Annotated in this window: 52 protein-coding genes, 3 pseudogenes and 1 riboswitch (1 of these 56 cut by a window edge); of the genes and pseudogenes, 23 read left to right on the top strand and 32 right to left on the bottom strand. The window is 73.4% G+C overall.

Going from position 1 to position 56944, the window contains the following annotated elements:
* Positions 1–178: 178 nt before the first annotated feature.
* The 4 genes from ACZ31C_RS24285 to pdhA all read right to left on the bottom strand — a co-directional run bounded on the left by ACZ31C_RS24285 (position 179) and on the right by pdhA (position 5776).
* The gene (locus tag ACZ31C_RS24285; protein WP_465797219.1) at positions 179–1438 is read right to left on the bottom strand and encodes a L,D-transpeptidase; all 1260 of its coding nucleotides are present in this window, start codon (positions 1436–1438) and stop codon (positions 179–181) included.
* Between the two features lie 423 nt (positions 1439–1861).
* Positions 1862–3523, bottom strand: a complete 1662-nt coding sequence (locus tag ACZ31C_RS24290) for a dihydrolipoamide acetyltransferase family protein (RefSeq protein ID WP_465797220.1) — start codon at positions 3521–3523, stop codon at positions 1862–1864.
* A 76-nt stretch (positions 3524–3599) separates the two neighbouring features.
* Positions 3600–4613: an alpha-ketoacid dehydrogenase subunit beta gene (locus ACZ31C_RS24295; protein WP_350697262.1), complete on the bottom strand. Its 1014-nt coding sequence runs from the start codon at positions 4611–4613 to the stop codon at positions 3600–3602.
* Entirely contained in the window at positions 4613–5776 is a 1164-nt protein-coding gene (gene pdhA, locus ACZ31C_RS24300; RefSeq protein ID WP_465797221.1) for a pyruvate dehydrogenase (acetyl-transferring) E1 component subunit alpha, read from the bottom strand. Before pdhA ends, ACZ31C_RS24295 begins: the two co-directional genes overlap by 1 nt.
* A gap of 128 nt (positions 5777–5904) precedes the next feature.
* On the opposite strand from pdhA, the gene ACZ31C_RS24305 reads away from it, so the two are divergent.
* Positions 5905–6387, top strand: coding sequence for an Lrp/AsnC family transcriptional regulator (locus ACZ31C_RS24305; protein WP_396747800.1), 483 nt, complete (start codon positions 5905–5907; stop codon positions 6385–6387).
* 7 nt (positions 6388–6394) lie between these two features.
* Here ACZ31C_RS24305 and ACZ31C_RS24310 read toward each other — a convergent pair whose 3' ends face one another.
* Positions 6395–7366, bottom strand: coding sequence for a DNA polymerase domain-containing protein (locus ACZ31C_RS24310; protein ID WP_465797222.1), 972 nt, complete (start codon positions 7364–7366; stop codon positions 6395–6397).
* 107 nt (positions 7367–7473) lie between these two features.
* Positions 7474–7563: riboswitch (ZMP/ZTP riboswitch) on the top strand.
* An 18-nt stretch (positions 7564–7581) separates the two neighbouring features.
* Here ACZ31C_RS24310 and ACZ31C_RS24315 point away from each other — a divergent pair.
* Complete coding sequence (locus tag ACZ31C_RS24315) at positions 7582–9018, top strand: glycine hydroxymethyltransferase (protein WP_465797223.1); 1437 nt, start codon at positions 7582–7584, stop codon at positions 9016–9018.
* A gap of 138 nt (positions 9019–9156) precedes the next feature.
* Here ACZ31C_RS24315 and ACZ31C_RS24320 read toward each other — a convergent pair whose 3' ends face one another.
* Positions 9157–9417 carry a hypothetical protein gene (locus ACZ31C_RS24320; protein ID WP_117228080.1) on the bottom strand — a complete coding sequence of 87 codons (261 nt, stop codon included), beginning with the start codon at positions 9415–9417 and terminating at the stop codon, positions 9157–9159.
* Positions 9418–9578: 161 nt separating this feature from the next.
* Between ACZ31C_RS24320 and ACZ31C_RS24325 the strand changes: the two genes are divergently transcribed.
* Complete coding sequence (locus tag ACZ31C_RS24325) at positions 9579–9983, top strand: MmcQ/YjbR family DNA-binding protein (protein ID WP_465797224.1); 405 nt, start codon at positions 9579–9581, stop codon at positions 9981–9983.
* A 222-nt stretch (positions 9984–10205) separates the two neighbouring features.
* On the opposite strand, the gene ACZ31C_RS24330 is transcribed toward ACZ31C_RS24325, so the two are convergent.
* The 17 genes and pseudogenes from ACZ31C_RS24330 to ACZ31C_RS24410 all read right to left on the bottom strand — a co-directional run bounded on the left by ACZ31C_RS24330 (position 10206) and on the right by ACZ31C_RS24410 (position 25423).
* Positions 10206–10367, bottom strand: a complete 162-nt coding sequence (locus ACZ31C_RS24330) for an excalibur calcium-binding domain-containing protein (RefSeq protein ID WP_465797380.1) — start codon at positions 10365–10367, stop codon at positions 10206–10208.
* Between the two features lie 291 nt (positions 10368–10658).
* On the bottom strand, positions 10659–11222 hold the full coding sequence (locus ACZ31C_RS24335) for a GNAT family N-acetyltransferase (RefSeq protein ID WP_465797225.1): 564 nt from the start codon (positions 11220–11222) through the stop codon (positions 10659–10661).
* A gap of 124 nt (positions 11223–11346) precedes the next feature.
* The gene (locus ACZ31C_RS24340; protein ID WP_350697254.1) at positions 11347–12318 is read right to left on the bottom strand and encodes a glycine betaine ABC transporter substrate-binding protein; all 972 of its coding nucleotides are present in this window, start codon (positions 12316–12318) and stop codon (positions 11347–11349) included.
* Positions 12319–12413: 95 nt separating this feature from the next.
* Complete coding sequence (locus tag ACZ31C_RS24345; protein WP_396747444.1) at positions 12414–13004, bottom strand: GTP-binding protein; 591 nt, start codon at positions 13002–13004, stop codon at positions 12414–12416.
* Positions 12988–13422, bottom strand: a complete 435-nt coding sequence (locus ACZ31C_RS24350; RefSeq protein ID WP_396747441.1) for a DUF742 domain-containing protein — start codon at positions 13420–13422, stop codon at positions 12988–12990. The genes ACZ31C_RS24345 and ACZ31C_RS24350 overlap by 17 nt, the downstream gene beginning before the upstream one ends.
* Positions 13419–13844 (bottom strand): roadblock/LC7 domain-containing protein, encoded by a 426-nt coding sequence (locus ACZ31C_RS24355; protein WP_350697251.1) that lies wholly within the window; start codon positions 13842–13844, stop codon positions 13419–13421. Before ACZ31C_RS24355 ends, ACZ31C_RS24350 begins: the two co-directional genes overlap by 4 nt.
* Positions 13834–16299: a sensor histidine kinase gene (locus ACZ31C_RS24360; RefSeq protein WP_465797226.1), complete on the bottom strand. Its 2466-nt coding sequence runs from the start codon at positions 16297–16299 to the stop codon at positions 13834–13836. Before ACZ31C_RS24360 ends, ACZ31C_RS24355 begins: the two co-directional genes overlap by 11 nt.
* Positions 16300–16722: 423 nt before the next feature.
* Complete coding sequence (locus tag ACZ31C_RS24365) at positions 16723–16902, bottom strand: hypothetical protein (protein WP_465797227.1); 180 nt, start codon at positions 16900–16902, stop codon at positions 16723–16725.
* A 229-nt stretch (positions 16903–17131) separates the two neighbouring features.
* Complete coding sequence (locus ACZ31C_RS24370; RefSeq protein WP_465797228.1) at positions 17132–17476, bottom strand: antibiotic biosynthesis monooxygenase family protein; 345 nt, start codon at positions 17474–17476, stop codon at positions 17132–17134.
* Positions 17476–18774 carry a beta-ketoacyl synthase N-terminal-like domain-containing protein gene (locus tag ACZ31C_RS24375; protein WP_465797229.1) on the bottom strand — a complete coding sequence of 433 codons (1299 nt, stop codon included), beginning with the start codon at positions 18772–18774 and terminating at the stop codon, positions 17476–17478. Before ACZ31C_RS24375 ends, ACZ31C_RS24370 begins: the two co-directional genes overlap by 1 nt.
* Positions 18771–20045 (bottom strand): beta-ketoacyl-[acyl-carrier-protein] synthase family protein, encoded by a 1275-nt coding sequence (locus ACZ31C_RS24380; protein WP_465797230.1) that lies wholly within the window; start codon positions 20043–20045, stop codon positions 18771–18773. Before ACZ31C_RS24380 ends, ACZ31C_RS24375 begins: the two co-directional genes overlap by 4 nt.
* Entirely contained in the window at positions 20042–20440 is a 399-nt protein-coding gene (locus ACZ31C_RS24385) for a cupin domain-containing protein (protein WP_131054094.1), read from the bottom strand. Before ACZ31C_RS24385 ends, ACZ31C_RS24380 begins: the two co-directional genes overlap by 4 nt.
* On the bottom strand, positions 20433–21200 hold the full coding sequence (locus ACZ31C_RS24390; RefSeq protein ID WP_465797231.1) for an SRPBCC family protein: 768 nt from the start codon (positions 21198–21200) through the stop codon (positions 20433–20435). Before ACZ31C_RS24390 ends, ACZ31C_RS24385 begins: the two co-directional genes overlap by 8 nt.
* The gene (locus ACZ31C_RS24395) at positions 21197–22576 is read right to left on the bottom strand and encodes an acetyl-CoA carboxylase biotin carboxylase subunit (RefSeq protein WP_465797232.1); all 1380 of its coding nucleotides are present in this window, start codon (positions 22574–22576) and stop codon (positions 21197–21199) included. Before ACZ31C_RS24395 ends, ACZ31C_RS24390 begins: the two co-directional genes overlap by 4 nt.
* An 11-nt stretch (positions 22577–22587) precedes the next feature.
* Positions 22588–23149 (bottom strand): annotated as a pseudogene (accB, locus tag ACZ31C_RS24400) (acetyl-CoA carboxylase biotin carboxyl carrier protein).
* A 262-nt stretch (positions 23150–23411) separates the two neighbouring features.
* Positions 23412–25100, bottom strand: coding sequence for an acetyl-CoA carboxylase carboxyltransferase subunit alpha (locus ACZ31C_RS24405; RefSeq protein ID WP_465797233.1), 1689 nt, complete (start codon positions 25098–25100; stop codon positions 23412–23414).
* A complete protein-coding gene (locus ACZ31C_RS24410) occupies positions 25097–25423 on the bottom strand; it encodes a TcmI family type II polyketide cyclase (protein ID WP_131056042.1) in 327 nt (108 codons plus the stop codon). The genes ACZ31C_RS24405 and ACZ31C_RS24410 overlap by 4 nt, the downstream gene beginning before the upstream one ends.
* Before the next feature lie 309 nt (positions 25424–25732).
* Here ACZ31C_RS24410 and ACZ31C_RS24415 point away from each other — a divergent pair, with 309 nt between their 5' ends.
* From ACZ31C_RS24415 to ACZ31C_RS24435, 5 genes are all read left to right on the top strand, one after another.
* Positions 25733–26539 carry an AfsR/SARP family transcriptional regulator gene (locus tag ACZ31C_RS24415; RefSeq protein WP_465797234.1) on the top strand — a complete coding sequence of 269 codons (807 nt, stop codon included), beginning with the start codon at positions 25733–25735 and terminating at the stop codon, positions 26537–26539.
* A 167-nt stretch (positions 26540–26706) separates the two neighbouring features.
* On the top strand, positions 26707–27054 hold the full coding sequence (locus ACZ31C_RS24420) for a TcmI family type II polyketide cyclase (RefSeq protein WP_131056046.1): 348 nt from the start codon (positions 26707–26709) through the stop codon (positions 27052–27054).
* Between the two features lie 14 nt (positions 27055–27068).
* The gene (locus tag ACZ31C_RS24425; protein WP_465797235.1) at positions 27069–28418 is read left to right on the top strand and encodes an FAD-dependent oxidoreductase; all 1350 of its coding nucleotides are present in this window, start codon (positions 27069–27071) and stop codon (positions 28416–28418) included.
* A gap of 235 nt (positions 28419–28653) precedes the next feature.
* Positions 28654–29691, top strand: coding sequence for a helix-hairpin-helix domain-containing protein (locus ACZ31C_RS24430; protein WP_465797236.1), 1038 nt, complete (start codon positions 28654–28656; stop codon positions 29689–29691).
* Positions 29692–29900: 209 nt separating this feature from the next.
* On the top strand, positions 29901–30107 hold the full coding sequence (locus ACZ31C_RS24435; RefSeq protein ID WP_117228195.1) for a hypothetical protein: 207 nt from the start codon (positions 29901–29903) through the stop codon (positions 30105–30107).
* A gap of 297 nt (positions 30108–30404) precedes the next feature.
* Here ACZ31C_RS24435 and ACZ31C_RS24440 read toward each other — a convergent pair whose 3' ends face one another.
* The 5 genes from ACZ31C_RS24440 to ACZ31C_RS24460 all read right to left on the bottom strand — a co-directional run bounded on the left by ACZ31C_RS24440 (position 30405) and on the right by ACZ31C_RS24460 (position 38683).
* Positions 30405–32021 (bottom strand): hypothetical protein, encoded by a 1617-nt coding sequence (locus tag ACZ31C_RS24440; protein ID WP_465797237.1) that lies wholly within the window; start codon positions 32019–32021, stop codon positions 30405–30407.
* Positions 32022–32192: 171 nt separating this feature from the next.
* Positions 32193–34286 carry an APC family permease gene (locus tag ACZ31C_RS24445; protein WP_465797238.1) on the bottom strand — a complete coding sequence of 698 codons (2094 nt, stop codon included), beginning with the start codon at positions 34284–34286 and terminating at the stop codon, positions 32193–32195.
* A gap of 5 nt (positions 34287–34291) precedes the next feature.
* A complete protein-coding gene (locus tag ACZ31C_RS24450; RefSeq protein ID WP_465797239.1) occupies positions 34292–34687 on the bottom strand; it encodes a hypothetical protein in 396 nt (131 codons plus the stop codon).
* Between the two features lie 257 nt (positions 34688–34944).
* Positions 34945–35715, bottom strand: coding sequence for a DUF5995 family protein (locus tag ACZ31C_RS24455; RefSeq protein WP_396747397.1), 771 nt, complete (start codon positions 35713–35715; stop codon positions 34945–34947).
* Between the two features lie 82 nt (positions 35716–35797).
* Positions 35798–38683, bottom strand: coding sequence for a helix-turn-helix transcriptional regulator (locus ACZ31C_RS24460; RefSeq protein ID WP_465797240.1), 2886 nt, complete (start codon positions 38681–38683; stop codon positions 35798–35800).
* A 200-nt stretch (positions 38684–38883) separates the two neighbouring features.
* On the opposite strand from ACZ31C_RS24460, the pseudogene ACZ31C_RS24465 reads away from it, so the two are divergent.
* Positions 38884–40059, top strand: a pseudogene (locus tag ACZ31C_RS24465) (adenylate/guanylate cyclase domain-containing protein); the annotation flags it as partial.
* A gap of 759 nt (positions 40060–40818) precedes the next feature.
* On the opposite strand, the gene ACZ31C_RS24470 reads toward ACZ31C_RS24465, so the two are convergent.
* Complete coding sequence (locus ACZ31C_RS24470; protein WP_465797381.1) at positions 40819–41385, bottom strand: dienelactone hydrolase family protein; 567 nt, start codon at positions 41383–41385, stop codon at positions 40819–40821.
* 166 nt (positions 41386–41551) lie between these two features.
* Positions 41552–41914: pseudogene (gene paaI, locus ACZ31C_RS24475) on the bottom strand (hydroxyphenylacetyl-CoA thioesterase PaaI); the annotation flags it as partial.
* Between the two features lie 248 nt (positions 41915–42162).
* Here paaI and ACZ31C_RS24480 point away from each other — a divergent pair.
* Positions 42163–42921: a class I SAM-dependent methyltransferase gene (locus ACZ31C_RS24480; RefSeq protein ID WP_465797241.1), complete on the top strand. Its 759-nt coding sequence runs from the start codon at positions 42163–42165 to the stop codon at positions 42919–42921.
* Positions 42922–42952: 31 nt separating this feature from the next.
* Here the strand turns inward: ACZ31C_RS24480 and ACZ31C_RS24485 are convergent, their stop codons facing one another.
* Together ACZ31C_RS24485 and ACZ31C_RS24490 are read right to left on the bottom strand one after the other, a co-directional pair.
* Positions 42953–43288: a hypothetical protein gene (locus ACZ31C_RS24485; protein WP_465797242.1), complete on the bottom strand. Its 336-nt coding sequence runs from the start codon at positions 43286–43288 to the stop codon at positions 42953–42955.
* A gap of 85 nt (positions 43289–43373) precedes the next feature.
* Positions 43374–44651 (bottom strand): MFS transporter, encoded by a 1278-nt coding sequence (locus tag ACZ31C_RS24490; protein WP_465797382.1) that lies wholly within the window; start codon positions 44649–44651, stop codon positions 43374–43376.
* A 179-nt stretch (positions 44652–44830) separates the two neighbouring features.
* Between ACZ31C_RS24490 and ACZ31C_RS24495 the strand changes: the two genes are divergently transcribed.
* The 13 genes from ACZ31C_RS24495 to ACZ31C_RS24555 all read left to right on the top strand — a co-directional run.
* Entirely contained in the window at positions 44831–45817 is a 987-nt protein-coding gene (locus tag ACZ31C_RS24495) for a LacI family DNA-binding transcriptional regulator (protein WP_465797243.1), read from the top strand.
* A gap of 215 nt (positions 45818–46032) precedes the next feature.
* A complete protein-coding gene (locus ACZ31C_RS24500) occupies positions 46033–46782 on the top strand; it encodes an LppM family (lipo)protein (protein WP_465797244.1) in 750 nt (249 codons plus the stop codon).
* An 84-nt stretch (positions 46783–46866) separates the two neighbouring features.
* Positions 46867–47202, top strand: a complete 336-nt coding sequence (locus ACZ31C_RS24505) for a hypothetical protein (RefSeq protein WP_131054723.1) — start codon at positions 46867–46869, stop codon at positions 47200–47202.
* 12 nt (positions 47203–47214) lie between these two features.
* Positions 47215–47826: a glycine zipper family protein gene (locus tag ACZ31C_RS24510; RefSeq protein ID WP_465797245.1), complete on the top strand. Its 612-nt coding sequence runs from the start codon at positions 47215–47217 to the stop codon at positions 47824–47826.
* Positions 47823–48512, top strand: coding sequence for a carboxypeptidase-like regulatory domain-containing protein (locus ACZ31C_RS24515; protein ID WP_465797246.1), 690 nt, complete (start codon positions 47823–47825; stop codon positions 48510–48512). The genes ACZ31C_RS24510 and ACZ31C_RS24515 overlap by 4 nt, the downstream gene beginning before the upstream one ends.
* Positions 48513–48534: 22 nt before the next feature.
* Positions 48535–49815, top strand: coding sequence for a phage tail sheath family protein (locus ACZ31C_RS24520; protein WP_465797247.1), 1281 nt, complete (start codon positions 48535–48537; stop codon positions 49813–49815).
* A 1-nt stretch (position 49816) separates the two neighbouring features.
* Positions 49817–50296, top strand: coding sequence for a phage tail protein (locus ACZ31C_RS24525; RefSeq protein ID WP_449951836.1), 480 nt, complete (start codon positions 49817–49819; stop codon positions 50294–50296).
* 919 nt (positions 50297–51215) lie between these two features.
* On the top strand, positions 51216–52025 hold the full coding sequence (locus ACZ31C_RS24530) for a hypothetical protein (RefSeq protein WP_465797248.1): 810 nt from the start codon (positions 51216–51218) through the stop codon (positions 52023–52025).
* Positions 52025–52768: a CIS tube protein gene (locus ACZ31C_RS24535; protein WP_465797249.1), complete on the top strand. Its 744-nt coding sequence runs from the start codon at positions 52025–52027 to the stop codon at positions 52766–52768. Before ACZ31C_RS24530 ends, ACZ31C_RS24535 begins: the two co-directional genes overlap by 1 nt.
* Positions 52765–54360 (top strand): phage baseplate assembly protein V, encoded by a 1596-nt coding sequence (locus ACZ31C_RS24540; RefSeq protein ID WP_465797250.1) that lies wholly within the window; start codon positions 52765–52767, stop codon positions 54358–54360. The genes ACZ31C_RS24535 and ACZ31C_RS24540 overlap by 4 nt, the downstream gene beginning before the upstream one ends.
* Positions 54360–54698 (top strand): hypothetical protein, encoded by a 339-nt coding sequence (locus ACZ31C_RS24545; RefSeq protein WP_465797251.1) that lies wholly within the window; start codon positions 54360–54362, stop codon positions 54696–54698. The genes ACZ31C_RS24540 and ACZ31C_RS24545 overlap by 1 nt, the downstream gene beginning before the upstream one ends.
* The gene (locus ACZ31C_RS24550; protein WP_449951824.1) at positions 54695–55159 is read left to right on the top strand and encodes a GPW/gp25 family protein; all 465 of its coding nucleotides are present in this window, start codon (positions 54695–54697) and stop codon (positions 55157–55159) included. Before ACZ31C_RS24545 ends, ACZ31C_RS24550 begins: the two co-directional genes overlap by 4 nt.
* A protein-coding gene (locus ACZ31C_RS24555) for a putative baseplate assembly protein (RefSeq protein ID WP_465797252.1) crosses the window boundary here: on the top strand, positions 55156–56944 show its 5' portion. It continues 800 nt past the right edge of the window; 1789 of the gene's 2589 nt are visible here — the first part of the coding sequence; its start codon is at positions 55156–55158; the stop codon falls past the right edge of the window. Before ACZ31C_RS24550 ends, ACZ31C_RS24555 begins: the two co-directional genes overlap by 4 nt.

Raw genomic sequence — 56944 nt, forward strand, 5'->3', positions numbered from 1 at the left:
TCTTCGGTTGTCCTCACAAACCATCGATGATCAACGCGGTGGCCGTCCTCATGCCCACGCCACGCCCAACGCCGAAGCCAAGTGACGTTGGAGTACTAGGGACGATCCCGGGCACCACCCTCCGCCCGCCCACGACGGAAGCACCGGGCCGGTGACGACCCGGTGCCCGACGTCGGTGTCAGCCGCCGCTGGCCGAGGGCTGCGGCTCCGGCGAGCCGCCGCCGGCCACCGCGCCCGGGTCCGCAGACGTGGTCGGCGCCGGTGCCAGTCCGGCGGGTACGGGCAGCGCGCTGCCCTTGGCGAACTGGTCCCAGCCGACGTTCCAGGCCGTCCAGCCGTTGCCCTCGCCGAGTTCGACCTCGGTGCCCTTGACGGTGACCAGGTCACCGACCTGGGTGACGCCCATCAGCCAGTCGGCGTTGGCCGCGGAGAGGTTGGTGCACCCGTGCGACACGTTGGCGTACCCCTGGTCCCCCTCCGACCAGGGCGCGCCGTGGATGAACTCGCCGCCCCAGGTCAGCCGCTGCGCGTCCTCGACGTCGACGACGTACGGGTCGGCCGAGCCCGTGGTGTCGAACGTGGTGAAGTCGTGCTTCTCCATGATCACCATCTTGCCGCTGGAGGTCGGGGTGCTCGGCTTGCCGAGGCTGACCGGGAGCTTGCGCAGCACCTTCCCGTCCCGGATCACCGACATCTGCTTGGTCGCGTTGTCGATCTCCAACGCCACCTGCCGGCCGATCTTCGACGTGGCCCGCCGGTCGGCGTCGCCGACGTTCTCCTTGCCGATCGGCAGGCCCTCCAGCGCGGCACGCACGCTGATCGACGTGCCGGGCCGCCAGAAATCGGGTGCCCGATAATAGACCTGACTACCGTCGGACACCCAGGACCAGGTGCCCGGCTGCGGCGGATCCGTCTTCACGAACAAACGACGTTGCACATCCGCCCTGGCTTCTTTCGGAATGGGCGGGTCGAACGCGACGGTCACCGGCATGGCGGTGCCGTACGTCCGATTGCCGGCGAAATAGAGCGTACTGGTGATCGCCGGTTTGGACGTTTTCGGCTGCGTCGTGAAGGTCGTCTTCCGGGTGACGGTCTGCCCCTTCTCGCCGGTCACCGTGACCTCGGCGGTGTAGGTCCGCTTGGGCTGCAACACCTCGGTCGGCACCCAGCCGGTCCCGTCCTCGCGCGGCTCCGCCTCGACCTTCCCGCCCTTGTCGTCGGTGATCCGCACGTCGGTGACCCGCCCGTGCTTGACGGCGGTGCCGATCTCACCGCTGACCGGTACGTCCCGCGCGCCCTCGGCCGGTGTCACGGCGAGCTCCGGAGCCGCCTGCCGTCCCTCGCCGACGACCTTCCGGTCGCCCGTGCACGCGCCCAACGCCAGCGGCGCCGCTGCGACGGCCACCGTCAGCAGCGCCAATCGCCCCCTCAGGTTCATGATGCGTCCCCCCGTTTATTTCTCGCCCTCCGCCACATTCTGACCGGCTACCCGCCAGCGGCTTGGCAATTCTCCGAAACCGCGCTCTCATTGCGCCGGGGACATTTCCGCGTCATCGCGCCACAATAGGTCGGGAAATGCCCGACCGGGTTATCCCGACCGTTAGCCGGCGAGCTGCGACCGATGTCCGCGCACCCGTTGGTCCACGACGGTTCGCCCGATCTCGGGCATACGGACGCCCGTGGGCCCGGCGTCCCTTCAGCCGCCGAGCCCACCGCCGATCATGGACTTGTGGCTCCGCCTGCGCCGATCATGGAGTTGCGGCTGGCAATTCGACCTCTATACGCCGTTATGCCCTCTGCATAACTCCATGATCGACGCCTGCGGGGCGACGCAGGCCGGGGGGGCGGGGGTGGGCGGGGCTCAGACGGTGGCGATCAGCAGGGCCGGTTGCTCGACGCAGTCGGCGACGTGCCGCAGGAAACCACCGGCGACTCCTCCGTCGCACACCCGGTGGTCGAAGGTGAGGCTGAGCTGCGTCACCTTCCGCACCGCCAGTTCTCCGTCCACCACCCACGGCTTGTCCACGATGCGGCCCACGCCGAGCAGCGCCGCCTCCGGGTGGTTGATGATCGGGGTCGAGCCATCGACACCGAACACCCCGTAGTTGTTGAGCGTGAACGTACCGCCGGTGAGGCGGGCGGGTGGCAGCTCACCGGCGCGCGCCGCGGTCGTGGTCGCCGCCAGCGCGGCGGCCAACTCGGCGGTGGTGAGCCGGTCGGCGTCGCGCAGCACCGGCACGAGCAGGCCACGATCGGTCTGGGCGGCGATGCCCAGGTGCACGGCGGCGGACTGGACGATCCGCTGGCCCTCGGTGTCCACCCGGGCGTTGAGCTGCGGGTACCGGCGCAGCCCGGACAGGCAGATCCGGGCGAGCAGCGCCAGGATGCTCACCGGCTGGTCCGGTCGGGCGGCGTTGATCGCGGCCCGGGTGCTCAGCAGTCCGGTGGCGTCCACGTCGACCCAGATGGTCACCTCCGGGATCTCCCGCCGGCTGCGGGAGAGCTTGTCGGCGATCACCCGGCGGATGCCGGTCAACGGAATCACCTGGTCCCGCGCGTCGGCCGGAGCGAGTCCCACGTGCGCCGACGGGGACGGGGTCCCGGCGGACAGGTCCGGCGCGGCGAGTCCCGTCACGGGCGCGCCCGCCGCCGACCGGTCCCTCGTGATCGCATCCGTCGTGGCCAAGCCCGTCGTGGTCACGCCTGTCGTCGAGCGCTCCATCGTGATCGCGTCGGCCGCCGCCTCCACGTCGGCACGGCGGACCACATTGCCGGGTCCGGTGCCGCGCAGCGTGGTCAGGTCGATGCCGTGCTCGCGGGCCAGCCGCCGCACGATCGGCGAGATGACCAAAGACGGAGTCGTGGACGGATCCGCGCTGACCCCCACGGCCGGGGACGAACCGACCGCGACGGACCGGTCCGCGCCGACAGAGACGGCCGGGGACGAGCCGCGCGCCGCCGTACCGGTGATCGCCGTCGCATCCGTCGTGCCCGGGGCAAGGCTCGTCGGGACCGAGCCGACAGCCACTGCCGGAGCCGCCTTGCCCGGGACAGCCGGGGCCGAGGCGACGGGGGTTGCCGGGGCAGGGCCGTTCGTCACCGCCGTGCCGGTGACCGCCGCCCCAGCCCGCTCGGTCGGGGCGAGGCAGGGACGCCGACGACGGCGCGTGGCACCGTGCCCGGTGCCGTACCCGATCAGCACGTTGCCGGATCCGGCCCGCTCCTCCTCGCGATAGACCGCGTGCCCGGTGGGCTCGGTCGGGCCGGCGGCACCGTCGGCGGCCGGGTCGGCCACCGTGATCAGCGGCTGGCCCACCGGACGCACCTCACCCTCGGCGCCGTGCAGGGCCACCACCCGGCCGGCGTACGGGCAGGGCACGTCCACGACCGCCTTGGCCGTCTCCACCTCGACCACGGTCTGGTCCACGGTGACCACGTCACCCACCGCGACCCGCCACTGCACGATCTCCGCCTCGGCGAGCCCTTCACCGAGGTCGGGAAGAAGAAAGACCTGCTCGCTCATGCCGGCACTCCGCTCCGCTGCGTGCCGCCACGAGACTCCACCGCACTGCACCCGATGATTCGCTCACTCCGCTCGCTCATGCCGGCACCTCGGTGAGCCAGCGGGAGTCCGGCTGGTCGTCCCACTGGAGACGGGCCACCGCGTCCAGCACTCGGTCGACGGAGGGCAGGTGGGTGTGCTCCAGCATCGGCGCGGGGTACGGGATGTCCAGCCCGGAGACCCGCAGCACCGGCGCGTGCAGGGCGTGGAAGCACCGTTCCTGCACCCGGGCGGCGATCTCCGCGCCGACCCCGGCGAAGCCCTGTGCCTCCTGCACCACGACACAGCGGCCGGTGCGCCGGACCGAGGCGGCGATCGTGTCGTCGTCGAACGGCACGATGGTGCGTACGTCGACGACCTCCAGGTCCCAGCCCTCCTCGCGGGCGGCCTCGGCGGCTTCCAGCGCGACCGGCACCGCCGGCCCGTACGCGACCAGGGTGGCGTCCCGGCCGGGCCGACGGACCACCGCCCGGCCGAACGGTGCGGTACGCGTCGGCAGGTCCGCCTCGGCGCTGGTGAAGTAGAGCTTCTTCGGCTCCATGAACACCACCGGGTCGGGGTCATCGATCGCCTCCCGCAGCAGCGAGTACGCGTCGTCGACGGTCGCCGGGGTGACCACCTTCAGGCCCGGGGTGTGCGCGTAGTACGCCTCGGAGGAGTCGCAGTGGTGTTCCACGCCGCCGATGCCACCGGCGTACGGCACGCGGATCACCATGGGCACGCTCAACGCGCCCCGGGTGCGGTTGCGCAGCTTCGCCACGTGCGAGGCGATCTGCTCGAACGCCGGGTACGCGAACGCGTCGAACTGCATCTCGACCACCGGGCGCAGCCCGGACATGGCCAGTCCGACCGCGAAGCCGACGATGCCGGCCTCGGCCAGCGGGGTGTCGAAGCAGCGCTTGTCGCCGAAGCGCGCCTGGAGTCCGTCGGTGATCCGGAAGACCCCGCCGAGTTGCCCGACGTCCTCGCCGAAGACGACGACCCGCTCGTCGTCGAGCAGCGCGTCGGCGAGCGCCGCGTTGAGCGCCTTCGCCATGGTCATGGTGGCCATCAGACGTCCTCCTCCTGCGCGGCGAGCTCGGCGCGGACCTGGTCACGCTGTGCGACGAGCTGCGGGGTGGGCTGCGCGTAGACGTGGTCGAAGAGGGTGAGCGGATCCACGGTGGGCTGGACGTTCATCCGCTCGCGCAGCCGCGCGGCGTACTCCTCGGACTCCTGGGCGATCGCGGCGACGGCATCGTCGTCAAGGGCCGCGCGGGAGCGCAGGTACGCCTCCAGTCGGGCCACCGGGTCGCGGTCCCGCCACGCCTCCACCTCGTCGGCGTCGCGGTAGCGCGTCGCGTCGTCGGCATTGGTGTGCGGTTCCATCCGGTAGGTGTGCGCCTCGACCAGGAACGGTCCCTTGCCGGCGCGGGCGTGCGCGACCGCCTTCTCCAGCACGGCGAGCACGGCCACCGGGTCGTTGCCGTCGACCTGCTCGCTGGGCACGCCGTAGCCGACGCCCTTGTAGGCCAGCGACGGGGCGGCGGTCTGCCGGGACAGCGGCACGCTGATCGCGTACCTGTTGTTCTGCACGAAGTAGACCACCGGGGCCTTGAACACGGCGGCGAAGTTGACCCCCTCGTGGAAGTCGCCCTCGCTGGTCGCGCCGTCACCGATGTAGACCAGCGCGACCGTGTCCCGTCCCTGGTACGTCTCGCCGTAGGCCAGGCCGGCGGCGTGCACGCACTGGGTGGCCAGCGGCGTGCACTGCGGGGCGGTGCGGCGCACGGCCGGGTCGTACCCGCAGTGCCAGTCGCCGCGCAGCAGGGTGAGCACCTCGACCGGGTCGATGCCCCGCGCGGTCAGCGCCATCGACTCGCGGTAGGTCGGGAAGACCCAGTCGTCGTCGCGCAGCGCGAGCACGCCGCCGACCTGGCACGCCTCCTGGCCTCGGGAGGACGGGTAGACCGCGAGGCGGCCCTGCTTGGTCAGCGCGGTGGCCTGCGCGTCGAACCGGCGGCCGACGACCATCCGGCGGTACATCTCGCGCAGGGCCGCCACGGGTGGCTCGGGATAGTCGGCCCGGGACGGCAGCAGGGTGCCGTCCGGGTTCAGCAGTCGGACCGGATCGGCCTGGGGAAGCAGGGCAGCCGCCGGGTCGGGCGCGGTCGGGGTGGCCGATCGGCGCTTCCGCGGGGTTGCCCTGCGGGCCGCCTGAGGGGTGGTCGTCACGGCGGTACCTCCTGGACGTGTGGTGGACCTATGCTCCTTTGGTCGGATGATTGACTCAAGATGGCCGGTGAACGCGGGATGTATGGCACTGATGGGAGGCTCGGGTGAGCCAGGAGACCGCTGACACAGTGCCCCTGCGGGGTGGCACGGGACGAACGGCACCAGGATTGGACGAGGTGGACCGGCGGATCCTGGACGAACTGACCCGGGACGGGCGGATCTCCGTCCGGACGCTCGCCGAGCGGGTGCACGTGTCGCGCACCAACGCGTACGCGCGGATGGAACGGCTGCTGCGCGACGGGGTAGTCACCGGGTTCGCCGCGCGGGTCGCGCCGGAGCCGGCCGGGCTGGGCACCTCGGCGTACATCGCCCTGACCATCCAGCAGAACACCTGGCGGGAGGTGTCGGCGGAGTTGGCCCGGGTGCGCTACGTCGAGCACGTGGCGCTGCTCAGCGGCGAACACGACGTACTCGCCCTGGTCCGGGCGCCGGACAACGCCACCCTGCGGGACGTGGTGCTGGACCGGGTCCAGCGCATCGCCGGGGTGCTGTCCACCCGGAGCTGGCTGGTCTTCGAGGAGTACGACGGCGTCCGCAGCCCGTGGGCCTGACCGCCGCTCAGCGCTCCGGCGGCGCGGCCAGCCCCTCCCGGTCGGCCAGCTCCAGCAGCGGGTCCAGCGAGAACCGTGGCCCGTCCAGACCGGCGTGCGGGTCGCCCCGCTCGGCGAACCGGGCCGGCATGGTGGTCACGTCGAAGTCCTCCGGCCGCACGTCGTCCAGCTCGGCCCAGTCGAGCGGGGCGGAGACCAGCGCCGCAGGCGTCGGCCGGATCGAGTACGCCGAGGTCATCGTGTGGTCCCGGGCCATCTGGTTGTAGTCGACGAAGACCGGCCGGTCCCGCTGGTCCCGCCACCAGGTGGTGGTGACCAGGTCCGGCCGACGCCGCCGCATCTCGCCGCCGAGCGCCAGCACCGCCCGCCGGCAGTCGCCGAAGCTCCACCGCGGTTCGATCGGGACGTACACGTGCAGGCCGCGACCGCCGGTGGTCTTGGGATAGCCGGTCAGGCCCAGCTCGTCGAGGAAGCCGTGCACCTCGTGCGCCACCGGGACGACCTGGTCGAACCCCACCCCGGGCATCGGGTCCAGGTCGATCCGGAGCTGGTCCGGCCGCTCCACGTCGGCCCGAGTCACCGGCCACGGGTGGAACCGCAGGGTGCCCAGGTTGACCGCCCAGACCACCACCGCCAGCTCCCCCGGCGCGACCTCGTCGGCGCTGCGCCCACTGGGGAACGTGATGTGCGCGGTGCCCACCCAGTCGGGCGCGCCCGCCGGCACCCGCTTCTGATAGAAGGCGTCGCCCCGGTTGTCCTGCCGGGTGGCGACCGTCGCCCCCTCGAACACGCCACGCGGCCAGCGCTCCAGCATGGTCGGCCGGTCCCTGAGCGCGCGCAGGATCCCGTCGCCGACGGCGAGGAAGTAACGCACCACATCGAGCTTGGTCAGCCCGCGCTCCGGGAAGTACGGCTTGTCCGGGCTGGAGACGCGTACCACCCGCCGCCCCACCTGGATCTCCTCGGCCGCGGTCGCCATCTGCCGAGCGTACGACGCGTACGGCCGACGCGGGGGCGACCTCGCGGGCCGGTCGGGACCGGTCCGACCCGGTGTGCGTGGGGCCGGGTAGCCGACCCGCTAGGATCGGCGGGGGCCGTGACTGGCGCGTCGAGATGGAGCACCATCGGGAAGCGGCCCCGTCATGAGGACGCACGCCGAGCGCCTGGGCCTTCCGTACGTCACCAGGAGGTCGCATGCCGCCGAACGCCGAATCCGCCGCCTTCCGCAGCGCGCTGGAGGTCATCCGCGCCGTCGAGCCCCGGGTGGCCGACGCCATCGGTGCGGAGCTGGCCGACCAGCGCGAGTCGCTCAAGCTGATCGCCAGCGAGAACTACGCCTCGCCGGCCACCCTGCTGGCGATGGGCAACTGGTTCAGCGACAAGTACGCCGAGGGCACGGTCGGGCGTCGGTTCTACGCCGGCTGCCAGAACGTCGACACGGTCGAGGCGCTCGCCGCCGAGCACGCCCGGGAGCTGTTCGGCGCGACGCACGCGTACGTCCAGCCGCACTCGGGCATCGACGCGAACCTGGTGGCGTTCTGGGCCATCCTGGCCGACCGGGTGGAGTCCCCCGCGCTCAAGCGGGCGCAGGCCCGGCACGTCAACGACCTCACCGAGCAGGACTGGTTCGCGCTCCGCCGGGAGCTGGGCGACCAGCGGATGCTCGGCATGTCGCTGGACGCGGGCGGTCACCTCACCCACGGCTTCCGGCCGAACATCTCCGGCAAGATGTTCGACCAGCGCAGCTACGGCACCGACCCGGCCACCGGGCTGATCGACTACGACCGGGTCGCCGAGGCGGCCCGCGAGTTCCGGCCGCTGGTGCTGGTCGCCGGCTACTCGGCGTACCCGCGCAAGGTGAACTTCCGGATCATGCGGGAGATCGCCGACTCGGTCGGCGCCACCTTCATGGTGGACATGGCCCACTTCGCCGGTCTGGTCGCCGGCAAGGTCTTCACCGGCGATTTCGACCCGGTGCCGCACGCGCACATCGTCACCACCACCACGCACAAGTCGCTGCGCGGCCCGCGCGGCGGCATGGTGCTCTGCGGCCCGGAGCTGGCCGACCAGGTGGACCGGGGCTGCCCGATGGTGCTCGGCGGCCCGCTGCCGCACGTGATGGCGGCCAAGGCGGTCGCGCTGGCCGAGGCGCGTCGCCCCGACTTCGCCGACTACGCCCAGCGGATCGTCGACAACGCCCAGGCGCTGGCCGACGGGCTGCTGCGACGGGGTGCCACGCTGGTCACCGGCGGCACCGACAACCACCTGGTGCTCATCGACGTCACCGGCTACGGGCTGACCGGTCGGCAGGCCGAGCAGGCGCTGCTGGACTCGGGCATCGTGACCAACCGCAACGCGGTGCCGCAGGACGCCAACGGCGCCTGGTACACCTCCGGCATCCGGATCGGCACGCCCGCGCTGACCACCCGTGGGCTGGGCACGGCCGAGATGGACGGCACCGCCGAGCTGATCCACACGGTGCTCAGCCAGACCAGCGCCGGCGCCAACCCGGACGGCACCGCCTCCAAGGCCAAGTACGTGCTGGACCCCGCGCTCGCGGACAAGGTCAGCCGGCAGGCCGGTGAGCTGCTCGCCGGGTTCCCGCTGTACCCGAACGTCGACCTGGGCTGACGAGGGACGCGCGCCGGGCCGGTGTCCGGCTCGGCGCGCCCGACGCATACGCATCGACATCTCGCGATAGGCGCGACGACGCCCGGGACGCGCCGTCAACGCGTTCCCGGGCGATGGTCGACCGACGGTGGGGTGGACTCAGTTCAGCGGACGCTTGAGGTGGTATCGGTGCACCTCGGTGCTGCCCTGGACGTTGTTGACGTCCTCGGCGGCGGTGACCAGTTCCCAGCCTTCGCGGCCGTACCGGTTGAGGTGCGCCACGGCGGTGTCGCCGTACGCGGTGATGTCCTTACGGGATCCGTCCGGGCCGTACCAGACGAACGACACATGGAAATTGCGGCCCTGTCCCTGGTAACGGCGAACCAGCAGGGCGTACTCCCAGGCAACCATGCCGCCCATTATGACCGTCCACGCAGGAGCACGATACGGCGAAGGTCACCGTTCGCTTTCCGGCGAACGCGGTGTGTCGCCGTCGGGGTGCATGTGGCGCCGTTCCGACACGCTGTACGGGAACGGTGCGCGCCCCCCTGCCGGCCTCGGCCGGGGCGTATGGTCGGGCGGTGGCCAGTTGGGATGACGTCCGCCGGATCGCGTTGAGCCTGCCGGAGACCGGCGAGCGCCCCTCCTACGACGGGCTGCCCGCCTGGACCGTACGGGACAAGTCCTTCGTGTGGGAGCGCCCGCTGCGCCGCACCGACCTCGACACGCTCGGAGCGGCCGCGCCGAACGGCCCGATCCTCGGTGTACGCGTCGCCGACCTCGGGGTCAAGGAGGCGCTGCTCGCCGACGACCCCGCCGTCTACCTGACCACGCCGCACCTCGACGGTTACCCTGCGGTGCTGGTGCAGTTGGACCGGATCGACGAGGCCGAACTGACCGAGATCATCACGGAGGCGTGGTTCGCCCGCGCGCCGAAGCGGCTCGCCGCCGCCCACCGGGCCGCGACGGCACTGCCCGAAGCCTGACGCCGCACCCATCACACCGCGCCTGCCCCGACCGCCGGCGCTCTTCGGCCGCCTGCCCGATGACCGCTCGGCTGCACCCGTCTGTCCCGCCGATCATGGAGTCATGGTCAGCGAAATGCCAGGATCCACGGCTTTCGCGAAGGCCACAACTCCATGATCGGCAAGTCGGCGGGCCGACATCACGGATGGCGGGTTGGTAGCGTCCCGGGCCCCGTCCAGCCGCTATCGCTTCTCGCAGGCAACGCCGTCCTTGTCCCGGTCGAGTTTGGTGTTCGCCTTGTAGATCGCCGTCGAAACCGTGAAGTTCGTGACCGGCTTCGTCCTACCGCGAACCTTGTCCCGTGCGCCCTTCTTGCCGACGCCATGCCGGTACTTCTTGTTCAGCGCCGCCGGAGAAGCCCCCGCTTACCGAAGATCCCGCTCGATACCGGATCGAGTGGTATCCGAACGCGACGATGACCACTCGATCCCGCATCGAGCGTGATCTTGCGGTGGAGGCGGGGGCATGGGCCTGCTGCGGGCCGGGCGTGGAGCGGGCGGGCCGGGCGTGGAGCGGGCGGGCCGGGCGTGGAGCGGGCGGGCCGGGCGTGGAGCGGGCGGGCCGGGCGTGGAGCGGGCGGAGCGGGCGTCGAGCGGGTGGAGCGGGCGTGGAGCGGGTGGAGCGGGTGGGCCGGGTTACCGTCGCATCACCCAGACGGGGATCGGGTCGGTCAGCGTGTCGACCAGCTCCCATCCGGCACGCCGGTAGATCTGGACGTTGACCGGGTTGCCGGTCTCCAGCACGGCCGGCAGGCCGTCGTCGGCGGCCCGACGCAGCCCCGCGCTCATCGTGGCCCGCCCCAGGCGGCGACCGGCGTGGGCCGGGTGGGTGCCGAGTATGCCCAGGTACCAGTGCGGATCACGGGGCAGGACGGCACGCAGCGCCTGGTCGTAGGCGTGCACCCGGCGCAGCGCGTCGTCGGGCAGGGCCGGGCGACGTCCGTCGTCGAGGACGGCCGTACCGGCGACCGGCGGCTCCCAGATGGCGGTCGCGGCACCCCGCTCGACGGTCCAGACGGTGCCCTTGACCACCTGCTTGTCGAAGAGGTGACCGAAGAGGACGGCAGCCGACCGTGTGTAGCTCTCGTCGTCGGGGAAGAAGAAGCGCACGACGGGATCGTTGACGAACGTGGCCACCAGGGCGTCGACCACCGGCGTCCGGTCTTCCGGACTCGCGACGCCGACCTCGGGAGCATGCACGAGGTCGGACTCTAGTCGTCCGGGACGCGCCCCGCTGACCGATCGGCGGCGTGGCCCGAGACCGGGCCACGCCGCCGCGCTCCGTGTCCGGCGGCCGATCGGGACGCGTTCCGCCAGGGCCGACTCAGTCGGCGGGCAGCCAGTCCTGCCAGACGTCCGGGTTGGCGTCCAGCCACTTCTTGGCGGCCTCGTCGTGGGACAACTCGTCGACCGTGAGGTAGCGGGCCACCTCGTTCTGCTGGGCGTTGGTCCACTGGAAGTTCTTGATCAGTTCGGCGGCCGGGTTGCCGGACTCGGCGAACTCCCGGTTGGCGATCTTGTCGAGGTCGTAGGGCTGGTAGTCGCAGGCCACCTTCTCCGGGTCCACGTCACAGCCCGGGGTGTAGGGCGGCAGCTTGACGTGCACCAGGTCGACCTCGGCGAGGAACCACTGCGGCGCGTAGAAGTAGCCGATCGCCGGTCGACGGTCGCGCTCCGCCTCCCGGAACGCCTCGATGAGCTTGTCCTCGCTGCCCACGGTGCTGACCGTGTAGTTCAGCTTCAGGTTGCGGATCAACGCCCGGTCGTTGGTCTCGTACGAGGGGTCGCCGTTGAGCAGGACGCCCCGGCCCCCAGAGGTGGGCGTCCGGAACAGGTAGGCGTAGTCGTTGAGGTTCCGCCAGTTGGTGATGTTGGGGTGCTGCTCGACCAGCCACGGCGTCACGTACCAGCCGACGACGCCCTTGTTGCCGGTCATGCCGTGCTCGACGGCCTTGCGTTCCTCGTCGATGTACTTCTTCTTCAGTCCCTCACGGCCCCAGTTCTCCAGGATGACGTCGGTGCTTCCGGCGGCGACCTCCTCCCATGCCTCCTCCGCGGTGAGGTCCTTGACCACCACCGTGCAGTTGAGCCGGTTCTTGGCCAGGTAGCCGATCACCGCGAGGTTCGCCTCGTACCCGATCCACGGCAGGTTGGCCAGCGTCAGCGTGCCGCACTCCGTCCGCTCCGGCGGCCCCGGCGGTGCGACCCGGGGCTGGATGTCGGCCGCGCAGCCGGTCAGTGCCAGTGCGGCCACGCAGGCGAGGGCCGCCGCCCTGGTCCACCCTGATCTCTGCATCGCTGCCTCTTCTCCTCTTCGTCGTTGCGTCCGGCCGCGGGGCCGGAGGGGGTGCGGCCGTCCGCTGGGCCGGAGGGGTGCTGGGCGTCCGCTGGTCAGCGACCGACGCCGGCCCGCGCGAGGCGTTGCGCCAGCACCACCTCGGTGAGCGCGACGAGCACCTGCTTGACCGACTCCCGCTGACGCGCGTCGCACTCCACCAGCACCACGTCGTCGGCCACGCCGAGGGCCTCGCGCACCTCGGCCAGCGCGAAGCGGCGGGTCGCCTCGAACGTGTTGACGGCCAGCAGGAACGGAATCTGGTGGTCCTCGAAGTAGTCGATGGCCGGGAAGCAGTCCTCGATCCGCCGGGTGTCGATCAGCACGACCGCGCCCAGCGCGCCGTCCACCAGGTCGTCCCAGAGGAAGGCGAAGCGGTCCTGTCCGGGCGTGCCGAACAGGTACATCAGCAGGGACTCGTCGAGACTGATCCGGCCGAAGTCCAGGGCCACGGTGGTGGTGGTCTTGCCGGCCACCACCGAGGTGTCGTCGACCCCCACCGAGACCTCGGTCAGGTCGGCCTCGGTGACGAGCGGCTCGATCTCCGACACCGCGCCGACGAAGGTGGTCTTGCCGACGCCGAACCCCCCGCTCACCACGATCTTGACCGCGGTGGGTGTGGGCGGCTGGCTAGAGAGCGCGGACACGGTCCCTGATCCTCTCGATCATGGCGACGGAGAGCTCGCCCTGTTCCTCACGGCGCAGGTAGCCCTCGCTGAGCAGGTCTGCCACCAGCACCCGGGTGACGCCGAGCGGCACCCGCAGCGCCACCGCCAGGTCGGCCACGGTGATGGCCCGCTGGCACAACTCGACGATCCGGCGAGCCTCGAAACGCAGCGGCGCGGAGAGCGCCGCCGGTTGGGCGGAGAGCAACGTCTCCACCCGTAGCCCGTCCTGGACCGGGCGGGTACGTCCGCCGGTGAGCAGGAACGGGCGTACCGCCTCCGCGTCGGACGGCTCCGGTGTGGACGGCGGCGGCTCGGGCGCCGGGCCGACGGATGCCGGGGCAGCGGTCCAGTACGGGATCATCCGCGGGTCGGGCAGCCGCGGTCCGGCACCGCTCACCGGGGCAACACCCGTCTCGACTCGGAGATCAACGCCGGTGTCAGCATGCTGCCGAACCGGTCGGCGAGCAGCGAGATCTCGTAGCCGACCAGGCCCAGGTCGCAGTCTCCGTCAGCGAGCACCCCCAGGCAACTGCCGTCGCTGATCGCCGACACCAGCAGGAAGCCGCGTCTCATCTCGATCATGATGAGTTTCAGCCCGTCGAAGTCGTACTTACGAGAGGCGGTCCGGGCCAGGCTGGCCATGCTGGACACGATCGCGGCGAGTTGGTCGCCGGCACCCCGGTTGAGACCTGCGGAGACGGCGATGAGCAACCCGTCGGACGAGACGGCGACCGCGTCCCGTACCCCGTCCGTCTGCCGGACGAAGTTCGCCAGCAGCCAGTTCAACTGGTGTGGATCGCTCTGGATGTCAACCTTCACGGGCCCCCCAAGGCTCGGTCGTGGTGTCGTCGCTGGACCGGGTCGGTGGTGCCGGCCGGTCGACCTGGCCGCGGAGTGTTCCGGCCCGCAGCGCGGTCAACCGGTTCCGGATCTCCATCGGCGAGTCGTCCATGGCGGCCGGACGCGGCGCGGACGCGACCGGGTCGGCGGCCGGGGCGGGCGCGCTCGCACGCCGCTCGCGGGGCAGGCGTTTGCGCAGCCCGTTGGTGGTGCGCTCCTCCACCGGGCCGACGGCGGACACCTCACCGGCGATGGTGGGCGGCCGACCGGCGACCGGCCGGTCGTGCCCGCGCGGCGCGGGCACGACGCGGGTGGCGGGCGGCGGCGCGTCGATGGCGGTGCGCGGACCGACCCCGGCGATGCCGACGGCCGGCGTCGGACGGGCGGCGGGCACCGACGGCAGCAGCGGCGGCGCAGCCGGCTCGGCGGCTGACCGGGCGGTGGTGGAGGTGACCGTGATGGCCGTCTGCGTGGTGCCGACCGCGTCCGCCCCGTCGTCCGGGGCGATCGCGTTCCGGCTGGTCAGCACCGTGGCGGGCAGCAGCACCCGGGCGGTCACCCCGGTCACCGGGGAGGGCGCGAGCTGCACGTCGATGCCGAGGTCCCGGGCGAGCTGACCGACCACGTGGTGGCCGAGGTAGCGGGTCGGGGCCGAGACGTAGTCGACCTCACCGCGCAGGCGGGCGTTGGCCTCGGCCAGGTCCTCGGGCGACATGCCGATGCCCTGGTCGGTGATGGCCACGAGGTAACCGTCCCCGCTGCGCCGGCCCTGGATCTCCACGTCGGAGTCCGGCGGGGAGAAGGTCAGCCCGTTCTCGACCAGCTCCGCGAGCATGTGCGCGACCGCGCTGACGTTGGCACCGACCACCCAGGCGTCGTCGATCCGGCGGATCTGCACCCGCCGGTACTCCTCGACCTCGGAGATGGCGGCCCGGATGACGTCGGCGATCGCGAGCGGCCGGGTCCACTGGCGAGGACCGCCGGCCCCCACCAGGACCAGCAGGCTCTCCGCGTTCCGGCGCATGCGGGTGGCCAGGTGGTCCAGCTCGAAGAGGTTGGCCAGCCCGGCCGGGTCGGTCTCCTCCCGTTCGAGCTTGGTGATGAAGCTGAGCTGGCGGCGAAGCAGGTTCTGGTTGCGTCGGCCCAGGTTGGCCAGCGACTCGGTGGTGCTTCGCCGCAGCACCGCCTGCTCGGTCGCGAGGCGGAACGCCACCTCCTGGACCTGGTCGAGGGCGCCGGCCACCGAGCGGACCTCGGTGCTGGAGCGGGTCGGCACCTGGACCGGCTCCGGGGCCCGTGGTTCGCTCTCCTCGGTGCCGTCCTGGAGCTGCCGCACGGCGACGGGCAGTCGGTTGGCGGCCAGGTCACGCGCCTCGGCGGCCAGCATCGCCAGCGGCCGGGTGATCGAGCGGGAGGCGAGCACCAGCAGGCCCACCGCACCAGCGAGGAAGAACGCCACCAGCGCACCGAGCACGAACAGCCGTCGGGTCGACTCGCCCTGCCGTTCGGCAGCCCGCGCCTCGATCTCCGCGCCGACGTACTCCTGCATGTGGCGCATGCCGTCCAGCACCGTGGTCAGGGCCGACCACCATGCCTGCGGGTTGACCTGCACCCGGCGGCCGTCGGCGGAGTCGAGCGCGACCTGCTCGAAGAAGCCGGCCACCCGGGCGGCGCCGGTGTCCAGCACCCAGTCGTTGGCGGCCCGCTGGCCCGGGGTGGCCCGCTCCTCGAAGTCGGCCAACGCCGTGTCGCGGGCCGCGCGCATCTCGGCGAACTGGAGGAACTCGCCGTCGGCGAAACCGCCGGCGGAGAAGACCCCGTTGAGGAAGGCGCGTTGCTGGGCGGTGCTCTCCTTGATCCGGCTCAACGCGGTCAGGGTCGCCACGTGCCGTTGCAGTTGCGGGTCCTGCGCCTGGTCCAGGTCGTAGTCGAGGCGGTTCAGGGCGGCGATGCGCTCGGTGAAGAAGTCGAAGGTCGCGGCCCGACCCGCGCTGCCGCTGTCGGTGGCGGAGCGGACCACGTCGAGCCCGTCGAGTTCGCGCAGCGCGGCGCCGACCCGGTCGGCCACCTGTCCGCCGCCGGAGATCGCCTCCTCGACCGCCCGGCGGCGCTCGTCCACCCGCTCGCGGGCCGGGGCCACCTCGTTGCGGAAGCCCTCGTTACCACCGAGCAGTGCGGCGCTGATGCCACGCTCGACCTGCAGCTCCTGGGTCAGGTCCTGCACCTGCAGGGCCAGCGACACCGACTCGCTGGCCTTGCGGACGGCCTGGTAGGACGACACCTCGACGACCGTCACGTAGCCGAGCAGGAGCAGCACGGCCGCCACCGGCAACGCGATGATGGCGGCGAGTCGACTGCGGATGCTGCCGCCGCCTGTCACCACAGGCTCCTCGGCGCCCGGGCCGGGCTGTGGTCGAACGCCGGCACGGCGCATCGGTCGGGAACCTGTGTGGACACGCGGTCTCCAATCACCGGCATGGCCACGCAGGCCGGTGTGAGGCATCAGGGGGATTGATCACAGCAATATCCCGGCATACCCGGCCGCCCACAACCCCAGGCGGAATCGTCACGGCCGGAGAGCTCGGGTTCTGCCCATTCGGACAGCGTCGGCCGACCGAACGACCGACCCCGGTTTCGGGCATTGTGAAGTGATCGGAGACCGAACGAGTCCCGGATCGTCGGCATCGGAGGAACCACCCTCACCCGACCCGGTCGGGCACCCGGTGGACCGATTCGACACCCCGGCCGCAGACCGGTCGGCACCCCGACGAGCCCGGCGCACGGCCGCCGCTCCGACCTGTGTGGACGGCCGCCGACGCCGGATGGTCGGTGGCGGGAGAGGTCCGTCAGGCGGGCGTCACTCGTCGCCCGGGACCGCTCCCGAGGTCGGGACGTGCCGCGCGGCCGACTCCGCACCCGCCACCTCACCGCGGCCACCCCGGACCCGCTCCGGCCGGCACTCGTCGACGGGACGCCCGAACAGGTCGGCGGGCATCTGCCGGCTCGACTCGGCCGGGAGGTACAGCGGGCCCGTCATGTGATCGCCACCGTCCTGTGTTGACGTGGGCGACCGCCCACGTGCCGCGTGCCTCGGAACGCTGCGGGAACCCTACGGCAGCCGGGACGAGCATTGCCAGATGCAAATGGCTCAAGGAGAAAGGGCGGCTGGCGGGATTGTCGACGCCTCCTCCGGCGGGCAGGATCGGATCCGTGTGTCGACTCGCGGTACACGCGAGGTGACCGAACGTACGATCCGATGTGGTCGGTCAGGCCGGCACCGGGGTCTGGGCGTGCACCTGGAAGCGCAACGAGCGCGCGTCGCTGAAACACTCCCGCATCGGCCGGACCAGGTCACGGTGCTCGGGACTGCGCTCCCACGCCTCGAAGTCGGCCAGGCTGGCCCACTCGCTGGTGATCAGCCACTGCTCCGGGTCGGTCGCCGAGCGGCACACCTGGTCGACCAGGTGCCCCGGCACCCCGTCGGCGACCAGATGGCGCACCGCCTCGTACGCCCGCAGGAAGTCGTCGGTGCGGTCGACGGGGACCCGGACCAGGAACACCACCCGGCCGCGCTGCGGGCCCGGCCCGTCCCCGCGCTCGTTCGCCGTCATCACTGCTCCGTTCCGCTCGGTGGCGCGCCGCGCAGCACCAGCGCGCTGTTGAATCCGTCGAACCCTCGGGCACAGACCAGCGCCAGTCGGTGGCGCGGACGCCGGGCCGCCCGCAGGAAACCCAGCTCACAGCCCGGTGCCACGGTGTCCGGCCCGGCCGAGGCGGGCAGCGTGTCGTGTGCGAAGGCGAGCAGCGCGGTGGCCACGTCCAGCGCCGAACCGCCCTGATGCGCCCGCCCGGTCAGCGACTTGTGGGTGGTCACCGGCGGGGTCAGCGCACCGAAGACCGACCGCAGCGCCTCGGCCTCGGACCGGTCGTAGCGGGGCACCCCGAGCGCGTCGGGGACCACCACGTCCACGTCGTCCGGTTCGACCCCGGCCCGGCCCAGGGCCAGCCGCATGGCGCGGGCGTACTGCCGAGGGTCACCGGCGGACTCGGCGGTGGTGTGCGCGGCGTCGTGGGTGGCACCCCACCCGGTCACCTCGCCGTAGATCCGGGCGCCCCGGGCCAGGGCGTGACCCCGCTCCTCCACCACGAAGACCGCCCCGCCCTCGGCGGGCAGGTAGCCGCTGGCTCCGGCGTCGAACGGCCGGTACGCCCGCTCCGGGTCGGTCTCCGCGCTGAGCAGGCCGGACCGGAGCTGACAGGCCAGCGCGTACGGGCTCAGCGGGCACTCGGTCGCCCCGGCGAGCACCACGGAGGCACCCCGCCGTACGGTGCGGACCGCGTGGGCGAGGCTGTCCAGGCCACCGGCCGACTCGGCCACCAGCACCCCGCACGGGCCCTTGGCCTGGTGCCGGATGGAGAGTTGCCCGACGCTGGCCGCGTAGAACCAGGCGATCGACTGGTACGCCCCGACGGTGCGGCTCGGCGACGACCAGAGCCGTTGCAACTCCCGCTGGCCGAACAGGTTGCCGCCGGAGGAACTGGCCAACGTGACCGCCCACGCGTACGGGTCGGGAGCCTGCTCGGGCAGGCCGGCGTCGGCCAGGGCCAGCCCGGTGGCGGCGAACCCGAGGTGGGTCCACCGGTCGGTCTGCACCAGGGCGCGGTTGTCGGCGTACCGGGCCGGGTCGAAGTCGGTCACCTCCCCACCGAGGCGGGTCGGGTAGCCGGCGGCGTCGAAGAGCGTGATCGGTCCGGTGCGGCGCTGACCCGCGAGCACGGTCCGCCAGTGCGCGTCGGCACCCACTCCGCTGGGCGCGACCACGCCGATGCCGGTCACCACCGCGCGGGCCACCGTGCCGTCGCCGGACGGTCGGGCGGTCGTCGTGTCGTCGTACGCGGGGGCGGTCATCGCGTCGCCTCCCGGCCGAGTCGGCGGAACAGCATGGCCGACTGGAACCCGCCGAAGCCGCTGCCCACCGAGAGCGCCACGTCGACCGGCACCTCCCGTGCCTCGTTCGGCACGTAGTCCAGGTCGCACTCCGGATCGCGGGTGGTCCAGTTGGCGGTCGGCGGCACCACTCCGAACTCGATGGCCAGCGCGCACGCGGCCATCTCGATCGAGCCGATCGCGCCCAGCGAGTGCCCGACCATCGACTTGATCGAGCTGATCGGCACCCGGTACGCGGCCGGTCCGAGCGCCCGCTTGAACGCGGCGGTCTCGTGCCGGTCGTTCTGCCGCGTGCCGGAGCCGTGCGCGCTGATGTAGGAGACCTCCTCCGGCGCGAGCCGCGCCTGCCGCAGCGCGTCGGTGATGGCCAGCCCCATCTCCACCCCGTCCGGACGCAGCCCGGTCATGTGGTAGCCGTTGCTGCGGCTGGCGTAGCCGGCCACCTCGCAGTAGACGTGCGCGCCGCGCCGCCGGGCGTGCGTGGCCTCCTCCAGCACCAGTACCGCCGCCCCCTCGGCGAGCACGAAGCCGTGCCGGTCGGCGTCGAAGGGCCGGGAGGCGTGCGCCGGGTCGTCGTTGTCCGGGCTGGTCGCCTTGATCGCGTCGAACGAGGCCACCGTGACCGGGGAGATCGGCGAGTCGGCCGCGCCGGCCAGCACGATGTCCGCCTCACCGTCGGCGATGAGCTGGTGGGCGTACCCGATGGCGTCGATGCCGGAGGTGCAGCCGGTGGAGACGACCTGCGCCGGGCCGTGCAGGCCGTGGTGGCAGGCGACGTCGGCGGCCAGGCTGCTGGGCACCAGCGCCGGATAGAGGTACGGGCCACCGAGCGCCGCGTCGACCAGCCAGCGCCGTCCACTGTCGCTGACCGTGACGTACTCCTGTTCCAGCGCCATGGTGCCGCCGACGGCGGTGCCGAGCACCACGCCGGTGCGGTCCCGCTCGGCGTCGGTGAACTCCAACCCGCTGTCGGCGACCGCCTCGGCGGCGCAGGCCAGCGCGAACTGCACGTACCGGTCGGCGCGCTGTCGTTGCGCCGGGGTCAGCCGGGCGGCGTCCGGGTCGAAGTCGCACTCGGCGGCGATCTGCGAGCGGAACGGCGACGGGTCGAAGAAGCTGATCCGCCGGGTCGCGGTCCGCCCCTCGGTGATGCCCTTCCAGAACCGGTCCCGGGTGACGCCCCCGGGAGCCACCACGCCGATCCCGGTCACCACCGTGCGCCGCCCCGTCACGACCCGTTCCGCTCGTCGGCCACCTCGGTGTCGACGTGACCCAGTTCCGGACGGGGGGCCAGCGGACCGAGGTGGAACACCACCTCGGCCGGTTCGTCACCGGTGTTGCGCAGCCGGTGCCGGACGTTGCGGGCCACGAACAGCGCCTCACCGGCGGTCAGCAGCACCGGCTCGTCGTCCAGGTCGACGGTGATCGTGCCCCGGGCGACGTAGAGGAACTCCTCGCTGTACGGGTGGTAGTGCTCGGCGATCCGCTCCCCCGGCCCCATGGTCGCCACGCCCATGAACCCCGAGGTGCTGCCGACGGTACGCGGGCCGAGCAGGACGCGCAGCTCACCGCCGCGACGGCGGTCGGCGGGTACGTCCCGGGCGGCCACCAGTGCCAGGTCACTCATCGTCGTCTCCGTTCGTCGGGGCGGCCGCCACCGCTGCGGCCCGGTCCCGGGCCAGCCGCTCGATCCGGTCCTTGATCACGGCGAGCTGCACCACGCTGTTGGTGTTGATCCGCTCGGTCATCCCGGCGTTGTCCACCGGGGCGGTCGGCTTCATCGCGAAGTCCTGCACCCAGGTCATCCGGACGCCGTCGGGCTCCTCGGTGTAGGTCCAGTGGATCCGCATGTACTCGAACGGTCCGGTCTCCACCCGGCGCGCCCGCACCTGCCGGGTCGCCGGGTCGGGGGTGCGTTCGCTGACCCAGCTCCAGGCCACTCCGTTCTCGTCGGGGTGCATGGTGAGGCGGAACCGGACGGTGTCGCCGTCCCGGCCGAGGATCTCGGCCTTGGCGTACTCGGTGAACAGCTCGGGCCAACCGGCGACGTCGTTGGTGACCGACCAGACCAGTTCCAGCGGCGCGGCGATGACGATGCTGTTCTCGGTGTGCCCGGGCGGGTCGGCGGCCGGCGCGGGCGGGTCCGTCTGCTCGGCGACCAGTTCGGCGACGGCCGGGATGGTGAGCTGCGCGGCCTGTTCCGGGATGCTCACCCGCCACCGGTCGGCGACCACGGCGGAGAGTTCGAGCAGCGCGAGCGAGTCCATCCCCAGTTCCTCCAGGGAGGCGGCCGGGGCGCGGGCGGCCGCGTCCGGGTCGAGCCCGCAGTTGGTCACCAGGATGTGGGTGATCTCCGCGGTCAGCGAACGGCCATCGGTGACGGTCATCGGTTTCTCCTCTGCTGAACGGGGGTCGATCCGGCGGTCATCCGGTCGACGAGGCCGGTGGAGTAGCGCCCCTTGCGGAAGTCGGCGTCGTCGAGGACCCGCCGGACGAAGGGGATGGTGGTCCGCACTCCCGGACCGGTGATCTCGAACTCGCGCAGGGCCCGGTCCAGTCGGCTCAGGGCCAGATCACGGTCGGGGGCCCAGACGGCGACCTTGGCCAGCAACGAGTCGTAGTGCGGACCGACCAGGTAACCGGTGTGCCCGTGGGTGTCAACCCGGGTGAACGGGCCGCCGGGCGGCACGAAGCGGTCCAGCCGGCCGGGGGTGGGGACGAAACCTCGGTCCGGGTCCTCCACGTTGACCCGGCACTCGACGGCCACGCCGGTGAACCGGACGTCCTCCTGCCGCAGGCGCAGCGGCGTGCCGGCCGCGACGTGGAACTGCTCATGCACCAGGTCGATCCCGGTGATCATCTCGGTCACCGGGTGCTCCACCTGGATCCGACAGTTGATCTCCAGGAAGTGGAACCGCTCCTCGGCGCCCACCAGGAACTCCAGCGTCCCGGCACCGGTGAAGCCGACCTCCAGCGCGCCGCGCAGGGCGGTCCGCGCCAACGCGTCCAGGGTCGCCGTGGCCAGCGCCGGCGCGGGTGCCTCCTCGACCAGCTTCTGGTGCCGGCGCTGCACCGAACAGTCCCGGGTGCCCAGGTGCACACCGTTGCCGTGGGAGTCGCAGAGCACCTGCACCTCGACGTGCCGGGCGTCGGTCAGGTACCGCTCGACGTACACCCGGTCGTCGCCGAAGACAGCCTGCGCGGCGGCCCGCGTGCGGGCGTACGCGCGGGGCAGGTCGGCCGGCGCGCGGACCACCGTCATCCCCCGGCCGCCCCCACCGGCCGCCGCCTTGACGATCACCGGGTAGCCCACCTCGGCGGCGACCGCCGCGGCCTCGCCCACCGTCGGCACCGGTCGCACCGCGCCCGGCGGCAGCGGCAGCCCGGCCCGGCGCATCAGCGCCCGGGCCGAGGACTTGTCCGCCAGCGCGGCCATCACCTGCGGCGACGGACCGACGAAGGTGAGCCCGTTGTCCGCACAGATTTCGGCGAAGTCGGCGTCCTCGGAGAGGAAGCCGTAGCCGGGATGCACCGCCTGCGCGCCGACCTTGCGGGCCGCCTCCACCACGGCGGCGGCGTTGAGATAGCTGCGGCGGCTGGCCGACGGTCCGATCCGGACGGCCTCGTCGGCCAGCCGCACCGCGGCCGAGTCGGCGTCCGCGGTGGAGTAGACCACGGCGGTACGGATGCCCAGCTCACGGCAGGCCCGCAGGATGCGCAGCGCGATCTCGCCCCGGTTGGCGATGAGCACCTTCTCGAACACGGTCCACCACCTCAGGCCGGGTCCAGGGCGACCAGCGGCTGGTCGTACTCCACCGGCTGGCCGTCGGCGACCAGCACCTCGGTCACCCGGCCGGCCCGGTCGGCGGTGATCTCGTTCATCAGCTTCATCGCCTCGACGATGCCGACCACCTGCCCGGGCCGTACCAGGTCGCCGACGGTCACGAAGGGCGCGGCACCAGGCTCCGGCGCCCGATAGAAGGTGCCGACCATGGGCGAGCGCACCGCGCTGCGAGGGACCGGCGGCACACCGGCTCCGACCGGGACCGTGGGTACGGGCGGCGCGGGGTGTACGGGCGGCGCGGGGTGTACGGCCGACGTGCCGGGTGCGGAGGTGAGCGGGCCGGATCCGGCCTCGTGCTGCCATTCCACCTCCAGCTCGGCCCCGCCGGCGCACAACCTGAGGCGGCGCAACGGACCGGGCAGCTCGGCGACGAGTCGGCCGACGTGCCGCCGCAACCCGGCCAGCGCGGCCTCGGTGTCCGCCTCGTCACGCGCTCCGGACTCCGATCCGGCGAGGTCCGGCCGGTGCTGTTCTGGCCGGTGCTGGTCCGATCGGTGTGACTCCGGCCGGTGTGACTCCGATCGGTGCGGGTCCGTCGCGCCGGACGCGGCCGGTGCGGGCGGCGGGCAGGTGGGCTCCCGAACGTGCTCGTCCCTCGGCGTCGGGGCGGGCGCCGGCTGCCTCACGGCTGCCGCTGGCCGGTCGACCGGTGCCGCGACACCAGGCCCCGGCAGGCCGCCCTCCGGGCCGCCCGGCACCGGCGGCCGGACCGTCGGGGTACCGGCGGCGGCGGGCACGGTGCCGCCCGGGGCGCTCACCGGGCACCCGCCCGCAGGCCGGTCCGGGCCGCGCCGAACCGGCGGAACCGGCGTCGGCGGCGCTGCACCAGCGTGGCGACCGGCAGTTCCAGCAGCGGCAGCAGGTTCGTCAGCACCGCCTCGCGGACCGCGTGGGCCACCGCCTCCGGGTCGTCGGCGGCCGAGCCGGGTGGTTCCGGCACCACCTCGTCGACGATGCCGAGCCGGACCAGGTCCGGGGCGGTCAGCTTCAGCGCCCGGGCCGCCTGCGGCGCGGCGGTCCGGCCCGGCCAGAGGATCGCCGCGCAGCCCTCCGGACTGATCACCGAGTAGACCGCGTGCTGGAGCATCAGCACCCGGTCGGCGACCGCGAGGGCGAGCGCGCCGCCGCTGCCGCCCTCGCCGGTGACCACGGTGACGACCGGGGTGGGCAGCACGCTCATCGTCAGGATGTTCTCCGCGATGGCGGCGGCCTGGCCGTGCTCCTCGGCGGCGATGCCGGGGTCCGCGCCCGGGGTGTCCACCAGGGTCACCACCGGCAGGCCGAGCCGGGCGGCGAGTCGCATCAGCCGCAGCGCCTTGCGGTGCCCGGCCGGGCTGGCCATGCCGAAGTTGCGGGCCACCAGTTCGGCACTGGTGTGGCCCTTCTGGTGCCCGATCACCATCAGGTGCCGGCCGTCGAGCCGGGCCAGTCCACCGACCACGGCCGGGCAGTCGCCGCCGAGCCGGTCGCCGTGCAGTTCGGTGAAGCCGTCGAAGGCGGTCTCCAGGTAGTCCAGCGTGGTCGGGCGGGCCGGGTGCCGGGCCAGCCGTACCGTCGCCCAGGCGTCCCGGGTCGTCGGCTCCGGGTCCGCGACCGGGCCGACGGGACGCGCCGACGTGGGCGTGACGCCGGGTCGACGACCGCCGGCCGCGGCGGCGAGCAGCGTCGTCAGCCGGGCGCGCAGCGCGTGCCGGGGCACCACCATGTCGACCTGGCCGTGCCGCAGCAGGAACTCGGCGGTCTGGAAGCCCTCCGGCAGGTTCCGTCCGGTGACCTGGCGGATCACCCGGGGGCCGGCGAAACCCATCCGGGCGCCGCTCTCGGCGATCACCAGGTCGGTGCAGGTGGCGAACGAGGCGGCCACTCCCCCGTACGTCGGGTCGGTGAGCACGCTGACGGTGAGCAGCCCGGCCTCCCGCAGCGCGGCGATCGCCTGGCTGACGGTGGCCATCTGCATCAGGGACAGGGCGCCCTCCTGCATCCGGGCGCCTCCGGAGGCGGTGACCAGGACCAGCGGGACGCCGGCCGCCAGCGCCTCCTCGGCGGTCCGGGTGATCAGTTCGCCGACCGCGCAGCCGAGGCTGCCGCCGAGGAAGCGGAAGTCCATCACGGCGAGCGCGCAGCGGTACCGGCCGACGGTGGCGGTGCCGCAGAGCACGGCCTCGGGAAGCCCGGTGTCGGCGCGGGCGGCGGTGAGCCGGTGCGGGTACGGCAGCACGTCGACGAACCCGATCGGGTCCACCTCGGCCGCGCGGTCCGGTAGCGGCTGGAAGGACGCCGGGTCGACCAGTTGGCCTACCCGCTCGGGTGCCGCGAGTCGGGCGTGCCGACCGCACTCGGGGCAGACGTCGAGGTTGCGCCGCAGCCGTTTGCGATACAGCAGGGTGGCGCAGCCGCCACAGCGCGACCAGAGCGTCCCGTCGGCCGGCGCGGTGGCGGTCACGACCGTGGCCCGTCGAAATGGTAGAAGCAGCGGGCCATCGCGTCGCGCGGGGACCGCCAGGTCGGCAGGTACGGCGAGACGTACGGACTCAGCCGGGCGCTGACCCGTTGGAACTCGGGATGGTCCCGGACTGCGGCGACCGCCTCGTCGCCGGGTGACTCGGTCTCCAGCAGGTGCACGTACAGGTCACCGAGCCGGTAGAGCGACCGGTGCCGCACACCGACCAACCGGGGCAGCTCGGTGGTGTCGGACTCGGCGAAGATCTCGGCGACGGTGGCCTCGGCGGTCGGGTCCACCTTCGCGACGATCAGCGTGCGGTCCATGCTGGACCTCCCCCCATGGGCCGGCGGTGACACCACCGGATGCCCGGACGACTGCGGCCACGATGCGCCGTCGCGCGTCATCCGGGCGTCACCGGAAGCTCGGCCCACAAGGACGTCTGGTGACGTTCCGTTGACGCATACTGTGCCTCACCTGTGTGCCGCCGAACTTCATGATCATCGCAAGTGCGCAGTTCAGAGCCGTGTTCATGAAGCGAGTTTGGTTACTATGCCGACAGCAGCGTTGACTCAGAGTAACCGCTATTGATAATCTTCACGACGGAACCGACCCGTCCCGCAGGGGGTACCGCCGTGGCCGCCGAACCACCCGCGCCGACCACCGGCGAACACCGGACCGCCGAGGTACGCCTGCACCTGCTGGGCGGTTTCCGGCTCACCCACGACACCGCTCCGGTGGTGGTGCCCCGGGGACTGCAACGGATCATCGCGCTGATCGGGCTGCGACCCGACGCGACCCGCGCCCACCTGGCCGGTCTGCTCTGGCCGGAGGCCGGCGAGGACCGCGCGCTCTCCTCACTGCGCACCGCGCTGTGGCGACTGCGGCAGGACCCGTACTGCCCGTTGACCACCACCGCCGACACCATCCGCCTCGACCCGACGGTCGCCGTGGACGTCGACCGGCTGGTCGAGACCGCCGCCCGGGTACGCGACGGCCAGGCACCCGAAGACGCCGCCGAGGCGCTCGCCGCCGGGCGGCACGACCTGCTGCCCGGCTGGTACGAGGACTGGGTGCTGACCGACCGGGAACGGCTGCGCCAGCTCCGGCTGCACATGCTGGAACAGGTCGCCGCCCAGCACCTCGCCGCCGGGCGGCACGGCGAGGCGCTGGAGGCGGCGCTGGAGGCGATGGCCGCCGAACCGCTACGCGAGACGCCGCACCGGCTGGTGGTCCGCATCCACCTCGCCGAGGGCAACGCCTTCGAGGCGGTACACGCCTTCTACGTCTACCGCGACCTGCTGCTGCGGGAGCTGCGCCTGGAACCGTCCCCGGCGATGAGCGCGCTGCTCGACGAGACGCTGGAACCGATCCGCCGGGCCACTCGGGTACCGGCCGAGACCCGCCACCCGGGCGGCCGGGCGCGGTTCCGGACCAGCTGACTCACCGGTACCGCTGACCCGCCGGATCCGCTGGCCCCGCCGGTGGCGTCACCGGCCCGACCGGTCGCGTTGACGGGCAGGTGACAGTCCGCCGGACAGGGTGATACCGGACAGCCGTCCGTGGCCCGGCCAGATGCCCGGGCGGGAACACCGGTGAGAGGGGTCCGATGAGCCGTCTAGTGATCGTGAACAGGATCATCCCGGGCGCGGAGGGACGGGTGGCGCAGATATTCGCCGAGTCCGACGCGACCGAACTGCCCAGCCTGACCGGGGTACGCCACCGGTCCCTGTACTGCCTGCACGACCTGTGCGTACACCTGATGGAGACCGACGACGTCGGCACGGACGCCCTCGCGGCGGCCCGCAACCACCCGCTGTACCGCGAGGTCAACGAGCGACTCTCCGCGCACACCTCGCCGTACCTGCCGACCTGGCGCTCCCCCCGTGACGCGATCGCCAGTTGCTTCTACCGCTGGGACGCCGCCGACGTCCCGGCGCCCCGCGTGGCCGGCTGACCGGCGGTCGGCTGATGTCCACCCGAGCACCGCACGTGCTGGTCATCGGCGCGGGCACCGGCGGTCTCTGCCTGGCGCACGGGCTGCGCCGGGCCGGGATCAGCGTCGCCGTGTACGAGCGGCACCGGACCCGGGCCGACGGGCTGCTCGGTTACCGGGTGGGCATCGGGCCCACCGGCAGCCGGGCGCTGCGCGACTGCCTGCCGCCGGAGCTGTTCCGGATCTACCTGGCCACCTGTGCCCGCTCGCCCCGCTACTTCAACGTGCTCACCCAGCGGATGCGGCACACCGCGTCGTTCCCCTTGCGGCCGGACACCGACCCGGTGGACACCGAACGGTCGGTGGCCCGGATGACGCTGCGTCAGGTGCTGTTGACCGGCATGGAGGACGTGGTGCACTTCGACCGCACCTTCACCCACTACGAGCAGCACGACGACGGTACGGTCACCGCGTACTTCGCCGACGGCACCAGCGCCGTCGGCGACCTGCTGGTGGCGGCGGACGGCACGCACTCCGCGGTCCGCCGGCAGTACCTGCCGCACGCCACCGTCCGGGACGCCGGCACCGTCAACATCGCCACCCGGATCCCGCTCACCGCACACACCCGGGGACTGCTGCCGGAGACCGTCCGGCGCGGCATCTCACTGATCTTCGGGACCGGTGGGGTGATGGGCGTCCTGCACGTGATGGAGTTCAAGTGGGACGGCGACGGACGACTCAAGCCGGACGTCCCACCTGCCGACGCGGCCCTGCTGGCCGACTGGCCGGGGCTGCGGCACGATCCGACCCGCGACAACATCAACCTGGTGGTGTGGAGCACCGCGCGGCGCTTCCCGGCGGATGTCCTGCGCCGCCGGGGCGGGGAACTGATCCAGGTGGCGCTGGAGTTGACCGCCAACTGGCATCCGACGCTGCGGGAACTGCTCAGCCGCGCCGACCCGGAGAGCGCCCTGCCGATCCGGGTGTCCACATCGGAGCCGGTGCCGCCCTGGAAGAGCAGCACCGTCACGCTGCTCGGTGACGCGATCCACACCATGACGCCGGGTCGAGGTGTCGGCGCCAACACCGCGTTGCGCGACGCCAACCTGCTGCGGCGGCACCTGGTGCACGCCGTGGCCGGCGAGAAGACGCTGGTGCAGGCGGTGGCCGACTACGAGGCGGCCATGCTGCCGTACGGCTTCGCCCGGGTGGCCGACTCGTTGAACCGCAGCGGCACCAGCGGGGATGACCGGATGTACAAGCCGGTGTTCGGTCGACTCGCGCTGCTCGGCGCACGCGGGTACTTCCGGGTCACCAGCCGGGTACCCCCGCTGCGCCGCAAGTTCGTCGACGACTTCTATACCTATCGCGGCGAGGAAGACTGATCCGTCCCCACCCGACCCCCGGCACGACGACCCCGTGCCGGGGGTCGTCGTGCCGGGGGCCGTGGTGTACCCACCGTGTCCACACCGTCCGTTCCGCCTCGGACACCTGCGGTGAACCCCGTCCCGCGAGTACGGACTGTTACATGGCCTGCCTGTTGCCCCGGCCCCACGTGTGCGAAGCTGCGGCGAGCTTTTTTCGCGACGATTCGGACGTAGGACTTCAGGGAGGTTTACCGTGGGCGACTCCTTCGGGAGCTGGCTGATACTGCTCGTGGCGCTGCTGGCAGGTCTGGCGGTGGGCTGGGTGCTGCTGCGCGGGCGACGGGGCGAACCTCCCGCGTCGACCACCGCGAGCACCACCACCAGCGAGCCGACCCCGGCCGCCACCGTCAGCGAGCCGACCCCGGCCGCCGTCGAGACCGAGCCGGCCCCCGCCGCCAGCATCGCGGAACCGGCCCCGACCGCGGTGGAGACCGAGCCGGCGCCGACCGCGGTGGAGACCGAGACCTCAGCCGCCGAGACCGCGCCGGCTCCGACCACCGTCGAGACCGCGCCCGTCGCCGAGACCGAGACCTCCACCGCTGTCGAGACCGAGCCGGCGTCGACCACCGTCGAGACCGCGCCCGTCGCCGAGACTGAGACCTCCGCCGTTGCCGAGACCGAGCCGGCGTCGACCACCGTCGAGACCACGCCTGCGGTGGACGTCGAGCCGGCCCACACCCCGCCGGTGGTCGACGTGCCGGTGAGCACCGACACCGCCCCGGCCGAGGACGTCGTCACCGCGCCGACGACCGTCGACGCGACGGCGGCAGCCGAGCCCGAGGCCGCCCCGGCGGTGTCCGCCGCACCGGTAACCACCGAGCCGGTCACCCCTGAGCCGGTCACCCCGGACCCCGTCGCCGAGCTGGCCGTCACGTCGCCGGTCACCCCAGAGCCCACCGCGTCGCCGGTCACCACCGAACCGGTCACCACCGAGCCGGTCGCTGCTGAGCCGGTCGCTGCCGAACCGGTGGCACCCGCTGAGCCGGTGGCCGCCTCCTCGGTGGCCGCGCCCGCGGCCGGAGCGGCGGACGACTTCCGACGTATCCAGGGGGTCGGGCCGAAGATGGCCGCCGCGCTGCAGGGCGCGGGCATCCTCACGTACCAGCAGTTGGCCGAGCTGGACGAGGCCGCGCTGCGGGAGGTCATCAAGGGTGCCGGGCTGCGCGCCACCGCGAGCCTGGTCACCTGGCCACAGCAGGCGAAGGTGCTGGCGGCCGGCGGCACCGACTGACGGCACGCCCCACACGGGCCGCCGACGCGGACGGGTCTCCGGACCGTCTTCGCGTCGGCGGCCCGTTCCGTTGCGGCCACACTGTTGTCGGTGATGGTGTCCGGGGACATGGCCCGTCGACGGGGGACGCGCCGCCCTCCGTTTGGCCGTTCGGTCCGTCTGGGTACAAGGCCCGGCACCGTGCAACCCACCGGACCGTGGAGGAAGCCATGCGTGGCACGTCGATATTCGGAGTCCTGGTCGTGATCTGGCTCATCATCGGCGCAGTCGCCGCCGGCCAGCGCGGCTACTACGACAACGAGGAGACCAACTGTGCCGAGTTGGGCACCATACTGGTGACCATCGTCGCCGGGCCGCTCAACTACGTCGGCGCCAACCCCCAGGTCGAATGCGAACTGCCGCAGCCCTCGCAGTGACTCTTCCCGGGTGGCGCCGGGTGACCCCCACCGGCGCCCCCAACGCCCCAGCACCACCCGACATCACCCGTCGGCGCACCTGCACGTAGAAGATCACGCTCGATCCGGGATCGAGTGGCCTCGTAGCGCGACGCAGCCACTCGATCCCGGATCGAGCGTGATCTTGCGGAGAGAGCGACGGTCACCGGCCCAGGACGGAGGTGCCGACCCAGGACGGAGGTGCCGGGGCGGTCGTGACCGGCCCCCCGCGTCCGGTCACGACGGACCAGGCGGCGGAGGGCCGGGCGTACGGGTGGATCAGCGGAAGCAGTGCGCCACCGGCACCCGGCTCCCCTCGCAGTTGGTGGGGTTGTTCTCGATGACGACGGTCTCGTCGTCGATTTTGATCTGGGCCCGCTCGACGTGCGCGCCACCGGCCTGCACCGTCGCCCGGTTGCCGGTCACCTGGCTGCGATAGAGCGAGGCGGTCCCGGCGGTGACGAACAGCCCGGCACCCAGGGACTGCGGCCCGACCGCCGCGTTGGCCTGCACGTCGCTGCCGCGCACCAGCAGGTTGGACTTCTCGGCGTAGATGCCGCCACCGTTGCCTCGGGTGGTGTTGTCCTGGATCACGCTGTCGTCCAGCGGCAGCAGGCCCTGGACGGTGGAGATACCGCCACCGGCCACCGCGGCGAGGTTGTCCCGGATCGTCATCTGCCGCAACACCAGCACCGCGTCCGAGTTGGCCAGGCCACCGCCGGTCTGGGCGCTGTTGCCGACCACCGCGCTGTCGAAGACCTTGGTACGCGCGGAGAAGCTGGCCAGGCCACCGCCCTGCCCGGCGTTGTTCTGCACGAAGGTGGAGGAGTACACGTCACCGGCGGCCCGGAAGTTGGCCAGGCCACCGCCGTAGCTGACCGCGCTGTTGTGCCGGAACTCGGTGCGGTGCATGGTCATCACACCGCCGTTGAGCAGGCCCCCACCCTTGCCCTGGGCGCCGGCGGCACGGTTGCCGATCAGCCGGCTGTCGCTGATCTGGAGGTTGCCGTCGTTGAAGATGCCTCCACCGCCGCCCTCGGCGGACAGCGAGGTGCTGTTCACCACGGTGACTCCCTCGACCACGGCGGTCGCGCCGTGCACCACGAAGAGGCTGCCGCCCTCCACCTTCGACCGACCGTTGCGCAGGGTCACGTCACGCAGGGTCAGCTCACCGCCGTCCCGGACCGTGAAGAACCGGAACTCCTCGGCGTCGGCGGCCCGCACGATGGAGGCGCCGGAGCCCTCGATGGTGATGCCGTGATAGATGACCGGCAGTCCGGCCTTGTCGTCGGCTGGGTCGCGCGGCGGCGCCTCCGCGTCGCCCGGGGTCTCGGCGGCGTCCGCGGCCTCCCGCGCGTCGCGGATACCACCGTCGTACTCATCGACCTGCGCGAAGGCGTGGGTCAGGGTGTAGGTGCACTCCTCGGCCAAGCGCAGCGTCGCGCCGCCCTCGGCGTTGGCGCGGACCAGCGCCGCGATGAGTCGGGCGGAGTCGCACGGCACCTTGATCGTCTCGGCCCGCGACGGACGACCGTTGCGGTCCGGTCGGTCGGCGGACGCGTCGTCGTCACGCCCGGAGGCGGCGCCGTCGCGGCGGCCGTCCCGCGCGCCGTCCGGTTCGCCACCGTCGTGCCGCCACTCGGGGCGCTGCCGGTCCGGGCGCTGCCGCGCGGAGTCGGGATCGGGGCTGGCGTCCGGGACGCCGGGGACGTCGGAGTACATCGCCGCGGGCCGCTCCGGGCTCGGCGCCGGTGTGTTGTTCTCGGTGGCGGAGGCGACGGCGGTCACGCCCGCCGCTCCGACCACCAGGGTTCCCGCCATCAGGCCGCCGGCCAGCAGCCAGCGGGACCGCCGTCCGGGTCGACCCGACCCGGGGCTGCCTCGGTAGGTGGACATCAAGGTTCCTGCCTCTCGTGCATGCGAAGACACGGCCGCCCCGAACCGGGCGCGGGGTGGCGGACGTCGCCTCCGCCACCAGAGGTCACCGTACGGCGATCAAAGGTTCATATCCGGCATAAGTGAATAAGTACGCCGCTCGCGTTCATGTTGTCTCAGAAAGGACCCGGATCATCCGCCGACGTGGATGCCCGGCCGCCGGGCCGGGTCCGGCTCGGACTTGCGCAGGATCTCCCGGACCACCGGCGGCGTGTCGCCCCGCCCCAGGATCAGATACCGCAGCAGGTGCGCGATCGGGTTGCCCTCGGACCACTCGAAGTGCGCGTGCGGGCGTACCCCGGTGGCATCACGCAGCGCCAGCAGGATCGCGGCGATGGCGTTCGGCGCGGCCGGGCTGCTGGCCCGCAGCACCCGGTACCCGCCCACCTCGACGCCGCACACCCGCAGCACGTGGCGGAACCCGGACGGGTCCACCACGTCGATCTCCAGGAACAGCACGTCGGTCGCGCCCGGCACCGGGTTCAACCCACGCTGGGCGCGCTCCTTGATGGTGTACTCCTTGACCGCGCCGCTGCGCCGCTTGTGGGCGATCACGTGCAACCGGCCGTCGTGCGCCACCGAATCGGCGACGAAGCGCCGCGCCACCTCGTCGAACTCGACCCGCTCGGCCCGCAGCTCGGTGGTCCGGCTGACCCGGGAGACCAGCGAGACCGCGATGATGCCGAGGATGAACAGGCCGGAGATGGCGATCCCGTCCGGCTTCTCGATCACGTTCTCCACCAGGGCGTACACCAGCACCAGGGTGAGCACGGTGAAGCCGACGGAGGCGGCGCGCTGACGCCGGGCGACCGCGGCGATGGCCACCGCCACCGACGCGGAGACCATCATCGCCAGGATCCCGGTCGCGTACGCGCCGGCCTGCGCGTCCACGTCGGCGCGGAAGAGGACGGTCAGCACGATGCAGACCAGGGTGTAGACGATCACCACGGGCCGTACCGCACGCGCCCACTCCGGCGCCATGCCGTACGAGGGCAGGTAGCGCGGCACGATGTTGATCAGCCCGGCCATCGCCGAGGCGCCGGCGAACCAGAGGATCAGCACGCTGCTCAGGTCGTAGACGGTGCCGAACGCCTCGCCGACGTGTTCGTGGGCGAGGTAGGCCAGCGCCCGCCCGTTGGCCGCACCGCCCGGCGCGAACTGCTCGGGCGGGATGAGCAGCGTGGTGACGAAGGTGGTGGAGAGCAGGTAGACCGACATGATCAGCGCAGCGACGGTGAGCAGTCGCCGGGTGTTGCGGATGCGCGCGGCCAGCCGCGCCTCGGCGTCCCGGCCCTCCCCGGCGACCAGCGGCATCATGCTCACCCCGGTCTCGAAGCCGGAGAGTCCCAGCACCAGCAGCGGGAACGCCAGCGCCGCGGTCAGCGCCACGCCGCCCGGTCCGCCGCCGCCCGTGGTCAGCGCCGCCGTCCAGTCCGCCAGCGGGGCGGGATCGGCGGCGAGGTCGGTCAGCGACACCACCACGATCACCGCGTTCAACGCCAGGAACACGGCGACCAGTGGCACCGCCACCGCCACCGCCTCCCGGAAACCGAGCAGGAACACCCCACCCAGGATCAGCAGCAGCACCACGGTGACCGTGACCGCCACGGCGGTCCCGCCGAACGCGTCCGGCAGGTACGGGTTCTGCAACATGTGCACCGTGGCGTCGGCCGAGGAGAGCGTGATCGTCACGATCCACGAGGTGGCCACGAAACCGAGCAGCACCAGGACGAAGACCTTGCCCCGCCAGAACGGCAGCAGCCGTTCGAGCATCGCCACCGACCCCTGGCCGTGCGGGCTGTCCCCGGCCACCCGGCGGTACATCGGCAGCATGCCGAACAGGGTCAGCGCCACGATCAGCAGCGTCGCCAGCGGGGAGAGCGCCCCGGCGGCCAGCGCGGCGATGCCGGGCAGGTACGACAGGGTGGAGAAGTAGTCGACGCCGGTCAGGCACATCACCCGCCACCAGGCGTGCGACCGGGTCTGCCCCTCGGCCGTCTCCGGTCCGACCGGCTGCACCTGGTGCACGAACAGCCACTGGCGCAGCCGGCTCTCCGGCCGGGCCGGTCCGGCCGGTACCGCGACCCGGTCGGGCACGGTGACCCGTCGACCGGCCCGTTCGCCGGGGCGGGTGGGGTCCCGCGCGGCACGCAGCGACGGTTCCGGTGTCCCGGACGCCGGGCGGCGCCGGTCCCGGCCCCGTCGCGCTCTGGTCCCGTCCCCCATCGCGGTCAGCCGCCGGGCGGTGTGGCCAGCGCGCGAGCCAGGGCGGCGGGGTCGTCGACGGTCACCGTCAGCCCGGGATGGCGCGGACGGCCGCCCGGCAGCAGCGCCGGCACCGGTCGCGCGAAGCGGACGCAGAGCCCGGTGGCGGTGGAACTGCCGAAGGTGACGCCGAGGTCGGCGGCGGACAGACGCGGACCGACCACCCGCCACCAGCGGTACGGGCCGGTGGTCTCGGTGTCCAGGACGTTCGCCCGTTCGGTGCGCAGCCGCCAGGGCCCGAACCGCACCGTCAACGTGTCGCCGTCGACCCGTACCCAGGCGGTGGAGGGCCGTACCCCGAGCAGGGCCAGGAGCGGACGCAGCGGCGGGTCGAACCGGAACGGGAAGCGGTGTGTGGTCATCCCCGGACCCGCCGGCCGACCCGGTCCCCCGGCCGACTCGGACGAGGCGGTGCGGCGGGACGCGGGCGGGGCCGTGCGGCGGGACGCCGAAAGGCAGCGGTCATGGGCGCCGCGTACCCCGCGAAGGCCGGCCGACACCCCCCTGGCCGGCCGGCCTCCTGTTCCCCCCGTGCTCACATACCGGGCGACGTCGCCCGGGCGGGTCGGATGCCCCCGTGCCTCGCCGTCGGGCGAGACGCGGGGACCCCCCGTCCCGGCTACTGCAGGAATGCCCCGAGGGGCGACAGCAGCAACCGACCGAGCGCGGAGGCCGTCTGGTCCAGCCGCGCGCGCTCGCGCTCGTGTCGATGCGGGTCGTGCCGGCATCGCCAGATCCGTTGTGCGTTGCGCCAGGCGACATCCCGGGTGTACTCGATCAGCTCACCCTGGTACCAGTCGTCGATGTCGCCGTTGACCATGTCGATGAGCAGCTGCCACTGCTCCAGGTAGCCCCGGCGCAGGCCGGGGATCTTGTCAGCGAAGATCCGGTTGATCTCCAGGTAGTCGCGGTGCTGGTCGCTGCCCTCGACCGGCTCCGACTCCAGGTAGTCGAACGTCGTGACCAGGGCGAACGGCAGGTCGAAGTTGATGTGCGCGTTGACGCCGGCCGCCGCCGACGGCAACGGCCGGGCGTCCGGGCCGCGCATCCGCTCGAACAGGCAGGCCCACGCCTTGGGCGTACCGGGGCTGGAGTCGCTCCACATCCGCAGCGCGTCGAAGTAGCGGGCGGCGAACTCGACGTCCAGCCGGGACAGGAAGACCGGGTCGACGAACCGGTCGGCGTAGAGGCCGTCCAACACGCTCGTGGTAATGGTGAGGTAGAGCTTGTTGAAGTCGGCCAGCGGGCAGCTGTCCAGCAGCGGTGGCAGCCGGACCAGCATGTCCTGGAGCTTGGTCAGGTGGTCGACGACGGCGGGCACGTCGGCCGGGTGATCGGCGAGCAGGTCCACGATGTCCCGGTGCACTGGCCCCCAGACCGGTTCACTCACGCTGCCCCCTCGCTGCTCCCGGCGTCGCGATCCGACGCCGGGCACAGCCTTTCAGGCGGGGACACCGCCGACATCAGTAGAACTACGTATCCGACACCGACACCCGACTACGCAGGAAGATGGCGCTCGCCTGCACCCGGGTACGTACGTGGAGCTTGTCGAAGATGTGCGAGACGTGTACGCCGATGGTCCGTTCGCTGATGAACAGCCGCTGGCCGATCTCCTTGTTGGTCAGCCCCTCGGCCACCGCGGCGAGCACCTCGCGCTCCCGCGCGGTCAACGCGGCCAGCTCGTCACCGGCGCCGGGCGGCGGCTCGACCCGGCCGGCGGGGCGTTCCTCCAGCTCCACCCGGGCCCGGCCGGCGAGGGTACGGATCTCCTCGGTAAACGGCACCGCGCCGAGACCCTGCGCCGCCTGGTACGCCTGCCGGAGCAGTCGGCCGGCGGTCGCCGTACGGCGGCGGCGGGCCAGCAGCGCCTCGGCCTGGCGCAGTCGCGCGTACGCCGCCGGATACGGATGGTTGCGGCGATCCCACTCGGCTGCCGCCCGCCCCCACAGATCCGGGTCGCTGTCGTCGAGTCGGCTCACCTCGGCCGCGCAGAGCGCCAGGTAGCCGTCGACCACGTCACGCACCGGACGGGCCGCGGGCACGCTTCGCCCGGCCACCCGGTCGGCGATCTCCCGCAGCCGGCGTACCGCGCTCTGGTCGACCGCGACGGTGCGGCTGGCGTGCGCCTCGGCCTCGGCGCGCAGCCCGTGCCAGACCAGCACGGCGAGGATCACCAGGTCGTCGGAGCGGGTCTCGGTCAGGCCGCGCTGCACCGCGTGCCGGGCCACGTCGTGCCGCCCCTGCCACATCGCCAGCCCGGCGCGCAGGGTGAGCAGCGGGATGACGTGCCGGGCACCGCCGCCGGCCAGCATGGTGGCCGCCGCGTCCAGGTCCCGGTCGGCGGCCTCGACGTCGCCGTACCCGACCGACAGCTTGCACCGGGCCAGCAGCAGCTCGACCGCGTCCGCGCCGGACGGGCGGTGCCGCAGCGCCGCCGCGATGACCTTCTCCGCCTCGGCCCACTGCCCCACCCGGAACAGCCCGTTGGTGGCGACGGCCAGCAGCCGGGTCTCGTAGGCACGACCCAACCCCAGCTCGGCCACCCGCTCGGCGCCCCGGCGGGCCACCACCACCCCCTCCTCGAGGATGTTCAGCGGCCCGGTGAGCAACTCGGCCAGGTGCAGGTAGGCCCGTGCCACGTCCTCCGGGCGACCGGCCCGCTCGGCGGTGTCCAGCGCCCGCCGCAGCACCGCCAGACCGGCGTCCGGATCCTCCAGGTACGCCTCGGAGAACCCCAGCGCCGCGCTGGCCAGCACCACTTCGGTGGTGGCTCCGTCGACCTGCTCCGCCAGGGCCAGCGCCTCCCGCGCGCGCTGGCCCGCGTCGGCGTACCGGCCGAGGTGCACCAGCAGGTCCGCCAGGTGTGCGGCGGCGGCGGCCCGCTGGCGGGGCGTGCAGTCGGCGGTGTCCAACGCCTGCTGGTACTCCACCTCGGCCAGCGCCAACCGCCCAGCGCCGAACAGGTAGCGGGCTCGCCGGATGTGCAGCTCGCAGGCGGGCAGGTCGGTGTCGGTGGCGGCCAACTCCTCCAGCAGCGTCAGCGCCCGCGCGTACTCACCGCTCTTGTGCGCGGCCTCGGCGGCCTGGCCCAGCAGCGCCGCCCGGTCGACCCCGGCCCGCCCCTGGCTCAGCTCCACCGCCACCGACCAGTGCCGGTGCGCCTCGGCGTAGCCGTACAGCCGCTCGGCCTCCTCGGCGGCGGCCACCGCCGCCGGCAACGCCCGTTCCGGCTCACCGGCCAACCGCCAGTGATGCGCCAGCCGGGCCTGGTGCAGCTCGCCCGGCGCGGCGGTCAGCGCCTCGGCGTAACGCCGGTGCAGCAGGGCGCGTTCGGCGGGCAGCAGCTCGTCCTCCAGCACCTCGGCGACGAGCCGGTGCCGCAGCCGGTAGCCGTCCTCGGAGCCGACCAGCAGCCGGTGCGCGACGGCGGCCCGGACCGCGACGAGCAGGTCCTGCTCCGGCAGCCCGACCACCTCGGTGAGCAGCCGGTGCTCGACCGGCTCCACCCCGGCGGCGACCGCGTGCACGGCCTCGTGCGCGGGTTGCGGCAGCGCGTCCACCCGGGCCAGGAACACCTCGCGCAGCGTGTCGGACAGGTCGTCGCGGCCGTCGCGCAGGTCCCGCGACAGCTCCTCCACCACGAACGGGTTGCCCCCGCTGCGTTGCCACAGCCGGTCGGCCGCCTCGGGCGCGAGCGGGGCCCGGACGACCGCCGCGGCGAGTTCCTCGGTGGCGGCACGGTCCAGCGGCGCCAGGTCCAGCACCCGCACCGACCGCAGCCGACGCAACTCGGTCAGCACCCGGCGCAGCGGGTGCGCCCCCTGCAACGACTCCGACCGCACCGCCGCCAGCACCGACAGTTGCAGGTCGCCCAGACCGGCCAGCAGATAGAGCAGCAACTGGCGGGTGGTCCGGTCGACCCACTGGAGGTCGTCCAGGACGAGCACCAGCGGGCGGCCACCGGCGATCACGCCCAGTCCCCGGGACACCCGTTCCAGCAGCGCCCCGGCACCGTCCGGCCCGGTCGCGTCCTCGGCGAACACCCCGAGCAACGCACGCACCGACGCGGTGGCGGCCGGCGGGAGGTCGGCGTCGAGACGCCGCAACGCCTGCCGCAACGGATGCAGCGGTGAGGCGTCGCCGATGTCCAGACAGGATCCGGTAAGCACCAGCGCCCCGCCGGCGCTCAACTGCCCGCCCACCTCGTACAGCAGCCGGGTCTTGCCCACGCCGCTCTCGCCGGTGAGGAAGACACCGGCGGTGTTTCCCGGCGGAACGTCGTCGAGCAGCGCGGCGCGTACCGTCGCCACCAGGTCGGCCCGACCGACGAGCGGTGTGGTGTCCACGTCGCTGGCCATGGCTCGCAGCCTAGTCACAGCCGCCGCCCCCGTTCTACCGCCGCCGCGCCGCCCCTCCCCCACTCGCGTCGACATTGCGACCGAAGGTTGCGCTCGGCCGACATACGTCGTTCTGCAGATCCGCCGCCGGACCAGGGATGACAGTCTCCGGGACATCGTTGGCACGTACGGGGGGAGAGGCAGGTGCGATCTCGATGCCCATGTCGATTGTCGCAGGTCAGCCGACCCAGCGGAGGCGCTGGCCGGTAGCCGAGGAACGACGGACGGTCACTGTCCTCTTCGTCGACATCGTCGGGTCGACACGTCTGGTCGACCGGCTCGACCCGGAGGACGTCCGCACACTGCAACGCATCTACTTCCGCACGGTCGCCCGGGTGCTGCGGCGCTGGGACGGCGTGGTGGAGAAGTACGTCGGTGACGCGGTGATGGCGCTGTTCGGTGCCCGGACCGGGGACGGCTTCGAGGCGTACCGGGCGGTGCGGGCCGGGTTGGAGGTCCAGCGCGCCCTGGACCGCCGGCCGCTGGCCACCGCGCCCGGGCTGCGGGTCCGCGTCGGGGTGGCCACCGGCGAGGCCGTGGTGGACCTGGCCGCCGGGCGCGACGGCGGGCACGGCATGGCCAGTGGTGCGGTGATCACGCTCGCCGCCCGCCTCCAGGAACACGCCCCGCACGGCGGGGTGGCGGTCTGCGCGGCCACGCACCGGGCCGTCGCCGGACTGATCGCGCTGCGCCCGGTGCCGGCGGTGACGGTCAGTGGCAAGACCCTGCCGGTCGGCGTCTGGCACGCCGTGGGCACCGTGGCGCCCCGGCCGCCGCGCCACGACACGCCGCTGGTCGGCCGGCACCGTGAGCTGGCCGCCGTCCGGGAACAGCTCGCCGAGGCGGTACGCGGACGCGGCGTCCGGCGGTTGGTGCTGACCGGTCCGCCGGGCAGCGGACGGAGCCGGCTGCTGCGCGAGCTGGCCCGCAGCACGCCGACGCTGGACGGGGTACCGGTGCGGTGGTGCCTGACCGCCTGCCCGCCGTACCCGGACGGGCCGCTGGCACCCGTCGTGGAGCTGGTGCGGACGCTGGCCGGCAGCCGTACCGCCGCCACCGGTGCCGACGTGCTCCGCGACCGGCTGGCCGCCGCCCTGGGCGGATCGGTGTCGGGCGAGCACCTGGCCGCGGCATTGGACACAGTGGACGATCTGGTGACCGGCGGCGGGGCCGCCGGTGCCCGAGCGGCGATGCGCTGGCGGGACGTCCTGCTCGGGCTGGCCCGCCGACAGCCGGTGGTGGTGGCCGTGGACGACCTGGACCGGGCCGCCCCGGCACTGCGCCGGCACCTGGACGCCCTGGTCGACCTGGCCAGCGCGGACGGCCTGCCGCTGGTGCTGGTCGGCACCGGGGCGGGCGTCGACTCCGCCCGGCCGACGGCCCGGGTCCGGTTGCGTCCGCTCGACACGGTGACCGTCGGTCGGCTGCTGCGTCGCCTGCTGCGCCGGGCCGGTCAGCCAGCCGGGTTGGTGGGGCGGCTGATCCCGCTGGTCGGCGGCAATCCCGGGCGGGCGGTGGCGTACGTGCGCTCGCTCGCCGGGGCGGACCCGGCTCGGCTCGCCATGCCGGAGAGCATCCGGCGGGCCGCCGAAGCCCGGCTGGACCGGCTGGACGGCCCCCGGCGGGCCGCTCTGATGGCGGTCGCCGCCCTTCCGCCCGGCTGTCCCGTCGCGGACCTGGCGCGGGCACTCGGCTGGGGGGCGGCGCAGGTGGAGGCGGCCCTGCGCGCGCTGACCGGGGCGGGCCTGCTCGTCCGGCTGCCCACCGGCGGGCACGCGTTCGTCGACCCGGCGCTGCGGGAGGTCGCCGTCGCCCGGCTTCCCCGGGCGACCCGGGCCGCCTTCACCCGCCGGGCCGGCGTCCCGGCCACCGACGCGCCGCCTCCCGAGCCGGCAACGGCACGGTCCGCAGTCGCGCGGGCGGCATCGACGCATCCAGGATCGGCTCGTTCGGGACCGACCCGGTCGCAACCGGCCGCGAGGTCGGCGCGGTCCGCATCGGCGGCGCGGCCGGCGCAGTCCGCATCGGCGGGCCGGTCTGCGCGGTCGACACCTGCCGCCAGGTCCGCGGCGGCCGCAGGGTCGGCGCGGTCGTGGTCAGCGAGCGGCCAGGAAGGACAGCGCGCGCTCCCAGGCGAGCGCGGTGGCGGCCGGATCGTGGTCGGCCTCGGCCGGATCGGTGAACAGGTGACCCGCACCCGGATAGCCGTACCCGGTGACGTGGGCACCGGCGGCGGTCATCTCCCGCCGCCACTGGTCGACCTCGTCCGGCGGGTCGTAGGGGTCCGGGTCGGCCAGGTGCAGCTCGACCGCCAGCCCGGGCCGGACGTCGGCGGGCGCGCCACCGGTGCCGTGGAACAGCAGCAGGCCGCCGCTGTCGGGGCGTTCGGCCAGCATCGCGCCGGCCACCCCGGCGCCCATCGAGAACCCGGCGAGCACGGCGTCGGGCGGGAGCCCGTGCAGCGCGTCCCGGGCGCGGTCCAGCACGGTCTGCTGCCCGATCCGGTCCAGCAGGGCGAAGCCCTCCTCGACCGTGTCGACGGCGGGTACCCCGTACAGGTCGGGCGCGTGCACCTGGTGTCCGGCGGCGCGCAGCCGCTCGGCGGCGTCCCGCACCGCGGGCCGCAGCCCGTACACGGAGTGGAAGAGTGCGACATGTCCCATTCGCTCATCGTGCCGGACGGCACTGACAGCGTCGGCCCGGCACGCGCGGGCACCCCGGTCAGTCTCGGCCGGCGCCGTCCGGTCCGCCGGCCGGTGCCTCCGAGCCCGGTCCGTCGTCCGGCCGCGCCGGAGCCGTTACGCCATCCCGGGCACCGGCGTCCGGCCGGAGGACCCGGCTGTGCCCCCGGAACTCGGCGATTACCGGCCCGTCCGCGCGCCTCACCGTGACGTCGTAGATCCCGCTGCGGCCGTACCGGGTCCGTTCCGTGGCCCGGGCGAGCAGCACGTCCCCCTCGCGGGCCGGACGGACGAAGGTGATCTCGCCGCCGGCCGCGACGGTGGCCGGGCCGTGGCTGTTGCAGGCCAGTGCGAAGGCGGTGTCGGCGAGCAGGAAGACGAAGCCGCCGTGGGCGATGCGGTGGCCGTTGACCATGCTGTCGGTGACCCGCATCCGGGCCGTCGCGGTGCCGTCCGCGGCGCTGACCAACTCGATGCCGAGCCGGTTCGACGCCACGTCGGCCTCGAACATCTCGTGCGCGGCGGTGCGGAGGTCCACCTGGCTCCCGACTGTGGTCGGCGGGGCCCTGCGCCCCGGGGACCGCCATCATGCCACCGTCGACCGGGGCGTCTGGCGCGGTGGGTCCGCGACGACGACCGGGCCGGATCGGTGTCCCCGATCCGGCCCGGCACTGATCATCGCTCCGCCATTGTCTCGCAGTTGCACATTGTTGGCAACAAGCTGGACAACGGCCCGTCGATGTAACTAGCCTGCTCGCCATGAGTCCTTACATCACCGATGCCGCCGCATGGCAGGAGAGCTGGGACCGGCAGCAGGAGGCGTACCTGCCGGACCGGGAACACCGCTTCACCGCCATGCTCGACGCGGTCGAGGCGGTCCGCGAGACCACCCCGCCGCGACTGCTGGACCTGGCCGGCGGCACCGGCACCATCTCGCTGCGCGCGCTGCTCCGCTTCCCCGACGCCGAGCTGACCCTGGTCGACCTCGATCCGGCGCTGCTCGCCCTCGCCACCGCCTCGCTCGGCGACCGGGCCACCATCGTCACCGCCGACCTCACCCGGCCGGACTGGGTGGACGCCCTGCCGCATCGCGGTTACGACGCGGTGCTCACCGCCACCGCGCTGCACTGGCTGCCCGCCGACCGACTGACCGGGCTCTACACCGAGCTCCGCGAGCTGCTGCGCCCCGGCGGCCTGCTGGTCAACGCCGACCACATGCCCGACGACACCCTGCCCGAGCTGACCAAGCGCCTGCTCGCCAAGGCCGAGGCGCGCCGGGCGGCGCGGTACGCGGCGGGTGCGGTGCCCTCCTGGGCGCAGTGGTGGGAGCACGCCGCACAGGACCCGGAGCTGCGGCCCCTCGTCGAACGTCGCCACGCCATCTATCCGACCGGGCACAGCCAGGAGTGGAGCCCACCGGTCTCCTGGCATCTCGGCGCGCTCTCCGAGGCCGGCTTCACCGAGGTCGGCACGCTCTGGCGCGGCGGCGCGGACGCGGCGGTCGTCGCCGTCCGGTGACCGCCCGCGCGGCGGCCACCGGACGGACCGGTCAGCGGGCCCGACGTTCCGGGTGCGCCCGGTTCCAGGCCCGCATCCGTTCCGGATAACCGACCTTGGTCGCCTCGTACAGCGGGATGGTGTGCTTACGGGCCATCTTCCCGGCGGCCCGGGGCGTCCCGGTACGCCGTCGGATCCACTCGCCGTCGTGCGCGATGGCGACCACCGTGGTGTCGGTGGCGGTGGTCTCCGGTTCGAGATAGAACTCCACCCCCTGCCGGCTGGTCGCGAACTCCTCCAGCGACGCGAGGTCCTCCGGGGTCGCCTCACGGTCCAGTTTCGTCGGGGTGTCCTCTGCGGCCCGGGGCCGCCGGCTGAACCAGCCCATGCCCGGCTCCTCTCCTCGGCGTACCTCCCAGTGCAGCATCCGGACCTGGCAGTTCCCTGGACGGCCGGTGTACGGGCCCTGGTCGCTACGCCTCCGGCCGGGGAGAACCCGCCCGCTCCGGCTCCGGGGCGCCCGCCCGCTCCGGCTCCCCCGTGGCGCCGGAGACGGGCGGACGAGTGACGCGTACCAGCAGCAGGGTCGGCAGCAGCAGCAACGGCACCACCAGCAACGCGTGCAGCGTGCCGATCCGGTCGCCGAGCAGCCCCAGCAACGGCGGGCCGGCCAGGAACGCGGTGTAACCGATGACCGCGACCACGCTGACCCGGACGTGGGCGTGCTCCTCGTCGTCGGCGGCGGCGCTCATGCCGACCGGGAAACCGAGCGAGGCGCCGACGCCCCACAGCACCACACCGACCACCGCGACCGGACCGGAACCGGCCAGGATCGCCACCCCGGCGCCGACGATGGCAAGCAGAATGGTCACGGTCAGCACCGGCACCCGCCCCCACCGGTCCAGGGCCACCGTGCCGAGCGTGCGGCCCACGGTCATGCCGGTGACGAAGACGGCGAAGACCGCCGCGCCGGCCGCCTCGCTGAAGCCGTATCCGTCGATGAAGGCGACCGCGATCCAATCGTTGGCGCTGCCCTCGGCGAACGCCGCCGCCAGCACCACCAGACCGATGAGCAGGGTGCGCGGTTCCCGCCAGGCGGCGAGCAGGGACTTGCGACCGCCACCGGAGCCCTCGCCCTCCGTACCGGGTGCGGCGGGCAGGAACGCGCGGGCCCCCAGCAGCGTGCCGCCGAGCACCACCGCCGCCAGCACCCCGAGGTGGACGGCGATCGGCAGGCCGAGCCGGGCGGCCCCGGCACCCAGTCCGGCACCGGCCACCGAACCGAGGCTCCACGCCGCGTGGAACCGGGGCATCACCGTCCAGCCCAGACGGCGTTCGACGATCGCGCCCTCGATGTTCATCGCCACGTCGCAACTGCCGGAGCCGTACCCGAGCGCGAACAGGCCCACCGCCACCCCGGGCAGCGAGCCGGCCACCGCCGACACCCCGGCCACGCTGAGGCCGAGGGCGACCACGGTGGTGGAGAACACCACCGCACGGGCCGCGCCGAGCCGCTGGGTGAGTAGGCCGGCGGTGGGCATCGCGACGATCGCGCCGATGGACATGGCGAGCAGGAGCAGGCCGAGGCGACCGGGGCTGAGCTCCAGCGCGTCGCGGACCGCCGGCACCCGGGAGAACCAGGTCGCGACGGCCAGCCCGTTGAGTGCGAACACCACCGCCACGCCGTTGCGGGCGGCCAGCACCGCCCGAGGCGGACCCGAGGAGACCGGCGGTGTGGCGGGCGTGCTGATGGCGGGATCCATGGAACTTCCCGGTCCTCTCGACGGTGGTGGGAGCGCAGGCAACGATCACACACCTGGGAGCGCTACCACCACAATCCACCTCCGGTCCTTACCCATGGACCTTCGGCGAGGCATGATGCGGGTGGGAGCCCGCGTACCAGGCGGGCCGCAGGCAACAGGGAGACACCATGACCACGGCACGCCGGCCGGCAACCCTGGACGACGTCGCCCGAGCCGCCGGAGTCTCCCGCTCCACGGCGTCCCGGGTCATCGCGGGCAACGGGTTCGCGTCACCGACCGCCCGGGAGCGGGTACGCACCGCCGCGGACGAGCTCGGCTACGTACCCAACCCGGCCGCCCGGGCGCTGGTGCACGGCACCGGCGTACGGCTGCTGGTGGCGGTGGCCGGCACCGACCCGGCGGTGCTCGACGACAGCTATGTCGATCAGGTCCTCGGCGCCACCGCACGGGTCTGCGCACCGCACGGACTGGGCGTCACCGTCGACTGGGTGCCGCTGCACGCCCCGGAGCGGCTGGTCCGGCTGACCGACGACCGGGGAGTGACCGGCCTGATCCTGGTCAACACGACCGCGGAGCTGTTGGAGTTGGTGCCGCGCCGACTGCGCGGGCGGGCCGTGTCGATCGGAGTCGGCTCGGCCACCGTGCCGTCGGTGGACATCGACAACGGCGGCGCCACCGAGGCCATCGTCCGCCACCTCTACGCCAGCGGTCGCCGGCGGATCGCGATGGTCACCGGTCCCCCCTGGCTGACCTGCGCCAACCGCTCGGTGGACGCGTACCGGGGGCTGTTGCGTGACGCCGGCCTGCCGGCGCGCGAGGTGGTCGGCGACTTCTCCGTGGAGCGGGGCCGCGCCGCCGCCCGCGAGGTGCTGCGCCGCTGGCCGGACACGGACGCGATCGTCGGGATCAGCGACGCGACCGCGCTGGGCGTGATCGGTCGGCTCCGCGCCGACGGCGTGCAGGTGCCCGGCGACGTCGCGGTGACCGGCTTCGACGACATCCCGCTGGCCGCCGTGACGGCACCGGCCCTGACCACCGCCAGTCACCCGGTCCGCCAGATCGCCAGCGCCGCCGCCACCATGGTGCTGGAACACCGGCACGCCCCGATGTGCACCCGCTTCCCGTCCGCACTGGTACGCCGCGACAGCGCCTGACGGCACAACCTTTCAGGATATCCATTTCCGGGGTGTGCGACCTCGGTCGAATGTGACTGGTGAGCGGTAAGATCGGCGACTGCCATCTGACTGATCGCTGACTGATGGCTCGGCTCGCGAACGCACAGACTGAGCCCATGAATACGGGGCTCGGACGCACCTGGATACTCCGCGGCGCGGCGTGTCTCGTCCTACTGGCGACCCTTTCCGGCTGCATGCAACTCAACACCGGGCTGACCGTCAACGCCGACGACACGGTCAGCGGACAACTCCTGCTGACCGCCGAACGCACCGTGCTGACCACGAACAACAAGACGGTCGAGGCCGGCTTCGCCGAACTTCGGCAGAACATCCCGGCCCTACCCGAAGGCACCGAGAGCCGGTACGAGGACGCCACCCACTACGGTTCTCAGATCAACTACCGGAACGTTCCGCTCGATCAATTCGACAGCGAAAGTCTGAGCATCGTCCGGCAGAGTGACGACCGGTACGTGTTCACTCTTCCGCTCGACCCGAAGAAGTACGGCGGAAAGGTCGCCGAACAGGATCCGGCGAATCAGGCGCGATTCATGACGCTGATGTCGTTCGAGATCTCGGTGACCTTCCCCGGACGCGTTCTGGACGTCAGCGCGGGCGGTCAGGTCAACGACCGGACGGTCACCTGGCGGGTCGCCCGCAACCAGCCGAAGCCGCCCGAACTGCGGGCGGTCGCCGAGGCGCCGCCCCGGCCATCCGCCCCGGCGGACGAGGAGGAGACCGGCGGGGGCTTCCCGTGGTTGCTGGTCGGTGCCGGTGCGGTGATCCTGCTGCTGGTCGCGGTGATCGTCGTACTGCTGCTGCGCCGGTCCGGCACGGGCCCGGCGGGTGGCGGCGTGCCGACGCCCGGCGGACCGGGCATCACCGGTGGTCCGGGCACGCCTGGTCCGGCACCGCACACCACTGGCGGTGTGCCGGGCTCCGGCTGACCCGGGTCAGCCGGCACCGTCGCCCGTCCGGCGGGCGGCACCACATCCCACCTCGCACCACGCGAAACCGAAGGGGGATCGGCGATGAACGATCTCTTCACCTGGGCGGCGCTGGGCAGTCTCACCGGCGCGAGCGCCGCGACACTGCTGGCCACCAACGTCATCGGCGGGCTGATCGGCCCGAGTGCCGACACCGCACGCAAGTGGATCGCGCTGGGTATCGCCCTGCTGCTGTCGTACCTCACCGCGGCCTTCGCCACCGACGCGGGCGCCGAGAAGTGGATCATCGCCTTTTTCAACGGGCTGGTCATCTTCTCCGCCGCCCTCGGCGTCAACCAACTGCCTCCCGGCAACCGGCAGGCGACTCCGACCCGGCTGGCGCAGGGCAACGAGCCCCGCTTCATCCGCTCCTGGGCCTAGAGGGGAACCGTCATGGCCGTCTTCGGAGTCATCAGCGCCGCCGTCCACGTCGCGGCGGGCACGGTCCTCGGCGGGCTGTTGGGCGGACCCGTCGGGCTGCTCGTCGGGGCGGGCGTCGGTCTGGTCGTCGGCGTCGTCTTCGGATGGTCGATCACCTCGGCCCGGGTCTACGGGGCCGACGCCCGAGGGATCTTCCTGTTCATCGTCGACCACAGTTGGAGCCTGCTGAACACCGTGGTCGGCGCGATCTATCTCGCGGTGCACCTGGTCTTCGGTCACTCGCTGGACCGGGCCACCTCACAGCACAGCTGCCGGGTCAACGTGGTGGAGGGCGTCTCGCCGCGCTACGCCACCACGCTGGGCACGGTCTGCGCCGGCTCCGGGCCGGGCATCCAGCGCCACGAGGACGTGCACATCTTCCAGGCCCGGCTGCTCGGGCCGTTCTACATCCCGCTGGTCCTGGCCAACTACGTGCTGTTCACCATCGCGCCGGTGTGGCTGCTGTACCACGACCACACCGGTGCACCGATCAACCGCTTCACCCGGTACTTCGAGATCGGCGTCTACCCGCACGTGTGGAACGAGGCCATCGCGTACCGGATCCAGGGGACGCCGCCGCGATGACCGCAGGCGGTCCGATCGAGGCGGCCACCGCCGAACTGGTGCGGTGGCTGGCCGGGGCGGCGGGCGACGCCGTCCCGGTCGGCCCGCCCGCGCCCGGACCGGCGGCGGACGGGTTGACCCTGTGGCCGCTGGAGTTGCGCCCGGCCCGGCAGACCCGGGGCAGCGGCGGACCCGAGCCGTACCGGCTCATCGTCCGCTACCTGCTCGCCGCCGACGGACCGGAGGCCCTGGCGAAGCTGGACCGGGTGCTGGTCGAGGCCACCGGACCGAGCGGACACACGCTCGTGCTGGAGGCGGGCGACCCGGCGCTGTGGGTGGCACTCGGCGTGCCGCCCCGTCCGGCCCTGCTGATCGACGTACCGGTGCAGGTCATCCATCCGCACGAGCCGGCACCGCCGGTGCTGCGCCCGCTGCGGCTGCGGCAACTGGAGATGCTCACCTTCGACGGCCGCGTCGTCGGTCCCGCCGATCAACCGCTCGCCGCGATGCGGGTGGAGGTCGTCGGTCAGCCGTACGCGACCCGGACCGATCCGGCGGGACGGTTCCGGGTCGTCGGCGTGCCGCACGACCCGCAGCAGCCCGCAACGGTCCGGCTCCGGCTCACCGGTCGGGGTCAGGTGCTCACCGCCGAGGTGGACCCGACCGACCCCGACATCGTCATCGTCTGCGCGCCACCGACCCGCTGACCCGACCCGTACGGGAGGACCGATGCCCAGCTACTTCTCACCCGGGATCTATGTCGAGGAGGTGCCTGCCGGTGCCCGGCCGATCGGACCGGTCGGCACCAGCACGGCAGCCTTCGTCGGCGTGGCACCGGACCGCACCGCCCGTCTCGGCGAGGCCCTCGCCGTGAACAACTGGACCGAGTTCCTCCGCCTCTACGCCGACGGCGACGAGTTCGAGAGCACCCCGTTGGCCCGCGCGGTCTTCGGTTTCCTCGACAACGGCGGCACCCGCTGCTGGGTGGTCAACGTCGGCGAGGGCGGCGCGCTCACCGGCAGCGGCCGCCAGCGCGGCGGGTTGGACCTGCTGGAGGCGATCGACGAGATCTCCATCGTGGCCGCGCCCGGTTTCCACGACGCGGTCGCGCACGAGGCGCTGCTGAGCCTCGCCGAGCGCACCCGCACGATGGTCGCGATCTGCGATCCGGCTCCCGACATCGACGACATCTCGACGCTGACCCGGGTGGCCACGGCCGGCTCCGGCCGGGCGGCGAAGCCCACCGAGGGCGGCGACACCCCGGCCAGTTCCGGCGGCTCCGGCGGCTCGGGCAGTTCCGGCAGCTCGGGCGGGGGTACGACCGGGTCGAGCGGTAACCCGACGGCGCACCGGCCCCGGCAGTCGGACTTCGGCGCGCTGTACTTCCCCTGGCTGCGGGTACGCGACCCGCTCAGCGGCGACCTGGTGCTCACCCCGCCGAGCGGGCACCTGGCCGGCATCTGGGCCCGCACCGACGCCCTGCGCGGCGTGCACAAGGCACCCGCCAACGAGCCGGTACGCGGCGCCGTCGACCTGGGCCACCTGGTCACCCGCTCCGAGCACGACGTGCTCAACCCCAAGGGCGTCAACGTGATCCGGTACTTCCCCGGCGAGGGCATCCGGGTCTGGGGCGCACGTACGCTCGCCGCCGAGGCCAGCGAGTGGCGGTACCTCAACGTCCGGCGGCTCTCCATCGCCATCGAGCAGGCCATCGCCAACGGCACCCGGTGGATGGTGTTCGAGCCGAACGACTACACGCTGTGGCGCTCGATCCGCCGGGACATCGGCGCCTTCCTGACCCGCGTGTGGCGCGACGGCGCGCTGCTGGGGCGTACGCCCGAGGAGGCGTTCTTCGTCAAGTGCGACGAGGAGACCAACCCGGCCGACGTCCGCGACGCCGGGATGGTGGTCGCGCACATCGGCATCGCGGTGGTCAAGCCGGCCGAGTTCGTGGTGTTCAAGCTGAGCCAGTGGGCCGGCGGCACCGAGACCGAGACGATTGGAGGCTGACATGCCGACCACGGCCACTCCGCAGCCGGGCGCCCCGGTCGACCCGTACCGGGCGTACAACTTCAAGCTGCTGGTCAACGGGGTCACCAACGGCCACTTCACCGAGGTGAGCGGCCTGGAGGTGAACATCCCCGCGCAGCCGTACCGGGAGCAGGGCAACGACCGGATCCGGATGATCCCCGGCCAGGTCGAGTACGGCCCGGTCACGCTGCACTTCGGCCTGACCGCCTCCCGGGAGCTGTGGGACTGGGTGCACACCATCGCCCGGGGCACCAGCGACCGCCGCAACGTCTCGGTGGTGCTGCTCGACTCCGCCGGCACGGCCGAGGTGCTGCGCTGGAACCTGCTCAACGCCTGGCCCACCCGGTGGCGCGGCGCGCACCTCAACACGCTCGGCCAGGAGATCGCCATCGCGGCGCTGACGCTGCGCTACGAGAGCCTGGAACTGGAGACCGGCGGTGCCGCGCCCACGCCCGCGTAGCTGGGTCGCCGGTCGGCTCCGGTCCGCCGCGCGCGCCGTGGACCGTGTCGCCGGCCTGGTGGACACCACCCCAGACGGCACGGCGGTCGGCGGCCTGCCGGGCGGCGCGGTCGGCGGCGCGGACCACGGGACTGACGCCGCCGCGTCGTCGGACGGGTGGGAGGTGGTCGCGTACCGGCATCCGGACCGTCCCCCGGAGCACTGGCTGCGGCTGATCGCGGCCCACGCCCCGGGGCTGCTCCGCGACCTCGCGGCCGAGATGCCGGCCGGCGCCCTGCCGTCCGAGCGCGAGGAGTACGCCGACGACCCGCACCCGGCGGCCGAGGGCGCGGTGGAGGGGACCGATCCGTGGGCCGGGCGACGGCCGCCCGGCGAGGGCTGGGGCGACGGATCGTCGCCCTACGCCGCGTCGCCGGGGACCGACCGGTCCTCCCCCGCCCCCTTTGCTCTGCTTCAACCGACGCAACCCCCCGGATACCGCAGGTCAGCCGTTGCGTGGAGTGAAGCAGAGCAAAGGCGCGGCGCAGGGGTACCTTCCAGTGCGACGGACACGCGCCGGGCCACTCCGGCGGCGCGCCATCACGGCGCACCGGGAGGCCGGGGCGCGGTGAGCGGGGCCGGCGCACTCCGGACGGGCTCCACAGCGGACAGCGCGGGCACGCCGTCTGCGGTGAGTGGGGCGGACACACCCGGAGCAGCGTCGACCGGCAGCGGGGCGCCCACACCGGGGGTAGGGGCGGTCGCCAACGGAGCGCTCACGCCAGGGATCGTCGACGGGACAGCCGCACCCGGGGCCGGACCGCTGGTCAGCGGGGCAGGCACATCGGGGACATGGTCGACGCCGGACGGCGCGGGGGCGTCGGCGGCAGGGGCAGGGACGGCAGGGGCGGTGCCGAGTGGCACGGGCGCGGATCCGGCGGTGGGCGACGCGACGACGCCGTGGGCGGACGGACGTGGGCACCGCGCGGATTCGGCCTGGGGGCGGGCGGACACCGCGCCCACCGGCACCGGGGTGGCGGGCGTGCCGGGCCGTCGGCTGGTCGAGGGAGCCGACCGCCAGCGCGCGGACGCCGCCACGGACGCCGCCACGTCGTCGCCCGGCTCCGGGTCGGCGACGGATCGCGCGCGGCCGGCGACGGATCGGCGGCAAGCGCCGGGATCGGTGCCGGGCCGGAACAGGGCGGTGCTGCGGCTGGTCGACTCCGCCCCGGACGACTCGACGTCGCCGGGAGCGGGGCGGGAGGCGTATCCGGCGCGGGCGTACCCCTGGACGCCCGGCACGGTCGGCGGGATCGGCAGCGGCCCGGACGTCGACGGGCTGCGGCATCCGGCGCGGTCGAGTGTGCTCGGGCCCGACGGGGCTCGGCATCTCCGACGGTGGGGGACGGCAACGGGCGGGGACGATGCGTACCGGACGGCGGGTGGGGACGGTCTGTCCGGGAGGGGCGGCGAGGTCGGACGGCGGCGCGCGGACGGCGCGTACGGGGACGGGCTCTGGCCCGGCGCGGGGCTGCCGGCCGGTGCCGGTCGTCGGCCGGTGCTGCCGCGCGGGCCGTGGCCGGACCTGACCGGTGCCGGCGCTCCCGACGTCCGATCCGGTGACGGGCGGGACGCGTCGGACCCGTGGCCGGCGTTGCCGGACGACCGGGCGCTGTGGGTGGTTCCCGATCCGGAGGACGCCGCCGCGGCCCACCTGCGCCGCCTGGACCGGGAACAGGCGGGCGGCTGATGGAACGGGTCGCCTTCCTCGTGGACGCCACCGGTGAGCGGGTGGACTGCCTACTCAACCCGGAGACCGTGCAGGTCAGTCGGCTGGCCGGAGTACGGCACCGGGGCAGCGCCGGCAGTCAGCTCACCGGCGCCGGGCTCGCCGACGATCCGCTGGTGTTCACCGGGGGTGGGCGTACCGAACTGGTTCTCGACCTGCTCTTCGACACCGACTTCGCGGAGGGGCAGGTCCGACCCACCGACGTGCGCGCGCTGACGCGTCCACTGTGGATGCTGGCGGAGAACTCCGCGGTCGAGCACGGCTGGGTCCGGCCGCCGCTGGTGCGGCTGGTCTGGGGCAAGACCTGGAACGTGCCGGGGGTGATCGTGGCGGTGGCGGAACGGTTCGACGCGTTCACCGCCACCGGGTCGCCGCGCCGGTCCTGGCTGCGACTCAAGCTGGTGCGGGTCGCCGAGGACACCACCCGGGCCGAGGAGGGCTTCGCCGAGGAACTGGCCGAGGCACAGACGCCGGCCGTCGCGCCGGGCACGGCCCTGGTCGCCGCCGGGGACGGCACCACCACGGCCGATTCCACCGGCGTACGTTTCGACCTGCTCGCCCACGACGCGCTCGGCTCGCCGCTGCGCTGGCGGCTGCTGGCCGAACACAACCGGATCACCGACCCGCTCACCGTGCCGCCCGGCACCGCGCTGGCCGTGCCGCCGCTGCCGGGCACCGTCGCCGCCACGGGTGACGGGGCATGAGCGGCGGCGCGCCCCGGGCGCTGACCGTGCTGCTCGACGGCGGCCCGTTGGCCGGCCGTGGAAGCGGACGAGTGCACTCGGTGCGGGTGGCCGCCCGACTGAACCGGCCCACCCAGTGCGAGGTGGCGCTGGCCGCCGGGCCGGGCAGCGCCGCGCCGGTCGCCTCGGCGCGGGTCGGCGCCCGCCTGGAGGTCCGCCTCGACGGGCACCCGGCGGCGTTGTTCAACGGCGAGGTCACCGCCGTCGAGGTCGAGTACGCCGCCGACGGCGCGGCGACCCTGCGGATCCGGGCGTACGACGCGCTGCACCGGTTGCGCAAGCGGCAGCGGTTGCGGGTGTTCGAGTCGGTGACCGCCGCCGAGCTGGCCGCCGACCTCTGCGCCGACCTGGGCCTGCGGGTCGACGCCGAGGTCGACGGGCCACGGCTGGACCGGCTGCCGCACCACCGCCCGAGCGACCTCGACCTGCTGCTGGAGGTGACCGGCCGGGCCGGGCTGCACCTCAGTGTCGACGAGGACGTGCTGCGTCTGCTGACGCTCGACGGGTACGGCACGCCGATCCCGCTGGCGCTCGGCCGCGACGTGCACGGCCTGCGGTTGGCGGTCAACGCGGACACCGCCGTGGGCGGGAGCGCCGCGCTCGGCTGGCACCCGCAGCGGGCCGAAGCGTTCACCTCGCAGGCCGCCGTGCCCCGGTGCGGGCGGGACACCCCGGTGGACCCGGATCCCGCCGACGTGGGCGCGGACGGCACCCGGACCGCACTGGACCAGCCGGGCCGCAGCGACGACGAGATCGCCGCGCTGGCCCAGGCCCGGCTGGACGTACGCGCGGCGGCGCTGGTCACCGCCGAGGGCACCGCCGAGGGTGATCCCGCGTTGCGCCCCGGCCGGCGGATCCGGTTGACCGGGGTCGCCGAGTCGATGGCCGGCACGTACGTGCTGACCGAGGTGGTGCACACCGTCGACGCCGACGGATACCTGAGTCGTTTCTCCACCGTGCCGCCACCGGCGCCGCCGGCCGGGTCACCCGCTCCGGCGGTGGTCACCCTGGGCACCGTCACCGACGTGGCCGACCCGGACGGGCTGGGGCGGGTGCGGGTGGAACTACCCGCGTACGGCGGGGCGGACGCGGGTTGGCTGGCGGTGCTCTGCCCGGGTGCCGGCCGGGGCAAGGGACTGGTGGCGCTGCCCGATCCGCAGGACACCGTGCTGGTGGCGCTGCCCGGTGGCGAACCCGCCTCCGGTGTGGTGCTCGGTGCGCTGTTCGGCGCCGTCACGCCGTACGACACCGGGGTGGACGACGGGCGGGCCCGGCGCTGGTCGCTGCGGACCTCGGGCGGGCAGCAGGTGGTGGTCGACGACGTGGCCCGCAGCCTGCGGCTGAGCACCGACACGGGTAGCTGGCTGGAGCTGACCCCGGACCTGGTCACCCTGCACGCCGCCGCCGACCTGGTGCTCTCCGCCCCGGGCCGGGCGATGGTGGTGCGCGCCCGCAGCGTCGACTTCCTGCACGCCGAGGCGAGCGAGGACCCGGGCACCGCCGCCGAGCGGGCCCGCAGCCTGGCCCGCACCCATCACGGAGGAGGTGGCTGATGCGCTGGATCCATCGCGACTCGGTGATCAGGTGTGACCACGACGGCCGGATCCGCAACGAGGAGTCGCAGGGGTGGGTGCGGGTGGTCGGCGTACCGGTGCTGGTGGCCGACGACCCGCAGGGCCGCAAGATCGTCGCCTGCCCGAACTACGGCGCGACGGTCAAGCCGTGCACGAAGACCGAGCCGGTACGCGTCGGCTACAGCGACTTCGTCCGCGTGGACGGTCACGGAGTGGTGCTGTCGCACCTGGAGGGCTTCACCGACGGCAGCCCGCCGGGCCAGTTCCGATATCGGGTACGCGATCCCCGGCAGGGGTTCCTGGGGGCCGACCGGTGAGGGCCATCCGGTTCCTCGGCGCGGGTTTCGACGCCGGTCGCAGTGGTGGGCTCGGGCTGACCGCAGCCGGCGGGCTGGCCATGACCGATGGCGACGAGACCGTACGTCAGGCGCTGTTCCTGCTGCTGTCCACCACGCCGGGCGAGCGGCTGATGCGCCCCGGGTACGGCTCCCGGCTGCACCGGTTGGTCTTCGCCCCGAACGACGACACCACCGCCGGGCTGGCCATCCACTACGTCCGTGCGGCGGTCACCCGCTGGGAGCCCCGCATCGACGTGCTCGACGTGGACGCCGGGCCGGACCCGGACGACCCGTGGCGGCTGGTGATCCGGCTGGACTACCGGATCCGGGCCAGCCTCACCCCCGGGCAACTGGTCTTCTCCGTGGACCTGCTGCCCGTCGACGACGACCCGCCGGGGCCGACCCCCGACCCCGGCGCCGACGCTGAGGAGGGGCGATGACCCTGCCCGTGCCGCACCTGGACGACCGGACCTTCCTCGACCTGGTGACCGAGGCCCGGGAGCGGATCCGCCAGTCCTGCCCCGGCTGGACCGACCTGTCCGCGCACGACCCGGGCATCGCCCTGCTGGAGGCGTTCGCGCACCTCACCGAGGTGATGATCTATCGACTGAACCAGTTGCCGGAGAAGGCGTACGTCTCCTTCCTCAACCTGCTCGGGGTGACCCGGCACGCCCCCTCGGCGGCCTGGGCGGAGGTGCGGTTCACCCGGACCGGCGCCGACGACGAGGCGCTGCGGATCCCGGCCGGTACCCGGGTCGCGGCGGCGCGTGGTGCGGACCCGCGACCGGTCGTCTTCGTCACCTGCGAGCCGGCGCTGCTCGCCGCCGGCCAGCGGGAGGTGACCGTCCGGATGCACCACTGCGAGCCGGTCGAGGCGGAACTGCTCGGCGTCGGCACCGGCGCGCCGGGGCAGGTGCTGCGGGCGGGGCGGGCCCCGCTGGCCCGGACCGCCGAACCGCTGGACCTGCTGCTCGGCGTCGAGGTGCCGACCGGCTCGGTGGAGTTGGGCGCGGCGGCCCGCGAGCACGAGGGGCGCACCTTCGAGATCTGGCGGGCGGTGGACAGCTTCGCCGGCCTCGGGGCGCAGGACAAGGCGTACCTGGTGGACCGGTGCTCCGGCACGGTGACCTTCGCCCCGGCGCTGGACCTGCGCGGCCCGGACTCCGCCGGTGACGACGCCCCGGTCGCGGCGGTGCCACCGGCCGGGCGGCAGGTGCGGCTCTGGTATCGCGCCGGTGGCGGCACCGCCGGCAACGTGGCGGCCGGGACGCTGACCAGCCTGCGGGACCCGCTGCCCGGGGTGAAGGTGGTCAACCCGTCACCGGCGGCCGGTGGCCGGGAGATGGAGGCGATGGAGTCGGTGCTGCTGCGCGGCCCGTACGCCTTCTTCGCCCAGCAGCGCGCGGTGACCGCCCGCGACTTCGAGGTGCTGGCCACCGGCTCCGGCGGGGTGAGTCGGGCGCGCGCCTTCACCCGGGCCGCCGTCTACAGCTTCGCCCGGCCCGGCGAGGTCGAGGTGGTGCTGGTGCCGTATGTGCCGGACGACGCCCGGCCCGGCGGCCGGCTGCCGGTGGCGGTGCTGCGCGGGCACGAGGTGGAGGAGGCCCGGCTGCGGGTCGAGGCGGATCTGGAACGCCGCCGCTCGCTCGGCACCACCTGTCGGGCGAGCTGGGCGCGGTACAAGGCGGTGTCGATCCGGGCCCGGGTGGTGGTGCGCCGGGAGGAGGATGCGGAGGCGGTGCGGCGGCGTATCCACGATCGGCTGCACCAGACGCTGAGCCCGCTGCCCACCCCGCTGAACCCGACCGGCTGGGCGTTCGGCGAGCCGCTGCGCGCCTCCAACGTGTACCGGCTGCTGGAGCACGCCGAGCCCGGGGTGCGCTACGTCGAGTCGGTGCGGTTCGTCGTCGACGAGGCCCCCGACCAGCAGGTCCGCACGATCGCCGCGGACCAGTACCAACCCCGCACCTGGTACGCGGGCAGCGGCCCGGTGCTGTTCCGTTCCACCAACGCCGGTGCCGGATGGGAGCCGGCGGGCCGGTTCGACGGGGAGACCGTGCAGCGGGTGGCGCCCGCGCCCGCCCCGGTCCGGCCCGGCATCGTGCCCCGGCCCGGGTCGGTGGCGGTGGCCACGGTCCGGTCCGGCGGCGGCTCCCGGGTGCACCTGAGCGTCGACCTGGGCGAGACCTGGTCGCTGCTGGCCGATCTGGACTCGCGGATCAGTG

It is taken from the genome of Micromonospora sp. NPDC023869 (assembly GCF_055559695.1).

Excerpts from the sequence above, each read along its gene's own strand:
- ACZ31C_RS24285 (WP_465797219.1), bottom strand. The coding sequence starts at position 1,438 with ATGAACCTGAGGGGGCGATTGGCGCTGCTGACGGTGGCCGTCGCAGCG.
- ACZ31C_RS24290 (WP_465797220.1), bottom strand. The coding sequence starts at position 3,523 with ATGAGCGAGCAGGTCTTTCTTCTTCCCGACCTCGGTGAAGGGCTCGCC.
- ACZ31C_RS24295 (WP_350697262.1), bottom strand. The coding sequence starts at position 4,613 with ATGGCCACCATGACCATGGCGAAGGCGCTCAACGCGGCGCTCGCCGAC.
- ACZ31C_RS24310 (WP_465797222.1), bottom strand. The coding sequence starts at position 7,366 with ATGGCGACCGCGGCCGAGGAGATCCAGGTGGGGCGGCGGGTGGTACGC.
- ACZ31C_RS24315 (WP_465797223.1), top strand. The coding sequence starts at position 7,582 with ATGCCGCCGAACGCCGAATCCGCCGCCTTCCGCAGCGCGCTGGAGGTC.
- ACZ31C_RS24320 (WP_117228080.1), bottom strand. The coding sequence starts at position 9,417 with ATGGGCGGCATGGTTGCCTGGGAGTACGCCCTGCTGGTTCGCCGTTAC.
- ACZ31C_RS24340 (WP_350697254.1), bottom strand. The coding sequence starts at position 12,318 with ATGCAGAGATCAGGGTGGACCAGGGCGGCGGCCCTCGCCTGCGTGGCC.
- ACZ31C_RS24360 (WP_465797226.1), bottom strand. The coding sequence starts at position 16,299 with ATGCGCCGTGCCGGCGTTCGACCACAGCCCGGCCCGGGCGCCGAGGAG.
- ACZ31C_RS24365 (WP_465797227.1), bottom strand. The coding sequence starts at position 16,902 with ATGACGGGCCCGCTGTACCTCCCGGCCGAGTCGAGCCGGCAGATGCCC.
- ACZ31C_RS24370 (WP_465797228.1), bottom strand. The coding sequence starts at position 17,476 with ATGACGGCGAACGAGCGCGGGGACGGGCCGGGCCCGCAGCGCGGCCGG.
- ACZ31C_RS24375 (WP_465797229.1), bottom strand. The coding sequence starts at position 18,774 with ATGACCGCCCCCGCGTACGACGACACGACGACCGCCCGACCGTCCGGC.
- ACZ31C_RS24385 (WP_131054094.1), bottom strand. The coding sequence starts at position 20,440 with ATGAGTGACCTGGCACTGGTGGCCGCCCGGGACGTACCCGCCGACCGC.
- ACZ31C_RS24390 (WP_465797231.1), bottom strand. The coding sequence starts at position 21,200 with ATGACCGTCACCGATGGCCGTTCGCTGACCGCGGAGATCACCCACATC.
- ACZ31C_RS24410 (WP_131056042.1), bottom strand. The coding sequence starts at position 25,423 with ATGGACCGCACGCTGATCGTCGCGAAGGTGGACCCGACCGCCGAGGCC.
- ACZ31C_RS24420 (WP_131056046.1), top strand. The coding sequence starts at position 26,707 with ATGAGCCGTCTAGTGATCGTGAACAGGATCATCCCGGGCGCGGAGGGA.
- ACZ31C_RS24425 (WP_465797235.1), top strand. The coding sequence starts at position 27,069 with ATGTCCACCCGAGCACCGCACGTGCTGGTCATCGGCGCGGGCACCGGC.
- ACZ31C_RS24435 (WP_117228195.1), top strand. The coding sequence starts at position 29,901 with ATGCGTGGCACGTCGATATTCGGAGTCCTGGTCGTGATCTGGCTCATC.
- ACZ31C_RS24440 (WP_465797237.1), bottom strand. The coding sequence starts at position 32,021 with ATGTCCACCTACCGAGGCAGCCCCGGGTCGGGTCGACCCGGACGGCGG.
- ACZ31C_RS24445 (WP_465797238.1), bottom strand. The coding sequence starts at position 34,286 with ATGGGGGACGGGACCAGAGCGCGACGGGGCCGGGACCGGCGCCGCCCG.
- ACZ31C_RS24450 (WP_465797239.1), bottom strand. The coding sequence starts at position 34,687 with ATGACCACACACCGCTTCCCGTTCCGGTTCGACCCGCCGCTGCGTCCG.
- ACZ31C_RS24460 (WP_465797240.1), bottom strand. The coding sequence starts at position 38,683 with ATGGCCAGCGACGTGGACACCACACCGCTCGTCGGTCGGGCCGACCTG.
- ACZ31C_RS24470 (WP_465797381.1), bottom strand. The coding sequence starts at position 41,385 with ATGGGACATGTCGCACTCTTCCACTCCGTGTACGGGCTGCGGCCCGCG.
- ACZ31C_RS24480 (WP_465797241.1), top strand. The coding sequence starts at position 42,163 with ATGAGTCCTTACATCACCGATGCCGCCGCATGGCAGGAGAGCTGGGAC.
- ACZ31C_RS24485 (WP_465797242.1), bottom strand. The coding sequence starts at position 43,288 with ATGGGCTGGTTCAGCCGGCGGCCCCGGGCCGCAGAGGACACCCCGACG.
- ACZ31C_RS24495 (WP_465797243.1), top strand. The coding sequence starts at position 44,831 with ATGACCACGGCACGCCGGCCGGCAACCCTGGACGACGTCGCCCGAGCC.
- ACZ31C_RS24500 (WP_465797244.1), top strand. The coding sequence starts at position 46,033 with ATGCAACTCAACACCGGGCTGACCGTCAACGCCGACGACACGGTCAGC.
- ACZ31C_RS24505 (WP_131054723.1), top strand. The coding sequence starts at position 46,867 with ATGAACGATCTCTTCACCTGGGCGGCGCTGGGCAGTCTCACCGGCGCG.
- ACZ31C_RS24510 (WP_465797245.1), top strand. The coding sequence starts at position 47,215 with ATGGCCGTCTTCGGAGTCATCAGCGCCGCCGTCCACGTCGCGGCGGGC.
- ACZ31C_RS24515 (WP_465797246.1), top strand. The coding sequence starts at position 47,823 with ATGACCGCAGGCGGTCCGATCGAGGCGGCCACCGCCGAACTGGTGCGG.
- ACZ31C_RS24520 (WP_465797247.1), top strand. The coding sequence starts at position 48,535 with ATGCCCAGCTACTTCTCACCCGGGATCTATGTCGAGGAGGTGCCTGCC.
- ACZ31C_RS24525 (WP_449951836.1), top strand. The coding sequence starts at position 49,817 with ATGCCGACCACGGCCACTCCGCAGCCGGGCGCCCCGGTCGACCCGTAC.
- ACZ31C_RS24535 (WP_465797249.1), top strand. The coding sequence starts at position 52,025 with ATGGAACGGGTCGCCTTCCTCGTGGACGCCACCGGTGAGCGGGTGGAC.
- ACZ31C_RS24540 (WP_465797250.1), top strand. The coding sequence starts at position 52,765 with ATGAGCGGCGGCGCGCCCCGGGCGCTGACCGTGCTGCTCGACGGCGGC.
- ACZ31C_RS24545 (WP_465797251.1), top strand. The coding sequence starts at position 54,360 with ATGCGCTGGATCCATCGCGACTCGGTGATCAGGTGTGACCACGACGGC.